The organism is Meinhardsimonia xiamenensis (assembly GCF_900102905.1).
Lineage (GTDB): Bacteria > Pseudomonadota > Alphaproteobacteria > Rhodobacterales > Rhodobacteraceae > Meinhardsimonia > Meinhardsimonia xiamenensis.
On the sequence record NZ_FNFV01000011.1, the window covers coordinates 1 to 40,473 of the forward strand.

General features: G+C 67.8%; 34 protein-coding genes and 5 pseudogenes. 17 read left to right on the forward strand and 22 right to left on the reverse strand.

Translation table 11 applies throughout. The annotated features are described in order from the left end of the window. From BLQ14_RS14500 to BLQ14_RS14520, 5 genes and pseudogenes are all read right to left on the reverse strand, one after another. A pseudogene (locus tag BLQ14_RS14500) lies at nucleotides 1–478 on the reverse strand (transposase); the annotation flags it as partial. A 404-nt stretch (nucleotides 479–882) separates the two neighbouring features. After that, entirely contained in the window at nucleotides 883–2,037 is a 1,155-nt protein-coding gene (gene nagA, locus BLQ14_RS14505; protein ID WP_092501296.1) for an N-acetylglucosamine-6-phosphate deacetylase, read from the reverse strand. Next, nucleotides 2,034–3,056: an SIS domain-containing protein gene (locus BLQ14_RS14510; RefSeq protein WP_092501297.1), complete on the reverse strand. Its 1,023-nt coding sequence runs from the start codon at nucleotides 3,054–3,056 to the stop codon at nucleotides 2,034–2,036. Before BLQ14_RS14510 ends, nagA begins: the two co-directional genes overlap by 4 nt. A gap of 1 nt (nucleotide 3,057) precedes the next feature. After that, nucleotides 3,058–3,816 (reverse strand): GntR family transcriptional regulator, encoded by a 759-nt coding sequence (locus tag BLQ14_RS14515; RefSeq protein WP_092501298.1) that lies wholly within the window; start codon nucleotides 3,814–3,816, stop codon nucleotides 3,058–3,060. After that, a complete protein-coding gene (locus BLQ14_RS14520; RefSeq protein ID WP_170068478.1) occupies nucleotides 3,813–4,697 on the reverse strand; it encodes a glucosamine kinase nucleotide-binding domain-containing protein in 885 nt (294 codons plus the stop codon). Before BLQ14_RS14520 ends, BLQ14_RS14515 begins: the two co-directional genes overlap by 4 nt. Nucleotides 4,698–4,848: 151 nt before the next feature. On the opposite strand from BLQ14_RS14520, the gene BLQ14_RS14525 reads away from it, so the two are divergent. The 15 genes from BLQ14_RS14525 (at nucleotide 4,849) to BLQ14_RS14595 (ending at nucleotide 23,724) form a co-directional block, all read left to right on the forward strand. After that, nucleotides 4,849–5,754 carry an N-acetylmuramic acid 6-phosphate etherase gene (locus BLQ14_RS14525; RefSeq protein ID WP_092501300.1) on the forward strand — a complete coding sequence of 302 codons (906 nt, stop codon included), beginning with the start codon at nucleotides 4,849–4,851 and terminating at the stop codon, nucleotides 5,752–5,754. Between the two features lie 50 nt (nucleotides 5,755–5,804). Beyond that, nucleotides 5,805–7,067 (forward strand): ABC transporter substrate-binding protein, encoded by a 1,263-nt coding sequence (locus tag BLQ14_RS14530; protein WP_211295369.1) that lies wholly within the window; start codon nucleotides 5,805–5,807, stop codon nucleotides 7,065–7,067. Nucleotides 7,068–7,129: 62 nt separating this feature from the next. Beyond that, complete coding sequence (locus BLQ14_RS14535; RefSeq protein WP_092501302.1) at nucleotides 7,130–8,050, forward strand: carbohydrate ABC transporter permease; 921 nt, start codon at nucleotides 7,130–7,132, stop codon at nucleotides 8,048–8,050. Further along, nucleotides 8,050–8,889: a carbohydrate ABC transporter permease gene (locus BLQ14_RS14540; protein ID WP_092501303.1), complete on the forward strand. Its 840-nt coding sequence runs from the start codon at nucleotides 8,050–8,052 to the stop codon at nucleotides 8,887–8,889. The genes BLQ14_RS14535 and BLQ14_RS14540 overlap by 1 nt, the downstream gene beginning before the upstream one ends. Further along, entirely contained in the window at nucleotides 8,886–9,920 is a 1,035-nt protein-coding gene (locus BLQ14_RS14545) for a Gfo/Idh/MocA family protein (RefSeq protein ID WP_176759555.1), read from the forward strand. The genes BLQ14_RS14540 and BLQ14_RS14545 overlap by 4 nt, the downstream gene beginning before the upstream one ends. Further along, nucleotides 9,917–10,912, forward strand: coding sequence for an ABC transporter ATP-binding protein (locus BLQ14_RS14550; RefSeq protein WP_092501304.1), 996 nt, complete (start codon nucleotides 9,917–9,919; stop codon nucleotides 10,910–10,912). The genes BLQ14_RS14545 and BLQ14_RS14550 overlap by 4 nt, the downstream gene beginning before the upstream one ends. A gap of 288 nt (nucleotides 10,913–11,200) precedes the next feature. Next, on the forward strand, nucleotides 11,201–11,785 hold the full coding sequence (locus BLQ14_RS14555; RefSeq protein WP_092501305.1) for an ANTAR domain-containing response regulator: 585 nt from the start codon (nucleotides 11,201–11,203) through the stop codon (nucleotides 11,783–11,785). Continuing rightward, nucleotides 11,782–12,963, forward strand: coding sequence for an ABC transporter substrate-binding protein (locus BLQ14_RS14560; RefSeq protein WP_092501306.1), 1,182 nt, complete (start codon nucleotides 11,782–11,784; stop codon nucleotides 12,961–12,963). Before BLQ14_RS14555 ends, BLQ14_RS14560 begins: the two co-directional genes overlap by 4 nt. Before the next feature lie 272 nt (nucleotides 12,964–13,235). After that, nucleotides 13,236–14,561, forward strand: coding sequence for a CmpA/NrtA family ABC transporter substrate-binding protein (locus tag BLQ14_RS14565; protein ID WP_245657131.1), 1,326 nt, complete (start codon nucleotides 13,236–13,238; stop codon nucleotides 14,559–14,561). Between the two features lie 57 nt (nucleotides 14,562–14,618). Further along, nucleotides 14,619–15,686, forward strand: a complete 1,068-nt coding sequence (locus tag BLQ14_RS14570; RefSeq protein ID WP_092501308.1) for an ABC transporter permease — start codon at nucleotides 14,619–14,621, stop codon at nucleotides 15,684–15,686. Between the two features lie 10 nt (nucleotides 15,687–15,696). Beyond that, a complete protein-coding gene (locus BLQ14_RS14575) occupies nucleotides 15,697–17,406 on the forward strand; it encodes an ABC transporter ATP-binding protein (protein WP_092501309.1) in 1,710 nt (569 codons plus the stop codon). A gap of 5 nt (nucleotides 17,407–17,411) precedes the next feature. Then, nucleotides 17,412–19,850 carry a nitrite reductase large subunit NirB gene (gene nirB, locus BLQ14_RS14580; protein WP_092501310.1) on the forward strand — a complete coding sequence of 813 codons (2,439 nt, stop codon included), beginning with the start codon at nucleotides 17,412–17,414 and terminating at the stop codon, nucleotides 19,848–19,850. Further along, nucleotides 19,847–20,173 carry a nitrite reductase small subunit NirD gene (nirD, locus tag BLQ14_RS14585; protein ID WP_092501311.1) on the forward strand — a complete coding sequence of 109 codons (327 nt, stop codon included), beginning with the start codon at nucleotides 19,847–19,849 and terminating at the stop codon, nucleotides 20,171–20,173. Before nirB ends, nirD begins: the two co-directional genes overlap by 4 nt. Before the next feature lie 18 nt (nucleotides 20,174–20,191). Then, a complete protein-coding gene (locus tag BLQ14_RS14590) occupies nucleotides 20,192–21,064 on the forward strand; it encodes a formate/nitrite transporter family protein (RefSeq protein ID WP_092501312.1) in 873 nt (290 codons plus the stop codon). Nucleotides 21,065–21,078: 14 nt separating this feature from the next. Continuing rightward, complete coding sequence (locus BLQ14_RS14595) at nucleotides 21,079–23,724, forward strand: nitrate reductase (protein ID WP_092501313.1); 2,646 nt, start codon at nucleotides 21,079–21,081, stop codon at nucleotides 23,722–23,724. 531 nt (nucleotides 23,725–24,255) lie between these two features. Here BLQ14_RS14595 and BLQ14_RS14600 read toward each other — a convergent pair. The 10 genes from BLQ14_RS14600 to ectA form a co-directional block, all read right to left on the reverse strand. Beyond that, nucleotides 24,256–25,680 carry a gamma-aminobutyraldehyde dehydrogenase gene (locus tag BLQ14_RS14600; protein WP_092501314.1) on the reverse strand — a complete coding sequence of 475 codons (1,425 nt, stop codon included), beginning with the start codon at nucleotides 25,678–25,680 and terminating at the stop codon, nucleotides 24,256–24,258. A gap of 19 nt (nucleotides 25,681–25,699) precedes the next feature. Then, the gene (locus BLQ14_RS14605) at nucleotides 25,700–26,506 is read right to left on the reverse strand and encodes an ABC transporter permease (RefSeq protein ID WP_092501315.1); all 807 of its coding nucleotides are present in this window, start codon (nucleotides 26,504–26,506) and stop codon (nucleotides 25,700–25,702) included. Next, nucleotides 26,496–27,434: an ABC transporter permease gene (locus BLQ14_RS14610; RefSeq protein WP_092501316.1), complete on the reverse strand. Its 939-nt coding sequence runs from the start codon at nucleotides 27,432–27,434 to the stop codon at nucleotides 26,496–26,498. The genes BLQ14_RS14605 and BLQ14_RS14610 overlap by 11 nt, the downstream gene beginning before the upstream one ends. Continuing rightward, nucleotides 27,431–28,423: an ABC transporter ATP-binding protein gene (locus tag BLQ14_RS14615; RefSeq protein ID WP_092501317.1), complete on the reverse strand. Its 993-nt coding sequence runs from the start codon at nucleotides 28,421–28,423 to the stop codon at nucleotides 27,431–27,433. The genes BLQ14_RS14610 and BLQ14_RS14615 overlap by 4 nt, the downstream gene beginning before the upstream one ends. Before the next feature lie 88 nt (nucleotides 28,424–28,511). Further along, nucleotides 28,512–29,675 (reverse strand): ABC transporter substrate-binding protein, encoded by a 1,164-nt coding sequence (locus BLQ14_RS14620; RefSeq protein WP_092501318.1) that lies wholly within the window; start codon nucleotides 29,673–29,675, stop codon nucleotides 28,512–28,514. Between the two features lie 148 nt (nucleotides 29,676–29,823). Then, complete coding sequence (locus tag BLQ14_RS14625) at nucleotides 29,824–30,732, reverse strand: LysR family transcriptional regulator (RefSeq protein WP_092501319.1); 909 nt, start codon at nucleotides 30,730–30,732, stop codon at nucleotides 29,824–29,826. A 473-nt stretch (nucleotides 30,733–31,205) separates the two neighbouring features. After that, complete coding sequence (locus BLQ14_RS14630) at nucleotides 31,206–32,714, reverse strand: aspartate kinase (RefSeq protein ID WP_092501329.1); 1,509 nt, start codon at nucleotides 32,712–32,714, stop codon at nucleotides 31,206–31,208. Nucleotides 32,715–32,934: 220 nt separating this feature from the next. After that, nucleotides 32,935–33,327, reverse strand: a complete 393-nt coding sequence (locus BLQ14_RS14635) for an ectoine synthase (protein ID WP_092501320.1) — start codon at nucleotides 33,325–33,327, stop codon at nucleotides 32,935–32,937. A gap of 39 nt (nucleotides 33,328–33,366) precedes the next feature. Next, a complete protein-coding gene (gene ectB / locus BLQ14_RS14640) occupies nucleotides 33,367–34,686 on the reverse strand; it encodes a diaminobutyrate--2-oxoglutarate transaminase (protein ID WP_092501321.1) in 1,320 nt (439 codons plus the stop codon). Nucleotides 34,687–34,744: 58 nt separating this feature from the next. After that, nucleotides 34,745–35,302: a diaminobutyrate acetyltransferase gene (ectA, locus tag BLQ14_RS14645; RefSeq protein ID WP_092501322.1), complete on the reverse strand. Its 558-nt coding sequence runs from the start codon at nucleotides 35,300–35,302 to the stop codon at nucleotides 34,745–34,747. Between the two features lie 328 nt (nucleotides 35,303–35,630). Between ectA and BLQ14_RS14650 the strand changes: the two genes are divergently transcribed. Further along, a complete protein-coding gene (locus tag BLQ14_RS14650; protein WP_143004506.1) occupies nucleotides 35,631–36,173 on the forward strand; it encodes a MarR family winged helix-turn-helix transcriptional regulator in 543 nt (180 codons plus the stop codon). A gap of 353 nt (nucleotides 36,174–36,526) precedes the next feature. Here the strand turns inward: BLQ14_RS14650 and BLQ14_RS15650 are convergent, their stop codons facing one another. From BLQ14_RS15650 to BLQ14_RS15700, 4 genes and pseudogenes are all read right to left on the reverse strand, one after another. Beyond that, the gene (locus tag BLQ14_RS15650) at nucleotides 36,527–37,390 is read right to left on the reverse strand and encodes an FAD-dependent monooxygenase (protein WP_281220859.1); all 864 of its coding nucleotides are present in this window, start codon (nucleotides 37,388–37,390) and stop codon (nucleotides 36,527–36,529) included. Between the two features lie 190 nt (nucleotides 37,391–37,580). Beyond that, nucleotides 37,581–37,847, reverse strand: a pseudogene (locus BLQ14_RS15675) (FAD-dependent monooxygenase); the annotation flags it as partial. Then, nucleotides 37,814–38,116, reverse strand: coding sequence for an FAD-dependent oxidoreductase (locus tag BLQ14_RS14660; protein ID WP_092501325.1), 303 nt, complete (start codon nucleotides 38,114–38,116; stop codon nucleotides 37,814–37,816). The pseudogene BLQ14_RS15675 and the gene BLQ14_RS14660, both read right to left, overlap by 34 nt. Then, nucleotides 38,116–38,874, reverse strand: a pseudogene (locus BLQ14_RS15700) (amidohydrolase family protein). Before BLQ14_RS15700 ends, BLQ14_RS14660 begins: the two are co-directional and overlap by 1 nt. A 187-nt stretch (nucleotides 38,875–39,061) precedes the next feature. Between BLQ14_RS15700 and BLQ14_RS14670 the strand changes: the two are divergent. Beyond that, nucleotides 39,062–39,220, forward strand: a pseudogene (locus BLQ14_RS14670) (transposase); the annotation flags it as partial. A gap of 18 nt (nucleotides 39,221–39,238) precedes the next feature. Here the strand turns inward: BLQ14_RS14670 and BLQ14_RS14675 are convergent. From BLQ14_RS14675 to BLQ14_RS14685, 3 genes and pseudogenes are all read right to left on the reverse strand, one after another. Then, entirely contained in the window at nucleotides 39,239–39,661 is a 423-nt protein-coding gene (locus BLQ14_RS14675; RefSeq protein WP_092501327.1) for an IS5 family transposase, read from the reverse strand. Between the two features lie 38 nt (nucleotides 39,662–39,699). After that, nucleotides 39,700–40,136: pseudogene (locus tag BLQ14_RS14680) on the reverse strand (transposase); the annotation flags it as partial. A 26-nt stretch (nucleotides 40,137–40,162) separates the two neighbouring features. Beyond that, nucleotides 40,163–40,473, reverse strand: a 311-nt coding sequence (locus BLQ14_RS14685) for an integrase core domain-containing protein (RefSeq protein WP_143004503.1), incomplete at its 5' end; no start/stop codon positions are given.

The following is a 40,473-nucleotide window of genomic DNA, read 5'->3' on the forward strand; positions in this document are numbered from 1 at the left end:
TTGCGCTCGAGCAGGATGCCGATCCGGCGATAGCCGAACCGGCGCCGCTTCTCGGCGATCTTGCCAATTTCCTTGCGGATTTCCGGGTTGTCGGGCGGCCGTTCGCGCCGCACCGTCTTCGGATCGACACCGACCAGGGCGCAGGCTCGGCGCTGCGAGAGGTCATGATCCCGCATCGCCCGGAGCGCCGCGTCCCACCGCGCCATCGGCGTCGTCAGGGTTTTCCCAAGAGATCCTTGAGCACCACATTGTCGAGCATCGCGTCGGCCAACAGGCGCTTGAGCTTCGCGTTCTCGTCTTCGAGCTGCTTGAGCCGCTTGGCGTCGGACAGCTCCATGCCGCCATACCTGGCCTTCAGCTTGTAGAATGTCGCAGGGCTCAGGCCGTGGCGGCGACACAGCTCGGCCGTCGCCATCCCGGCTTCCTGCTCCTTGAGCATCCCGATTATCTGCGCCTCGGTGAACCGGCTTTTCCTCATGTCGTCTGCTCCTTCTCAGGTTCGGCAGACTCTACATCACAGCGAGGGAACTTCCGGGGGGCAGGTCATCTACAACACCGAGTGACCACACTCCGCGCTCGGCTACCAGACGCCGAAGGACTTCGCCGCCCAACTCACCGCCATGGGCGACCGGCTCCGCGCACCTGAACCGCTGCGCCGGTCGCCCATTGCTCCGCCGGCGCAAACGCGCGAAATTCAAACGCCGACTCTGGTCTCAGCCGGACCAACTTCGGGGGCACAGCACCTTGATGACGCTTCCAGCGCGCCCGGCACGGTGTCTCGTCCGGGCGCTCGTGCTCACTTGCGAGCTCGGTTTCTTGAACGAATGACCGCTGCGATGCGCGAAGGCCCGGACCGTGCGGCAGTCCACATCACCCCCGCGTTCAGCCCCGATCCACCGGCATGCCCGCGCGCCAGACGCCGCGGAGTTCCCAGCCCTTGCCGAGCAGCACGAAATCCGCCGTCCTCCCCGGTGCCAGATGGCCCAGACGGTCACCGGCGCCGATGACCTGCGCCGGCACGGCCGTCGCCATCGCCAGTGCCGACTCCGGCGCCGCGCCGGCCTGCTCGATCATCACCTGCAGCGCCCGCGCCATCTCCAGGTCGGCGCCGGCCAGCGTGCCGTCGGCGAGCGTGAGTCTGCCGTCGTGGCGGCGCACCTCGCGCCCATCGAGCGTGAAGCTGTCGATGTCCGAGCCCGCCGTCGCCATGGCGTCGGTGACGAGATAGAGCTTCCCCGGCCCGGCCTTCGCCCTGAGCGCGAGCGCCAGCGTCGCCGGGTGGACGTGAATCGCGTCGGCGATCAGCCCGGCGCTGAGCTCTCCGGCCGCGAGCGCCGCGCCCACGAGCCCCGGCTCGCGGCTGCCGAGCTGGCTCATTGCGTTGAAAAGATGGGTGACGCACCGCGCCCCGGCTGCGACGGCGGCCATGCACTCGGCAAAGCCCGCGTCCGAGTGGCCGAGCGACACGACCACCCCGGCCGCCGCCAGCCTTGCGATCTGCGCGGGGGCGACCGATTCCGGCGCCAGCGTCACCTTCAGCACCGGCAGCCGGGCAGCGGCCGCAAGCAGAAGCTGTACATCTTCCTCGACCATGGGTCGGATCAGCGCCGGGTCATGCGCGCCGTGCCGCGCGCGCGACAGATGCGGCCCTTCGAGATGCAGCCCGGCAATTCCCGCCACGCCCTCCGCCACCGCCTGCACCGCCGCCGCGATCGCCTGCGCGGTCCGCTCGGGCGTGTCGGTGATCAGCGTCGGCAGGATCGCCGTGCTGCCGAGGCGCGCGTGCGCCGAGGCGATCCGGCGCAGCGTCTCGAGCGTGGGCGCGTCGTTGAACATCACCCCGCCGCCGCCATTTACCTGAAGATCGACGAAGCCCGGCGCGAGAACGCCCGGCCCATGATCCTGGAGCGCAACGTCGGTCACTTCGCCGCGGGGCAGGAGCGCGGCAACGGCGCCGTCTTCGACCACCAGCGCGTGATCGGCCAGAAGCCGGGCGCCGTCGAACACGGCTCCGGCGGTGTGGACGGTGATGGTCATAGCGTCTCCGTCACCTTGCGCAGATGGCGCGGCCTGTCGGGGTCAAGGCCGAGGGCGCGCGCCAGCTGCTCGACATTGGCGTAGAAGGCGGCGATGAGCGCGATCGGGTCGGTCAGGGGATGACCCGTGCGCACATGCTCGAGCCGCTCGGCCTTGCGTGCCCGTGCGGAAGTGACGAACACCGCCGCGCCCTGTTCGGCCAGCCGCTCGGCCACATCGACGAGGAGCGGCTCGGCCGCGTCCGCCGCAGCCAGCGCCAGCACCGGGAAACCTTCGCCGACGATGGAAACCGGGCCGTGCATCAGCTCCGCCGAGGAGTAGCTCTCGGCATGGACCTGGCAGGTTTCCTTGAACTTCAGCGCCGCTTCGTTGGAGATCGCAAAGGCCGGCCCGCGCCCCAGCGTATAAAGGGAGCGGTGCCCGGCCAGCGTTGCGCGCAGCTCCGCCCAGTCGCAGGCGATCGCGCGGCTCAGTGCCTCGGGCAGGGCGCGGAGGGCGGCGAGGAGTTCGCCGTCATCGCGCCAGAGGGCCAGAAGCCAAAGCCCGGCGATGGCCGAATTGACGAAGGTCTTTGTCGCGGCCACCGAGGCCTCGGGGCCGGCGAGGATGTCGAGCACATGCACCGAGGCCGTGGCCAGGGGCGAGTCGGGGGCGTTGGTGAGAGCAATGGTCAGCGCATGGCCCTGCCGGGCGGCACGCACCATCTCGACGATGTCGGGGCTGCGGCCCGATTGCGAGACGGCGATGCAGCCGCTGCCGGCCAGCCTGAGCGGCGCGTGGTAGACCGAGGCGACGGAAGGCCCGAGCGAGGCGACGGGCAGGCCGAGCAGGATCTCGCTGCAGTATTTCAGATATGTGGCGACATGGTCGGAGGAGCCGCGCGCGATGCTGGCAAGATAGGGCGGGTCGGTCTCGGCGAGTGCGCGGGCCGCTGTGGCCACTGCCGAGGCGCCGCGGCTCAGCAGCCGCTCGGCCGCCTCGGGAATTTCCTGCACCTCACGCTGCATCCGGCTTGTCATCTCACACCTCCGAAAACCTCAGTTCGGCAACGAAGTCATACTTGTCGCCACGGTAGATCGAGCGGGTGAACTCAACCGGCCGGCCGCTGGCGAGGTAGGAGGTCCGCTCGATGCTGAGCCCCGCCGCCCCCGGCTCGACGCCGAGGAGCGCGGCATCCTCTTCGCCGAGGTTGATCGCGGCGAGCTTCTGGATCGCCCGCACCGGTCGCTTGCCGTGCCGCTCGAGAAGCTCGTAGAGCGAGTCCTGCACCGCTTCGGGGTCGGGCAGCACGTCAAGCGGCAGCGCGGCGCGCTCGATGGCCATCGGCTCGCCCCCCGCCATGCGCACCCGCGCGATCCGCGCGACCATGTCGTTCGGCCCCAGCGCCAGCGCCAGAACCTCCTGCGGCGCGGGCAGGAAACGGCCGCGTTCGAGCCACTCGGATGTGGTCCTGAGTCCGCGGCGGGCCATGTCCTCGGTGAAGGAGGTGAGCCGCGAGAGCGACTGCTCCACCCGCCGCGGCCTGGGCGCCACGAAGGAGCCCGAGCCCTGCCGCTGCACGATGAGCCCGTCATCGGCCATCGAGCGCATCGCCTTGCGCACGGTTACCCGTGAAAGCCCCGTCAGCGCGGCAAGCTCGCGTTCGGGCGGCAGCGGCGCCTCGGGTTCGAGCAGCCCCTCGGAGATCGCCCGCTCGAGCCGGCGCCGCAGCTGCAGATAGCGCGGCCCGCCGTCGGCGCGGAGCCAGGCTTCGGGCGCGAGAAACGCGGGCATGCTCATCGCGCGAGCTCCAGCGCCAGCCGGATGGCCCCGTCAAGGGCGCTGCCGCGCGGCGCGATGAGATTGCGCGCAAAGGCCGGCGGAAGGAACTCGGCATAGGCCGGCCCGAGCCCGCCGGTAAGGCACAGCACATCATTCGGACCGAAGCCGAGCCTGCGCAGCGCCCGCGCCAGATAGGCGCTGCCCGCGCGCATCAGGGCGAGCGCGCCCCGGTCGCCCCCGCGCGCGGCCGCTACGACGCGCGGTGCGAGCCGGGCGTGGTCGGCCGGCGAGGCGCGGTTGGCAAACAGAGCGATCTCGCCGGGGTCGCCGAATTCGGTGAGCACCTCGTTGATCAGGTCCGAGCGCGGCGCGAGGCCATCGACCGCCAGTAGCACGCGCGCGAGAAGTTCCCGGCCGAGCCACGCGCCCGATGCCTGATCCCCCAGCTGCAGCCCCCAGCCGCCCACGAAGCCGCGCCGGCCCGCCGCCTGGCGCCCCAGAAAGGAGCCGGTGCCGATCGCGGCAACGAAGCCATCCGCGCCCCCGAGCGCGCCCACCATGTTGGACGGGCGGTCGTCGCTCACCCGGCACTGGCGGAACGGCATCGCCTCGGCCACCGCCCCGGCGATCCGCTCGTTGACCACCCCGGCGAGCGCCAGCCAGGCGGGCAGGGCGGCAATCTCCGTCCCGTTCGCGTTTTCGGGGATGCCGGCGGCGCGCGCCGCTTCGGCGATGGCGGCCCGCAGGTGGCGAACCGCCGTCCCGAGATCGGTTGCCGGATTGGCGGCCGCCCCCTCGGCGCGTCCCAGCACCGTGCCATCAGCCGCGCAGACCGCCACCCGGCAGCGCGAGCCGCCGCCGTCAACGGCAATGACCTTGGTGGGGGCGAGAGTCCTCATGTAGATACCTTTATGATACCTGTCGCCGGAATGGTAGTGGAAAATCGCCCTATTCTTGACGTTTCTTGGGGCTCTGATCGATTTTATCCAGGAGGGCTGGACAAAAGGTATCATAAAGGTATCATGCTGCAACAACGAAGGGGGGAATCACGTGCAGCGCCCGCAGACCGAGTCGATCAATCCCGACGGCCTGGCCCTTGAGGACCGGACCGACGCTGAGGCGCTGGCGGCGCTCCTCGATGGCCAGCTTGCGGCGGTGAGCGCGGTGCGCCCGGCGATCCCCGATCTCGCCCGCGCCGCCCGCGCCATGGAGGAGGCGATTCGCGGCGGCGGGCGGCTGGTCTATGCCGGGGCCGGCTCGTCAGCGCTGATGGCTGTGGCGGACGGCTTGGAGCTTCCCGGCACCTTCGGCATCGCGCCCGAGCAGGTCGTGCTGTGCATGGCGGGCGGTTTTCCGGTCGACGGTCTCCTTCCCGCGGATGTCGAGGACGACGCCGATCTCGCGCGCCGCGACGCAGCCGCCGCGGGAGTGGGGGAGGGAGATGTCGTCATCGCCGTCACCGCGAGCGGCGCCACGCCCTACACTGTTGCCTTCGCGGAGGCGGCGCGGGCGGCGGGTGCCCGCACGGTTTGCATGGCCAGCAACCCTGACGCGCCGATCTTCGCGCAGGCGAGCATTGCCATTTGCCTTGCCACGCCGCCCGAGCTCGTCGCAGGCTCCACGCGGCTCGGCGCCGGCACCGCCCAGAAGGTCGCGCTCAACCTGATTTCCACGCTGATGGGGCTGCGGCTCGGGCATGTGCATGCGGGCATGATGGTCAATCTGCGGGCCGAGAACGCCAAGCTGAGGGCGCGGGCCACGGCCATCGTCTCCTGCATCGCCGGTGTGACGGAAGCGCAGGCGGCGCAGCATCTTGAGGCGAGCGGTGGTGAGGTCAAGCTCGCCATCCTGCGCGCGGCCGGCGCCGGCGATGATGCGGTTGATCTTCTCGAGCGCCACGGGGGGCGACTGGGCCCGGCGCTCAAGGAGCTTCATGCCGGTCCGGTCGGGGAGTAACCGGCAGGGATCACGAAAAAACAACCAAAGTTCAAGGAGGAGAGAACATCATGAAACTCGGACTGACAGGGGGGCTTCTGGCCTCGACACTGCTCGCCGGCGCCGCCGGCGCGCAGGAAGTGACGCTGACCATAGAGAGCTGGCGCAACGATGACCTGCAGCTGTGGCAGGAGAAGATCATCCCGGCCTTCGAGGCCAGCCATCCCGGCATCAAGGTGGTCTTCGCCCCCACCGCGCCGACCGAATACAACGCCGCGCTCAATTCCAAGCTCGATGCCGGTTCCGCCGGTGACCTGATCACCTGCCGACCCTTTGACGCCTCCCTGTCGCTCTACGAGGCGGGCCATCTGGCGGATCTGTCCGACCTGCCGGGGATGGAGAACTTCTCCGACGTTGCAAAGTCCGCCTGGCAGACCGACGACGGCAGCGCCACCTTCTGCGTGCCGATGGCGAGCGTCATACACGGCTTCATCTACAACAAGGACGCCTTCGAGGAGCTCGGGCTGACGCCGCCGGCGACGATGGACGAGTTCTATGCCGTGCTCGACAGGATCCTCGAGGATGGCAGCTACATTCCCATGGCCATGGGGACGGCCGACCAGTGGGAGGCGGCGACGATGGGCTACCAGAACATCGGCCCCAACTACTGGAAGGGCGAGGAGGGACGCCGGGCGCTGATCGCCGGGGATCAGGGGCTGACCGATGAGCCGTGGGTGGCGCCGTTCCGCGAGCTGGCGAAATGGGGCAAGTATCTGGGCGACGGCTACGAGGCGCAGACCTACCCCGACAGCCAGAACCTCTTCACCCTCGGCCGCGCCGCGATCTACCCCGCCGGCAGCTGGGAAATCTCGGGCTTCAACGCTCAGGCCGACTTCGAGATGGGCGCCTTCCCGCCGCCCGTGCCCGCGGCCGGTGACGAGTGCTACATCTCCGACCACACCGACATCGCGATCGGGCTCAATGCGGCGAGCCCCAATGCCGAGGCGGCGCGCCGCTTCCTCGAATGGGTGGCAACGCCCGAGTTCGCGCAGATCTATGCCAATGCGCTGCCGGGCTTCTTCTCGCTCAATTCCGCACCTGTCGAGCTGTCCGATCCGCTGGCGCAGGAGTTCGTCTCCTGGCGTGAGAAGTGCCACTCGACGATCCGCTCGACATACCAGATCCTCTCGCGCGGCACCCCCAACCTGGAGACCGAGACCTGGACGGCCTCGGCCAATGTGATCAAGGGGGTCGAGACGCCCGAGGAGGCCGCCGAGAGGCTCGAGCAGGGGCTCGCGAGCTGGTATCCGCCGCACTTCAAGTACCGCAAGTAAGGACGGAGGAGCACGCGCCCCGGCCTGCAAGCCGGGCCGGGGCGCGGGTCGGGGAGGGGCCAATGAGCGACCGCAAACCGCGCATCCGCTGGCACATCGTGGTGTTCCTGGCGCCGGCCGTGGCCGTCTACAGCGCCTTCATGGTCTTTCCGCTGTTCAACACGCTGCGGCTTGCGCTCTACACCGAGGTCGACAACGTCCGGCAGTTCGCGGGGCTCGAGAACTTTCGCCGTCTCTTCTTCGATCCGCTCTGGGCCGACGCGTTCTGGAACGCGCTCGGCAACAACGTGTGGTTCTTCGTCATCCACATGCTGGTGCAGAATCCGATCGGCATTCTGCTCGCGGCGATCCTGTCGCACCCGGCGATCCGCTTCGTGAGCTTCTACCGCTCGGTCTTCTTCATTCCCACGATCCTCTCCTTCGTGATCGTCGGCTTTGCCTGGAAGCTGATCCTGTCTCCGATCTGGGGCATCGCGCCGGCGCTGCTCGACGCGGTGGGCCTGAAGTCGCTCTACGCCCCGTGGCTCGGCAAGGAGGAGTATGCGCTCACCACCCTCGCGTTGGTCTCGGTGTGGCAGTTCGTGGGCATCCCGATGATGCTCATCTATGCCGCGCTTCTGACAATTCCCGATGAGATCCTCGAGGCGGGCGAAATCGACGGAATCACCGGCTGGTCGGCGTTCTGGAAGATCAAGCTGCCCCTGATTCTGCCGGCAATCGGGATCATCTCGATCCTGACCTTCGTCGGCAACTTCAACGCCTTCGACCTCATCTATGCCGCCCAGGGAGCGCTCGCGGGGCCGAACTTCTCAACCGACATCCTCGGCACCTTCCTCTACCGCACCTTCTTCGGCTTCCAGCTGCAGCTTGGCGACCCGCACATGGGCGCGGCCATCGCCACGGCGATGTTCGGGATCATCCTCGTCGGCGTGTGCATCTACCTGTTCGGGATCCAGACCCGGCTGCGGAGGTATCAGTTCTGATGAACAAGGCGCGCCGAAACCCGCTGAACCTTTTCGCCGCGCACGCGATCCTTCTGACCTGGACCGTGGTCGCGCTGTTTCCGGTGTTCGTGATCCTCATCAACAGCTTCAAGACCCGCAAGGCGATCTTCCGCGAGCCGCTGGCGCTGCCCGACGCCGACAGCTTCAGCCTGATCGGCTATCAGACGGTGCTCAGGCAGGGCGATTTCTTCGGATACTTCCAGAATTCGATGATCGTTACCGTGGCGTCGCTGTTCTTCATCCTGCTGTTCGGGGCGATGGCCGCCTTCGCGCTGTCGGAATACCGGTTCCGCGGCAACACGCTGATGGGGCTCTATCTGGCGCTGGGGATCATGATCCCGATCCGCATCGGCACGGTCGCCATCCTCGAGATGATGGTGGCGCTCGATCTGGTGAACACACTCGCCGCGCTCATCCTCGTCTATACCGCGCAGGGGCTGCCGCTGGCGGTGTTCATCCTGTCGGAGTTCATGCGCGGGGTGTCCGACGACCTGAAGAACGCCGGCCGCATCGACGGGCTGTCGGAATACGTGATCTTCTTCCGCCTCGTGCTGCCGCTGGTGCGCCCGGCGATGGCCACGGTGGCGGTGTTCAACATGATCCCGATCTGGAACGACCTGTGGTTTCCGCTGATCCTCGCCCCGGCGGAAGAGACCAAGACGCTGACGCTTGGCAGCCAGGTGTTCATCGGCCAGTTCGTCACCGACTGGAACGCGGTGCTCTCGGCGCTTTCCATGGCCATCCTGCCGGCGCTGATCCTCTATGTCATCTTCTCGCGGCAGCTGATCCGCGGCATCACCTCGGGAGCCGTCAAATGATCCGTGTCCTTGTCGCCGGCCTCGGCAACATGGGAATGAGCCATGCGCTCGCCCACCACCGCCACCCCGATGCGGAAATCGTCGGTCTGGTCAACCGCAGCCCGGTCGCCCTGCCCGAAGGCTTCGAGCGCTACCCCTTCTTCGAGAGCTTCGCGGAAGGGCTCGCGGCCACGCGCCCCGATCTTGCCGTGATCGCCACCTACTCCGACAGCCATGCCGACTATGCCATTGCCGCGCTGGAGGCGGGCGCGCATGTCTTCGTCGAAAAGCCGCTGGCGACGACCGTGGAGGATGCCGAACGCGTGGTCGCCACGGCGCGGGCGACGGGGCGCAAGCTCGTCGTCGGCTACATCCTGCGCCATCACCCCTCCTGGCAGCGGCTGATCGCCGAGGCCCGCCGCATGGGCCCGCCCTATGTGTTCCGGCTCAACCTCAATCAGCAGTCCGATGGGCAGAGCTGGGAGACGCACAAGAACCTCATGCGCACGACCAGCCCGATCGTCGATTGCGGTGTGCATTACGTCGACGTGATGTGCCAGGTCACCGACGCGCGACCGCTCCGCGTGCACGGCATAGGTGCACGCCTGACCGGGGAGATTGCCGAAGACATGTACAATTACGGCCAGTTTCAGGTGACATTCGACGACGGATCGGTCGGCTGGTATGAGGCCGGCTGGGGGCCGATGATGTCGGAAACCGCCTATTTCGTGAAGGACATCATCTCGCCGCGCGGAGCGGTGTCCATCGTCTCGGCCGATGCGCCCGGCTCGGACGAGATCGAGGGACACACAAGGGTTGGCCGGCTGAGGATCCACCCGGCCGGCGGCGAGGACCGGCTGATCGATTTTCCCGCCGAGCCGGGTCACCAGGAGCTGTGCGACGCCGAGCAGGCCCATGTGCTGCGGGCGATCGCGGAGGATCTGGATCTGACGCGTCACATGCAGGATGCGGTCCAGAGCCTGCGCATCTGCCTTGCCGCCGACCACTCCATTCGCACGGGCCGGGTGGTGGAGCTGGAGGCGGCACGATGACGGCGCTCAGGCTTGAGGGTATCGTCAAGTCCTTCGGCAAGGTCGAAGTGCTGCACGATATCGACCTCGAGGTGGCGGAGGGCGAGTTCATCGTCTTCGTCGGTCCCTCGGGCTGCGGCAAGTCCACGCTCCTGCGGGTGATCGCCGGGCTCGAGGATGCAACCGCCGGCATCATCGAGATCGCCGGCGAGAGGGTCAACCATGTGCCCCCGGCGAAGCGGGGCATCGCGATGGTGTTCCAGAGCTATGCGCTCTATCCGCATCTGACCGTGCGCGACAACATGGCGCTCGGGCTGCGGCAGGCAGGGACGCCGAAGCCGGTGATCGCCGAGCGCGTGGCCGAAGCGACGCGCATCCTCCACCTCGAGCCCTATCTTGACCGCCGCCCCGCCGAGCTCTCGGGTGGCCAGCGCCAGCGCGTTGCCATCGGCCGGGCGATCGTGCGCCAGCCGAAGCTGTTTCTCTTCGACGAGCCGCTCTCCAATCTCGATGCGGCGCTCAGGATGAACACACGCGTCGAGCTTGCCGACCTGCACCGCAGGCTCAACGCCACGATGATCTACGTCACCCATGACCAGATCGAGGCGATGACGCTGGCAAGCCGGATCGTGGTCCTGCGCGACGGGCGGATCGAGCAGATCGGCACGCCGATGCAGCTCTACAACGACCCTCAGAGCCAGTTCGTGGCGGGGTTTCTCGGCGCGCCGTCGATGAATTTCCTGCCCGGCGGCGTGCTCGGCAAGTCGGCCGAGACGGCCGGCATCCGTCCCGAGCGGCTGCGCGTCGCGCCCGACGGTCAGCTGCGCGCGCGTGTCCATCACGTCGAGCATCTGGGCGGCGATACCAATCTTCTCGTCGACCTCGCCGACGGCCACCGCCTCACGCTGCGCCTGTTCGGCCAGCACGAGCATGCCGTAGGCGAGGAGATCGGCGTGAGCTATGACGAGGCCGACGTCTACCTGTTCGACGCCGCCGGCCGACGGCTGCGCTGAACCGAAACCGTGAGCGTGGAAGACTAGCGTCGTCGACGCGCAGCGCGAGGGGATTCCGATCGCGCGCACAAAGAGCTCCATCTGGAGTTTCTGCTCGGCAACGACATGCTCGACCGCCGCCCGCCAGGCGCCCCTTGAACCGCCTTTGGCCACGCCATCGCACCAGCGCCCAATCCGTGTGCGGGGCAGGGGGGATTTGCCCGCTGTGCGTGCAGTCGGACGGTGGCAGGGGCGGCGGACGGGCAGCGAGTCTTGCCGAATGCCCCTGCCCGACCCGAGATCGGCGGCATGAGCCGAAAGATGACCATCGTCGTTGTCGAGAACGATCGCACGCGCGCGCTTGCGATCGTTGATGCGCTCAAGGATGCCGACGACTGCGAGGTCATCGTGATCGGCAGCGACAGCGGGCTGGCGCGCAAGATCGCGGCCCATGATCCCGACGTCGTGCTGATCGATGTCCACGACCCCAGCCGCGACAAGATCGAGGAACTGACGCTTGCCTCGGGGCCGCTGGACCGCCCGGTCGCGATGTTCGTGCCGAATGCGGCTTCGGCCCTGTCGCGCGCCGCCGTCGAGGCCGGCGTGTCGGCCTATGTCGTCGATGGCATGGCTCCCGAACGGCTGCGCCCGATCCTCGAAGTCGCGATTGCCCGCTTCCAGGTCATGCGCCAGATGCGCGCCGAACTGGAGCAGACGCGCCGCGCTCTCGAGGAGCGCAAGATCATCGACCGTGCGAAGGGCCTGCTGATGAAATCCCGCGGCATCGGCGAGGACGAGGCCTATGCCCTGCTGCGCAAGACCGCGATGGACCAGAACCGCCGCCTTGCCGATGTGGCGCAGGCCCTGATCACGGCGGCGGAGCTGTTGGCATGAAACCCGTTGTCCTGCGCGCCGCCTATGTCCCCCTGGTCGATGCCGCACCGCTGATCGTGGCCGAGGCGATGGGCTTTGCCGCCGCCGAGGGCCTGCAGCTGGACCTCGTTGCCGCGCCCTCATGGTCTGCGGCTCGGGACATGCTGATCCTGGGGCAGGTTGACGCCGCGCATCTTCTGTCTCCGATCCCGGTGGCCGCGGCGCTTGGCCTTGGCGGCGTCCGGGCCGAGCTGGCGGCGGTCTCCGTTCTGTCGGTGAATGGCGACGTGATCGGCGTGTCGCGCCGGATCGAGGAGCGCCTGCGCGCAGATGGCTTTGCCTTCGAGCTGAACGATGCGCTGGCCACGGCCCGGGCGCTTGCGCGGGCCGCGCCCGGCGGACGCCTGCGCATGGGTGTGCCCTTTCCCTTTTCCATGCACCGGATCCTGCTGGACTTGTGGGCGCGCGCCACACCGCTGGCCGACATTGCCTTCGACATCCGCACCGTGCCGCCCCCCCTGATGCGCCGCGCCCTGGCCGATGACGAGATCGACGCATTCTGCGTCGGCGAACCCTGGGGGTCGGTCGCGGTCGAATCGGGCGTGGGCGCACTGGTTCTGGCGGGCCGCGCCATCTGGGCCTTCGCCCCCGAAAAGGTCCTGGCGATGCGCCGCGACCGGGCCGAGGATCCGTCGGGCAATACCGGCGCGCTCATGCGCGCGATCTGGGCGGCGGGGCGCTGGCTGTCCCGGCCCGACAGCCGCGATGCGGCCGCAGAGCTCATGGCCCGCCGCGCCCTGACCGACGTGCCCGCCGAACTGATCGAACGCGCCCTGTCGGGCCAGCTGACGATCCTGCAGACCGGCCAGCAGCGGCACGTCCCCTCGTTCGTCGAGTTTCACGCGGGGCTGGCAACCTTTCCCTGGCGCAGCCAGGCGCGGTTCATCGCCGACCGTCTGGCCATCCTGCACGGGCTGGACCGGGCCGGGGCACGGGATGCCGGCGCACGGGTGTTCCGCACCGACCTGTATCGCCGGCACCTGGGCCCCATGGGCATCGACCTGCCCGGCGCGTCGGAAAAGGTCGAAGGCGCCATCACGCATCCAACACCCGTCGCGTCGCTGCGCGGGGGCATCACGCTTCTGCCCGACCGCTTCTTCGATGGACGCATCTTCGACCCCGCTCTGCCCGTATCCTAGGCGGATGTTGCGGTGCAGCATTTTCCTGTTGCGTTGCGGCAGGATTCGCGGCAGCATGATTTCAGATCCGAACTGCAACGGCGCAGTCGGAAGACACTTCTCCCAAAGTCGGGAAAACCCAGAGCAAGGCCGCTCGCCCCTGCCATGTCCGGCAGGATGGCACGCGGCCGTTTGGTGTTTTGCCCGGCGTCTTTCCCGCCGGGCGAGGGAAGGACGACATGAAACACATCGTGAAATCGCTGGGACTTGCCGTCGGACTGACGGTGCTGGCCATGCAGGGCGCCCGGGCCGAGATGCTGGATGTCGAGAAGGACGAGCTGAAATTCGGCTTCATCAAGCTGACCGACATGGCGCCGCTGGCCATCGCCTATGAGCTGGGCTTCTTCGAGGACGAAGGGCTTTATGTCACGCTCGAGGCGCAGGCCAACTGGAAGGTGCTGCTGGACGGCGTGATCTCGGGCGAGCTGGACGGGGCGCACATGCTGGCCGGCCAGCCGCTTGCCGCGACGATCGGCTATGGCACGCGCGCCCATATCGTCACCCCCCTGTCGATGGACCTGAACGGCAATGCCATCACCGTCTCGAACGCGGTCTGGGAACAGATGAAGCCGCATCTGGCGCTGGACGACCAGGGCCGCCCGGTCCACCCGATCCCGGCAAGCGCCCTGAAACCGGTTGTCGAAGAGTTCCGCGCCCGGGGCGAAGAGTTCCGCATGGGCATGGTCTTTCCGGTTTCGACCCACAATTACGAGCTGCGCTACTGGCTGGCCGCGGGCGGCCTGAACCCGGGTTTCTATGGCCCGAACGACGCCAACGGCACGATCGGGGCCGATGTGCTGCTGTCGGTGACGCCCCCGCCGCAGATGCCCGCCACGCTCGAGGCCGGCACGATCCACGGCTATTGCGTGGGCGAGCCATGGAACCAGCAGGCGGTGTTCAAGGGCATCGGCGTGCCGGTGATCACCGATTACGAGATCTGGCGCAACAATCCCGAAAAGGTGTTCGGCCTGACCGCCGAGTTCGTCGAGAAATACCCCAACACCACGCTGGCCATCACCAAGGCGCTGATCCGCGCCGCCATCTGGCTGGACGAGAACGCCAACGCCAACCGCGAGCAGGCAGTCGAGATCCTGGCGCGGCCCGAATATGTCGGCGCCGATGCCGAAGTCATTGCCAGTTCCATGACCGGCACGTTCGAATACGAACCGGGCGACAGGCGGCCGGTGCCGGATTTCAACACCTTCTTCCGCCATTACGCGACCTATCCGTTCTATTCCGACGCGATCTGGTACCTGACGCAGATGCGCCGCTGGGGCCAGATCCCCGAAGCCAGGCCCGACAGCTGGTATGACGAGGTCGCGCGCAAGGTCTATCGACCCGACATCTACCTGCAGGCCGCGCGCATGCTGGTCGAGGAAGGCAAGGCCCGGCCCGAGGACTTTCCCTTCGACAGCGACGGCTACCGGCCGCCCACCCCGGCCGCGGACATCATCGACGGCATTCCCTTCGATGCGCGCCACCCCAACGCCTATCTCGACAGCCTTCCGATCGGCCTCAAGGGCGACCAGCGCGTGATTGGCGACCGGATCGAGGGCTGAGCCGCCGCGGCACGCCCCCCGCAAGTCCCCAGACAGACATCCAGGGATACCAGAGACATGAGCACCTCCGACCCCGCCTTTGCCTCGGGCGCGCGCGCCCGGACGCTAGACCACATCGCGCGGATCGACACCTGGCTGCGCCCGCTCGGGCTGGGCTGGGTGACGCCGATCCTGCGCGCCTGCGCCGGCGACGATCCCGCCCGCCAGATGCGCGCCCTGTGGCGCCAGCTGGGCGTGCCGGTGGTGGCCATCATCGCCTTTCTTGCGCTGTGGGCCGCCGCCGCGCCGCGCGTGCAGACCTCGCTGGGCGCGATCCCCGGACCCGCGCAGGTCTGGCAGGCGGCCGTCGGCCTGCACGAGGAAGCCCGCCGCGAGGCCGAGAAGGAAGCCGCATTCCTTGCACGTCAGGAGGAACGCAACGCCCGCCTGATCGCCGAGGGACAGGCCGACAAGGTCAAGATCCGAGCCTATACGGGCCGTCCGACCTATTACGACCAGATCCTGACCTCGATCGTGACCGTCTTCACCGGCTTTGCGCTAGCCGCCACCGTGGCGGTTCCGCTTGGCATCCTGGCCGGCCTGTCGCCGACGGCCAACGCGGCCATGAGCCCGCTGATCCAGATCTTCCGGCCGGTCAGCCCGCTGGCCTGGCTGCCCATCGTGACGATGGTCGTCTCGGCGCTCTATGCCACGAATGACGGGGTCCTGGCCAAGTCCTTCATCGTGTCGGCGGTGACGGTGACGCTGTGCTCGCTGTGGCCGACGCTGATCAACACCGCGCTTGGCGTGGCGCAGGTCGATCGCCACCTGGTCAATGTTTCGCGCGTGCTGAAGATGACGACCCGCGACAAGATCACGCGCCTTGTCCTGCCCTCGGCGCTGCCGCTGATCTTCACCGGGCTGCGGCTCAGCCTGGGCGTCGGCTGGATGGTGCTGATCGCGGCCGAGATGCTGGCCCAGAACCCGGGCCTGGGAAAGTTCGTCTGGGACGAGTTCCAGAACGGCAGCTCGCAAAGCCTTGCGCGCATCATGGTGGCGGTGCTCACGATCGGCCTGATCGGCTTCGCGCTCGATCGCGTGATGTTCGCGCTGCAATCGACGTTCACCCATTCCGAGACGCGCTGAGGAGAACGCCATGCTGGAGCTTCACGGCATATTCCACGGCCATGGCAGCGGGCCCATGCGGGTCGAGGTGCTGCGCGACGTCAACCTGAAGGTCGAGGCGGACGAATTCCTTGTCATCCTTGGCTTTTCCGGCACCGGCAAGACGACGCTGATCAACCTGATGGCGGGGCTCGACCGGCCCTCGGCCGGGCGGGTCACCTTCCGTGGCGCCGAAGTCACCGGACCCGGCCCGGAGCGCGCGGTCGTCTTCCAGAACTATGCGCTGATGCCATGGCTGAGTGTCGCGGAAAACATCGCGCTGGCCGTGAAGGCCGTGCGTCCCGACCTGTCCCGGGCCGAGCGCGCCGCAAGGGTCGAACGGTATGTCCGGCTCGTGGGACTGACCCACGCCGCGAGCCGCCGCCCGGCCGAGCTGTCGGGTGGCATGAGGCAACGCGTCAACCTGGCCCGAGCGCTGGCCATGGACCCCGAGATGCTGCTGATGGACGAGCCGCTTTCGGCGCTGGACGCGCTGACCCGCGCCCGCCTTGCGGACGAGATCGAGCGCATCCGCGCGGCCGACGCCAAGACCTGCGTCCTGGTCACCAACGACGTGGACGAAGCCATCCTGCTGGCCGACCGGATCATCGTGCTCAGGCCCGACGGAACGCTGAGCGCACCCTTCGCCGTCGACCTGCCCCGCCCCCGCGATCGCACCGCCATGAATACCGACCCCGCATTCCGCGATCTGCGCGGCCGGATCACCGGCTATCTGATGGAATGCAACCCGCTCTCGCGCGGCACGGACAGCGGGCGGCGTCTGCCTTCGGTGGTGCCGCTGCATGGCCGGCCTGCCGCGGCCGACTCGACTCTGCCCGCCGCCGTGACGCGCGCCGCCGCGAGCCCCAACACCGACCGCTACCTGGAATTCTCGCAGGTCAACAAGGTCTATGCCACGCCGCAGGGCCCGCTGACCGTGGTCGAGAATTTCGATCTGCGGCTGAGGAAGGGCGAATTCGTCAGCCTGATCGGGCATTCGGGCTGTGGCAAGTCCACGGTGCTGACGATGGCGGCGGGGCTGAACGACATCTCGTCCGGGGGGATCATCCTCGACGGGCGCGAGGTCGCAGGCCCCGATCCCGAACGGGCAGTGGTGTTCCAGTCGCCGTCGCTGTTCCCTTGGCTGACCGCGCGCGAGAATGTCGCCGTGGGCGTGGACCGCGTCTATCCCGGCGCCAGCCGGGCCGAGCGCCAGGAGGTGGTGGAATACTACCTGGAACGCGTGGGGCTGGCCGACGCAATGGACCGGCCCGCGGCGCAGATGTCGAACGGCATGCGCCAGCGCGTCGGCATCGCGCGGGCCTTCGCCCTCAGCCCCAAGCTTCTGCTGCTGGACGAGCCCTTCGGGATGCTCGACAGCCTTACCCGCTGGGAGCTGCAGGAGGTGCTGATGGAGGTCTGGGAATCGACCGGCGTCACCGCCATCTGCGTCACCCATGACGTGGACGAGGCCATCCTGTTGGCCGACCGTGTCGTGATGATGACCAACGGCCCGCGTGCGACGATCGGCCGGATCCTCGACATCGACCTGCCCCGCCCGCGGTCGCGCCGCACGGTGATGGCCCAGCCCGGTTATTACGATCTTCGTCAGGCCGTGCTCGATTTCCTGCGCGATTTCGAGCACGGGCGCCAACCGCAACAGACGGACCGCGCAGGCAGCGCGGCCATGGCAGCGGAGTGACCCCCATGAAACGGAAACTTGTCGTCATCGGCGCCGGAATGGCTTCGGGCCGGATGCTTGAGCACCTGACCGAGGACGCGCCCGACGCCTTCGACATCACCCTGTTCAACGCCGAGCCGCGCGGCAATTACAACCGCATCATGCTGTCGCCCGTGCTGTCGGGCGAGAAGACCTATGCCGAGATCGTCACCCATGACGACGCCTGGTATGCCGAACGCGGCATCGCCTGCCGCTTCGGCGAGCATGTCACCCGCATCGACCGGGCGCGCAAAATGGTGATCGGCCAGCGCGGCGAGCTGCCCTATGACCGGCTGGTGATCGCCACCGGATCGGCCCCCTTCATCATTCCCGTGCCGGGCCGCGATCTGCCCGGCGTCGTCACCTATCGCGATCTGGACGACACCAACGCCATGATCGAGGCGGCAAGGCGCGGCGGCGCGGCCGTGGTGATCGGCGGCGGGCTTCTGGGGCTCGAGGCCGCGGCCGGGCTCAAGGCGCGCGGCATGGACGTGACGGTGGTGCATCTGATGGGCCACCTGATGGAGCGCCAGCTGGACGAATCCGCCGGCTACCTGCTGCAGAAGGACCTGGAATCGCGCGGTATCCGCGTGCTGACGCGGGCCGCGACCAAGGCGATCATCGGCAAGGGCCGGGCCGAGGCCGTCCTGCTCGAGGACGGACGGACCCTGCCCGCCGACCTCGTGGTGATGGCCGTGGGCATCCGCCCCGAGACCCGGCTGGCCGTGGACGCGCATCTGTCGGTCGCCCGCGGGATCGAGGTGGACGCGGCGATGCGCACATCGGATCCCGACATCCTGGCGATCGGCGAATGCGTCGAGTTCGACGGCCATCTCTTCGGCCTCGTGGCGCCGCTCTACGATCAGGCCAGGGTCGCCGCCGACACGCTGCAGGGCCGCGAGGCGCGCTTCGTCGTGCGCGAGGTCGCGACCAAGCTGAAGGTGACGGGCGTGAACCTGTTCAGCGCGGGCGATTTCGCCGAGGGCGAGGGGCGCGAGGACATCGTCTTCCGCGACCCCGGCCGCGGCATCTACAAGCGGCTGGTGATCGAGAACGACCGGCTGATCGGGGCGGTCATGTATGGCGACGTCGCCGACGGCAACTGGTTCTTCGGCCTGATCCGGGACCGCACCCCCATCGAGGCGATGCGCGAGACGCTGATCTTCGGCCCCGCCGCCGCGCAGGGGGGCGGCGCGCAGGACCCTCTGTCAGCCGTTGCAGCCTTGCCGCCTGAGGCGGAGATCTGCGGCTGCAACGGCGTGTGCAAGGGCACGATCCAGGCCGCAATCGAGGGCGGCGCCACCGATCTGGGCACGCTGCGCGCCCGCACCAAGGCCAGCGCCTCGTGCGGCAGCTGCACCGGGCTGGTCGAGCAGATGCTTCAGCTTTGCCTGGGCGAGGACTTCAAGGCGCCGACCCGCCAGCCGATCTGCGGCTGCACCGACCTGACCCACGAAGAGGTGCGGCGGCTGATCAAGACCACCCCGCTCAAGAGCCAGGAAGCCGTGTGGCAGGAGCTGGGCTGGAAGACGCGCAATGGCTGCCATGTCTGCCGCCCGGCGATCAACTACTACCTTCTGGCCGACTGGCCGCTGGAATACCGCGACGACCCGCAGTCGCGCTTCGTCAACGAACGCCGCCACGCCAACATCCAGAAGGACGGCACCTTCAGCGTCGTGCCGCGCATGTGGGGCGGGCTGACCAACCCGCGCGAGCTGCGCGCCATCGCCGACGTGGCCGAGAAATACGCCATTCCCGCCGTCAAGGTGACGGGCGGCCAGCGCATCGACCTTCTGGGCGTGCGGGCCGAGGATCTGCCCCGCGTCTGGGCCGATCTGAACGCGGCCGGTCTGGTCTCGGGCCATGCCTATTCCAAGGGGCTGCGCACGGTGAAGACCTGCGTCGGCTCGGAATGGTGCCGTTTCGGCACGCAGGATTCCACGGGGCTGGGCGTGCGGCTGGAAAAGCTGTTGTGGGGGTCGTGGACGCCGCACAAGGTCAAGCTGGGCGTCTCGGGCTGTCCGCGCAACTGCGCCGAGGCAACCTGCAAGGATGTCGGCATCGTCTGCGTCGAGTCGGGCTACCAGATCGGCGTCGGCGGCGCGGCGGGCATGGACGTGAAGGCGACCGAGCCGCTGGCCCAGGTAGCGTCCGAGGACGAGGCCGTCGAGATCGTCACCGCCTTCATCCAGCTTTATCGTGAGAACGCCCGCTATCTGGACCGGCCCTACAAGTGGCTGGCCAGGGTGGGGCTCGACTGGGTGCGCGCCCGCGTGGTCGAGGACCGTGACAAACGCGCCCGCCTCGTCGAGCGTTTCGAGATCTCGCAATCCGTCTATCGCAAGGACCCCTGGGCCGAGCAGGTGCGCCGTCATGCCGACGACTTCGCGCCGCTCGCCGATCTGAGACTGGAGGCCGCCGAATGAGCTGGATCGACATCGGCCCGATCGAGGCCATCCCCCTGCGTGGCGCGCGGCGCGTGCGCACGCCGCATGGCTGCGTCGCGGTGTTCCGCACCGACGCGCTGGAGGTGTTCGCCGCCTCGGCCGTCTGCCCCCATCGCGGCGGCCCGCTGGACGAGGGCATCGTGCATGGCACGCGCGTGACGTGCCCTCTGCACAACTGGGTCTTCGACCTCGCCACCGGGCAGGCCGTGGACGAGGACGCCCGCATCGACACCTTCCCCGCCCGGATCGAGGCCGGACGGGTGCTCATCGACCTGACCCGCCTGGCAGACCGGGCGGCCTGAAGCGAAAGGAGACATCCGATGTCCTATGTTCCTCCCGCCGAACTGGCACGCAAGATGATCGAGGCCGGCGAAGCCAAGGTGCACATGTCGACCAAGGACACGCTGATCCGGGCCTACATGGCGGGCGCCATCCTGGCGCTGGCGGCGGCCTTTGCCGTCACGATCGCCGTCAATACGGGCCAGTTCCTGATCGGGGCGCTGCTGTTCCCGGTCGGCTTCTGCATGCTCTACCTGCTGGGCTACAACCTTCTTACCGGCGTCTTCACGCTGGTGCCGCTGGCCTGGATCGCGCGGCGGCCGGGCGTGACGCTGCGCGGACTTCTGCGCAACTGGGGGCTGGTCTTCATCGGCAATTTCGCCGGCGCCATGACCACCGCGGTCTTCATGGCAATCATCCTGACCATGGGTTTCACGCAGGAACCCGACGCCGTGGGTCAGAAGCTGGGCCATATCGGCGAGGCCCGCACGCTGGGCTATGCCGCGGCGGGATTCGGCGGGATGCTGACACTGTTCGTGCGGGCGGTGATGTGCAACTGGATGGTCTCGACCGGCGTCGTCGCGGCGATGATGTCGGACTCGGTCTCGGGCAAGATCATGGCGATGTGGATGCCGATCCTGGTGTTCTTCTACCTGGGCTTCGAACACTCCATCGTGAACATGTTCCTGTTCCCCGCCGGTATCCTTCTGGGGGGCGAATTCACCTGGGCCGACTATTTCCTGTATAACGAAATCCCCACTGTTCTGGGCAATCTGGTGGGCGGCATCACCTTTGTCGGGGCGATGATCTACGCCACGCATTATCGCGGCGGGCAGGACGCGGCGGGGCAGGGGGCGGCAAGAGCGTCCAGTGCCGGGCGCGGGACCGCCGCGATGCTGCAACCGGCCGAATGAAGGCGGGGGCCCCGATGACCGCCGATCCGCGCTTCACGACCACGGCCGTGCGCTCGACCTGCCCCTATTGCGGCGTCGGCTGCGGGGTGCTGCTCGCGCGCGACGATGCGGGCGGGCTGACGGTGCGCGGCGACCCCGATCATCCGGCCAATCGCGGCGCGCTGTGTTCGAAGGGCGCCGCCCTGGCCGAGACGGTCGGGCTCGGGGGTCGGCTTCTGGCACCGCGCGTCGGGGGCCGCGCCGCCGACTGGGAAAGCGCGCTGGATCACGTCGCGTGGCGCCTTGGCGCGATCATCGCCCGCCACGGGCCGGATTCGGTCGCCTTCTACCTGTCGGGCCAGATGCTGACCGAGGATTACTACGTCGCCAACAAGCTGATGAAGGGCTTCATCGGCTCGGCCAATGTCGACACGAATTCGCGGCTGTGCATGTCCTCGACCGTGGCCGGCCATCGCCGCGCCTTCGGCACCGACACGGTCCCCGGCACCTATGAAGACATCGACGAGGCCGATCTGGTCGTGCTGGTGGGCTCGAACCTGGCCTGGTGCCATCCGATCCTGCATCGCCGGCTGATGGCCGCCCGCGCGGCGCGGGGCACGCGGATAATCGTCATCGATCCGCGCCGGACGGCAAGCTGCGAGGACGCGGATCTGCACCTGCCGATCCGCCCCGGCGCCGATGTCGCGCTGTTCAACCGGCTTCTGGCCGAAATCGCCGCCCGCGGCGCCACGGATACCGGCTTTCTGGCCCATGTCGAGGGCGCCGAGGCCGCCATCGCCGCCGCGCGCGCCGATCGCGCCGATACCGGCCTGAGCGAGGCGCAGATCCGCGCCTTCTGCGACATGTGGATCGACACGACGCGGGTCGTGACGATCTTCAGCCAGGGCGTGAACCAGTCCAGCTCGGGCACCGACAAGGTCAACGCGATCATCAACTGCCACCTGGCGACCGGTCGGATCGGGCGGCCGGGCATGGGGCCGTTCTCGGTCACCGGCCAGCCCAATGCCATGGGCGGGCGCGAGGTCGGCGGGCTTGCCAACATGCTGGCCTGCCACATGGCGCTGGAAAACCCCGCCCATCGCACCGCCGTCGCGCGGTTCTGGAACGCCCCCGCCCCCCTGCCCGAGCGGCCGGGGCTGAAGGCGGTCGAGATGTTTGACGCCGTGGCCGAGGGCCGCATCCGCGCGATCTGGATCATCCACACCAACCCGGCAGCGACCATGCCCGACGCCGACCGCGTACGCGCGGCGCTGAAGGCCTGCGAGCTGGTCGTGGTCAGCGACATCACCGCGCAGACCGACACGGCGGAATGCGCCGACGTGCTCTTGCCCGCGCTGGGCTGGGCGGAAAAGGACGGCACCGTGACCAATTCCGACCGCACGATCAGCCGGCAGCGTCCGGTCCTGCCCGGCCCGCGTCTGGCCCGCGCCGACTGGGCGATCCTTGCCGATATCGGCCGCCGCCTTGGCTGGCGCGACGCCTTCGCCTGGGACCGTCCGGCGCAGATCTTCCGCGAACACGCTGCGCTTTCGGGTATCGCCGGCGGCTTCGGGCTGGATTTCGACATCTCGGGCCTGGCCGGGATCAGCGACGCGGAATATGACGCGCTTGCGCCCACACGCTGGCCCGTCTCGGCAGCGCGGCGCGGCGGGCGGTTCTATGGCGACGGGCGCTTTCACCACGCCGATGGCCGCGCCCGCATGGTGGCGCTGACCAGCCGCCCGCCCGCCGACATGCCGGACGCAGAGCGGCCCTTCGTGCTCAACACGGGGCGCGCGCGCGACCACTGGCACACGATGACACGGACCGGGCGCAGCGCACGCCTGTCGGCCCACATGGCCGAACCCTGGCTTGACATCCACCCAAAGGACGCGGCGCGCCTTGGCCTTGCCGCGGCCGGGCTGGCCGAGGTGACCAGCGCGACGGGCCGCGCTGTGCTGCGCGTGCGCCTGAACAACGGCCAGCGGCGGGGCGAGGTCTTTGCCCCGATACACTGGACCGGCCAGACCGCGCCGACGGGCCGCGTCTCGGCGCTGGTCGCGGGGCGGTGCGACCCGCTATCGGGCCAGCCCGAATCCAAGGCCACGCCGGTCGCGATCCGCCCCCTTGCCGCGCGCTGGTTAGCCTTTGCCGTCGCGACCCGGCCCTTCCGCCCCGATTGCGCCTACTGGGCGCTGGCGCGGACCGCAGGCGGCTGGCGGGCGGAACTGGCCGGAACAGATCCCGTGGCCGACTGGCCGGCCAAGGCACGGCGCCTGTTCGCGCTTGCCAACGCCGATCTGGCCGAAAGCGCGGATCCTGCGCGGGGCGCCTGGCGCGGGGCGCTGACGGAAAACGGGCGCCTGGTCGCGGCGCTTTTCGTCGCGCCGCAGCCTGTCGCCCTGATGCGCGATCACATCACCGCCTGCCTGGGCCGGGAGGCACCACATGTCCTGACCGGCATGGCACCCGCGGACGCGCCCGACGAGGGGCCCGTGGTCTGCGCCTGCCTCGGCGTGGGGGTGAACGCGATCGCGCGGGCCATCGTGGACGGAGCCCTGAGCTCGGTTGCGCAGATTGCGGCGGCCACCGGCGCGGGCACGAATTGCGGCTCGTGCCGGGCAGAGGTCGCCGCGCTCATCGACCGCCTGAGCGTCCCTCGCCCCGCCGCGGCCGAATAGCTGCGTGCTCCCCCCTCGCGCCAGCCGCGCCGGTGCGCGAAAGGCTGGATGTACCAACCCGTCCGCCGGCTGATGGGGGCTGCGCAATGAGCGAAAAATCCTGAAGCTCAGCTGACAAATGCGAGTGTCAAAGGGGTGCGGTCAAGCTCCACGAAGACCACGTAAGCCTCTCCGAAATATGCCGGCGCGCCGCCGGCCCGGTTCTTGGCGGCAGGGCCCAGGGCGGAGAAGGCCCGGTCCCGCAACACCTCCACCACGCGGCCCGCGCCCAGCAAGGTGGGATCCGCGAGATCGGCCCCTCCGCGCCCGTGCCCGCGCTCCCCGTCGCAGGAAAGGTGGCAGGTGCGCCCGCCAGACTGCCGAGCGGCCGAAGGACGCGCAACTTGAACAGTGAGGCCCCGAATGGCCTCGCGGCGCTCCCTTCTCCGTCAGCGCCGGGGAGTCACAGGCACCGCCGGATCGCGAGGGGGCAGGGAATCCAGTTGGCACCCCCGCCGGGCGGGGCTGCCGGGGCCGGTGCCAGGCGAGGCGTCAGTGCGCGATCATCACATGGCGAACGGCCGTGTAGTCCTCAAGCGCATACATCGACATGTCCTTGCCGTAGCCCGACTGCTTCATGCCGCCGTGGGGCATCTCGTTGACGAGCATGAAATGGGTATTCACCCATGTGCAGCCGTATTGCAGCCGCGCCGAAACATCCATCGCCCGGCCGATGTCGCGCGTCCAGACCGATGAGGCGAGGCCGTACTTGGAGTCGTTGGCCCAGGCCACGACATCATCCTCGGCCGTGAAACGCGTGACAGAGACCACCGGCCCGAACACCTCGCGCTGAACGATCTCGTCCTCCTGCCGGGCTCCGGCAATCACCGTCGGGCAGTAGTAGAAGCCCGGCCCCTCGTGCGGCTTGCCGCCGGTGACCACCTCCATGTGTGCCTTCTCGGCGGCGCGCTGCACGAAGCTTGCCACGCGATCACGCTGGCGCTGGCTGATGAGCGGGGGGATCTCGTTTTTCGTGTCGTCCTCCTGCCCATAGACGATGGAAGAGGCGGCCGCGGCGAGATCGGCCACGAGCTTTTCGTAGATCGCATCCTCGGCGTAGATGCGGCAGGCGGCGGTGCAGTCCTGCCCGGCGTTGTAATAGCCGAAGGCGCGCAGCCCGTCGACGACGCGGCCGAGGTCGGCATCGGCATAGACGATCACCGGCGCCTTGCCGCCAAGCTCCAGATGCGTGCGCTTGACGGTGTTGGCAGCAGCCTGCAGCACCTTCTTGCCGGTGGCGATGTCGCCGGTGAGGGAGACCATGTCCACCTCCGGGTGGTTGATGAGCGTGTTGCCCACCGTTCCGCCCTGGCCGACGATCACGTTGACCACGCCCGCGGGCAGGATGTCGGCGAGGATGCGCGCCATCCTGAGCGCCGTCAGCGGCGTCTGCTCGGAGGGCTTCATCACCACGGTGTTGCCGCCCGCCAAGGCCGGGGCGAGCTTCCAGGCCATCATCATCAGCGGGTAGTTCCACGGCGCGATCGAGGCGACCACCCCGATCGGGTCGCGGCGGATCATCGAGGTGTGGCCTTCCATGTACTCCCCCGCCACGGGGCCGTGCATGTTACGCACCGCGCCGGCGAAGAAGCGGAAGCAGTCGGAAATCGCCGGGATCTCGGCGGTGCGCACCTCGTTGATCGGCTTGCCGCAATTGAGCGCCTCGAGTTGGGCCAGTTCCTCGGCGTTGGCGTCAACCGCATCGGCGATGGCCAGAAGCTTCTCCGAACGCTCCCCTGGCGTGGTGCGCGCCCAGCGGGGGAAGGCGGCGCGCGCGGCCATCACGGCACGGTCGATCTGTTCGGCATTGGCCTCGGGCAGGCGCAGGATGGTCTCGCCCGTCCGGGGGTTGAGGATCGGCTCCTCGGTCTCGGTTCCGGCCTCGAAGGCGTCGCCGATGAGCATCATTGTGTCCATGGTTCTGTCTCCCCTGAAGTCATTTGCCCTGTCCGGCCACGCTTTCGGTGCCGCGGGTGAGGTAATAGGCGCCGAGGATCGGCAGGAAGGTGACGATGACCACCACCATCGCCACCACGTTCGTCACCGGGCGCTGGCGCGGGCGCACCAGCTCCTCGAGCATCCAGATCGGCAGTGTCTGCTGCTGGCCGGCGGTAAAGGTGGTGACAATCACCTCGTCAAAGCTCAGCGCAAAGGCGAGCATGCCGCCGGCCAGAAGCGCGGTGGCGATGTTGGGCAGGATCACGTAACGGAAGGTCTGAAAGCCGTCGGCGCCAAGGTCCATCGAGGCCTCGATGAGCGAGCCGGAGATGCGGCGGAAGCGGGCGACGGCGTTGTTGTAGACCACCACCACGCAGAAGGTGGCGTGGCCGAGCACGATGGTCCAGAAGCTGAAGGGGATGTCGGCCAGGCTGAAGGCCGATCGCAGCGCGATGCCGGTGATGATGCCCGGCAGCGCGATGGGCAGGATCACCATGAGCGAGATCACCTCGCGCCCGAAGAAGCGCGTGCGGCTGACGGCGGCGGCGCAAAGCGTGCCGAGCACGAGCGCCACCGCGGTGGAGACGGCGGCGACCCTGAGCGACAGCGACAGCGCCTGCCACACGTCCGGCCGGTTCCAGGTGACGGCAAACCACTTCAGCGTGAAGCCCGGCGGTGGCCACTGGTAGGACTTTTCCTCGGTGGTGAAGGCATAGACGAAGATCAGCAGGATCGGCAGGTGCATGAAGGCAAGGCCGGCACCGGCCGCGATCTTCAGCCAGCGGGGGGCGCGCTCAGAGTGCATCGAAGGCCCCCATGCGCTTGGCGAACCACAGATAGAACCCCATGATGACGATCGGCACCACGGTGAAGGCTGCGGCAAGCGGGATGTTTCCGGCGGTGCCCTGATAGGAATAGACGGCTTGGCCGAGGAAGAACCGCGAGGTGCCGATGATCTGGGGAATGATGTAGTCCCCGAGGGTCAGCGAAAAGGTGAAGATCGAGCCGGCAACCACGCCCGGCAGCGCCAGCGGCAGGAGCACATGGCGGAAGGTCTGCGCCGGCCGCGCGCCAAGATCGCTCGAGGCTTCGAGAAACGACACCGGCACGCGCTCAAGCGCAGCCTGCGTGGGCAGCACCATGAAGGGCAGCCAAACATAGAGGAAGACAAGAAAGGTGCCCGTCCAGCTCACCGATAGCGAATTGCCGCCGAGCACGGGCAGCGACAGATACGCCTCCAGAAGCCAGCTGAGGTGCAGCGTCTCGAACAGCCAGCCGAGGATGCCCTCCTTGGCGAGGATGAGCTTCCAGGCGTAGATCTTGACGAGATAGCTCGACCACAGGGGCAGCATCACCCCGAGATAGAAGAGCGCCTTCCAGCGGCCGCGGGCGTAGCGGGCCGCGAAATAGGCGATGGGAAAGCCGACAAGCGCCGCGGCCACCGTCACGAGGCTCGCCATCACCACGGTGCGGATGATGATGTCGATGTTCGCGGGCGTGAAGAGCTCGCGATAGCTCTTGAGCGTGAACTCCCGTACGATCATGCCCGAGAACTCGTCGATCGAGTAAAAGCTCTGCAACAGAAGTGCGAAGAGCGAGCCGAGATAGACGATCCCGAGCCAGAGGGCAGGCGGGGTCAGGAGCAGGAAGATGGTCAGCCCCGGCCGGCGCCAGAGCGCATCTGCAATCCGCGCGCGCAGGCCGGCGGGGGCGGGATCGACCACCGCGCTCATGCGCCAGCCTCCGTCATCAGATGCAGGTCTTCGCGCGCCCAAGTCACATGCACGCACGCTCCCTCCTGCGGTACCTCGACCCCTTTGGGCAGAAGCGCGACGAGCCTGAGCCCGCCCTCGGCCTCCAGCGCCACCCGCGTGGCCGCACCGTGAAAGGCGGTGCTCAGCACCGTCGCGGCAAGCCCCTCGGCGCCGAGCCGCAGCGCCTCGGGGCGCACCGCCGCGTGAACGTGTCGGCCTGCGACGCGCTCGGTCACTTCCGGGGGCAGCACGTTGGATGACCCCACGAAGCGGGCAACAAAGGGCACGCGCGGGCGGTAGTAGATGTCCTGCGGCGTGCCGACCTGAACGATGCGGCCTTCGTTGAACACCGCAACGCGATCGGCCATCGACAGCGCTTCGGTCTGGTCATGAGTGACGAAGACGAAGGTGATGCCGAGCCGACGCTGCAGCGCCTTCAGCTCCTCCTGCATCGCCTCGCGCAGCTTGAGATCGAGCGCGCCGAGCGGCTCGTCGAGCAAGAGCACCCGCGGGCGGTTGACGAGCGCGCGGGCCAGAGCGACCCGCTGGCGCTGGCCACCGGAAAGCTCGGAAGGCTTGCGCAGCCCGTAGCCCGGCAGCGCGACCATCTCGAGCGCCTCTTCCGCCGCCCGGTAGCGCTCAGGTTTGGGGCGGCCGGCCACCATCAGGCCGTAAGCCACGTTGTCGCGCACGTTGAGGTGCGGAAACAGCGCGTAGTCCTGAAACACCGTATTCACGTGCCGACGGTAGGGAGGCACGCCGGCCGTCGGCACGCCGAAGATCTCGATCTTGCCTGCGGTCGGCTGGTCAAAGCCGCCGATGAGCCGCAGGCAGGTGGTCTTGCCCGAGCCCGACGGCCCGAGCATGGCGAAGAATTCGCCTTCGGCGATTTCCATGTTGACGTTGTCAACGGCGCGCACCGGCCCGAAGTGACGCGACACGCCCGCAAAGCGCACGGCTGGAGTCATGTCTGGCTCGGCCTCGTGGTGGGTTGGGTGTTGCCCGCCGTTCCCTTCGGGAGAGGGGGAGTGGGAACGGCGGGCCAAGGCGGCGGCCTCAGCGGCCACCGATGACGCCGATGTAGTCGCTCACCCAGCGGTAGTAGGGCACGCAGCTGCCCTGGCTGGGGCAGTTCGACACCGGTGTTTGCCAGAAGTGGATCTTGTCGAAGTCGTCAAAGCCGTTCTTGCGGCAGCCCTCGGGCGTTTGCATGCCACGCCCGTCGGAGCAGGCCGCCGGCACCGAGGGGTTGGCGCCAAACCACACCGAAAGATCGGATTGGAGGTTCGACGACAGCGTGTGTTCCATCCACATGTAGGCGCAGTTGGGGTGGGCGGCGTCCACATGCATCATGGTGGTGTCGGCCCAGCCCGTGGCCCCTTCGACGGGGATGGTGGAGGCAACCGGGAAGCCCTCGGCCTGCAGCAGGTTCACCTGGAAGGGCCAGGAGCCCGAGGCGACGATGCCCTCGTTCTTGAAGTCGTCGATCTGGATGAAGGCATCATGCCAGTAGCGGGCCACCAACTTGCGCTGCTGGCGCAGAAGGTCGAGCGCGGCGTTGTATTGCTCCTGATTGAGCTCATAGGGCGACTTTATGCCGAGCTCGGGGCGGTGATACATCAGATAGAGCGCGGCATCGGCGATATAGATCGGCCCGTCATAGGCCTCGATCCGCCCCTTGTTGGACTTGCCGTCGGGCAGCGTCATCTCTTCGAACACCACGTTCCACGAGCTGGGCGGGCTGTCGCCGAAGGCTTCGGAGTTGTACATCAGCACATTCGGCCCCCACATGTAGGGCACGCCGTAATGCACCCCGTTCACCGTGTGCCAGGGCGCGTTCTTCAGCCGATCGTCGATGGTGTCCCAGCTCGGGATGAGCGAGATGTTGATGGGCTGCACGCGCTTGCCGGCGATCAGGCGCAGCGAGGCATCGCCCGAGGCGGTGACAAGGTCGAAACCGCCCTCGTTCATCAGCGCGACCATCTCGTCGGAGGTGTTGGCCGTCTTGACCTGGACCTTGCAGCCGGTGGCCTCCTCGAACTTGGTCACCCAGTCGAAGGCCGGGTCGGTCTCGCCCCGCTCGATGTATCCGGGCCAGGCGACGATATCGAGCTGGCCCTCGCCGGGGCCGATCTCGGTCAGCATTTCCGCGGCAAGAGCCTGACCGGCCAGCGCGCCCGCGGCGATCAGGGCGGTGCAGGATTTCAGAATCGGATTCATCTTGGTCTCCCTTGTCTGGACGGCAGTCACGAAAGCCCGGGCGCGTTCGACTCGCGCCTTCGCCTTGATCGCAGCATGACCCCGCCGGGAGCTCTCGGCAAATTCAATTAACCGAAGTCAGGTATCGGAAACACCGATGCCACGGGAACTAGCGCTCCCGCCCGCTTCCATGGACATTGGCGATGGCAACGAAGTCGCGGGCGGCCTCCGAGAGTGGTGCACCGCGGCGCCAGGCAAGCCCCACTTGCACCACTGGCAGCGCCCCCGAGACGTCGCGCGCCTCGATGCGATCGCCCTCCAGGGACCACGGGCGATAGAACAGGTCGGGCAGAAGTGCGATGCCGGCGCCCGTGGCCACAAGGCTGCGCACCGCCTCGACCGAGCGGGTGCGATAGGCGATGCGCGGCCGGCGGCCGAGTGCCGAGACGATCTTGACCGTTGCCTCGTCCATCTCGTCGATGTTCAGAACGATCATGTCCTCGCCGGCAAGATCCTCGATGGAAATGCTGTCGCTGTCGAGCAGGTGGTGGCCAATGGGCAGCCAGAGACGGAAGGGCGAAACCAGAAAGGTCTCCACCTGCAGCGCCTGGGGGTCATGCAGGTTGGAGACGGCCATGACCGCCACGTCGAGCTCGCCGCCGATGAGGAGATGTTCGAGGTATTCTCCGTTATCCTCGGTGATGGAGACCTCCACCTCGGGGTTGGCGCGGCGATAGCGCGCCAGCAGATCGGAGATCACATAGCCGGCCATCAGCGCCGTGACTCCGAGCTGAAGCTGCCCCGTGACCGCTTGGTCCGTAACCGCCATCGCGCGGCGCGCGGTTGCGACTTCGGCGAGGATCTTCGTGGCGTGGCGCAGCAGCCGATGCCCTTCGTGGGTGGTGTTGAGCCCGCGCGCGTGGCGCTCGAAGAGCTGAACGCCGAGGTCGAGCTCAAGTGCCTTGATCGCCTCGGTCAAGGCCGACTGCGAAATTGCCAGCTCCTGTGCAGCGCGGCTTATCGAGCCGTTCTCGGCGGCGGCCACAAAGTAACGCAGCTGGCGCAAGGTGAAGGCCATCGTGGCTCCGATTCGTGCCGGCGGGGAGGGGCGGATTTACCGATACCGCGTCCTGCGCCTCTGGTCATCCGATATTCGCAAGCCTTCCAAGCCATGGCCTTTGGGCCCTGGAAGGTTTCAGCAAGCCATTGCCTTCATGGTTTCCCCTCGCTTCCCTTTGGGCGGGCCGCGACCGCCAGACAGCGGGAGAGCGCATCGCGTCTGTCAGCAAAGGTTTCGGGCTCAGGCTCGGACATGAGTGTGACCACGCGCCGGACAGGGAGCGAGAAGGCACGGGGTTGGGCCTGTGGCCCGGAGGCGTGCGTTGATGGTTTCGCCCACGACTCCGAGGCCAATGACACGCAACTCGGTCCTTGCACCGTCAGAAGGGGAGGGGTGCCGGCAGCGAATGGTCTCCCTCAGCCGTCGACGAAGAGCCGCGTCGTTAGTACCGGCGACTGGACGTTGCCCGGCGCCTGGGCGCTGCGGGCGGATCATGCCGCCCGCAGCGCCTCTGCGCCCTCCCTGTCGGGCCTTTGCGTGATCGCGTCGGTCGCGTCCTCGACCAGCCCCTTGTGCAGCGCTATCACCGCCGCGTCGAAGTCGTCGTCATCAATCACCACCTGAAGGTCGACCTTGCGCATGAGGTCGTGCACGCCCAGCGGCGCGATGCCCGCCGCGGCGAGCACCTCGAGGGCCCGCTCCAGCACGCGGGCGCCGCGCAGGTCACGGCCGATGGCCGAGACGATCGCCACCCGCCGGCTGGAAATTTCCGCCGAGGGGAACTGGCGCGACAGCTCCGCCTCCACCCGCCTGATGGCCTTCATCGAGCCCTCGAGGAAATGGGTGATGGTGTTGGCATTCGAGGTCTTGGAGATGATGCGCAGCCGGTGGCGCCCGAGCGCCTCGAGGATCGCCGCATCGTAGCCCTTGACGCGGACCATGTCCTGATCGTGGAACTCGAAGGCAAAGACGCCCCGCACGCCGGTGACGATTTCCACCCCGGGGCGCGCGGCGGCGAGTCCCGACCGGATGAGCGTGCCCGGATGCTCCGGCTCGAAGGCGTTCTTCACCCGCAGGGGAATGCCCATCTGCCGCAAGCTCTTGGCCGCGCGCGGATGAATCGCCTCCATGCCCATGTTGGAGAGCTGGTCGGCAACATCGTAGCTGGTCTCCCCGATGACCCGAACGGCGTCCCGGCCCACGAGGCGCGGGTCGGCCGAGGAGAGATGGAATTCCTTGTGAATGATCGCTTCGCGCGCCCCTGTCACCACGGCGAGCCGCGAGAGCGTCACCTCCGAGTAGCCGCGGTCGAAGCTCTTCATCAGCATCTCGCGGCACTGCGCATAGCCGGTCACCACCGGCAGTTCGGCGGCAAGGTCGATGTCGGCGAAGGCCCGGGCGATGCGTTCGTCAAGCGGCAGGTCTTCGGTCTCGCGCCATCCGCTCAGGTCCACGAAGCGCGCGTTGACGCCTTGTTCCTTGAGCAGCAGCGCGGTGTTGAAGGCCGAGTGCACCTCTCCGAGGGAAGCGAGCATCTCGCGCACCGTGAGCAGGTGCTTTTCCATCTGGAAATGACCGAAGGAGCACAGGCGCGAGAGGTCGATCAGGCAGGAGCGCACGCCCTCCAAGCGATCCATGATGAACTTGTCCGCGATCTGGCGGCTGCCCGGATCGGAGAATATCTCGCCATTCTTCTCGATCATGACCCGCGCCACGCGCGAAAGCGCATCCCCCCAGCTCCAGCCGTCCTCGGCGCTTGCGAAGAGCGCAAAAACCCCGGGCTCTCCGGTCTTCTTGTGCTCGAGCAGCATGTCGGTGATGCCGCCATAGGCGGAGACCACGAAGATTCGATTGTACAGGGCGTCGCCCCTCCGCTCCCCGAGGAGTATGGTGTCGAGAAGCTCGCGGGTGCGCGACATCGACGTGCCGCCGATCTTTTCCACCGTATGGGCGTGGTCAGGGTTGCTGCCGGGCTGGCCGGGCGCGTTGTGCTGGCTCATCATGTCCCCTCGGCGCCACCGAGTGCAGGCGGCGCCATTCTTTCCTTGTCCGTTGATTGCGTTTGCATGGTCCTGACGGCGCCGGCCGCGGGGGTGAGGAGCGCCGGGCCTCGGCCCGCCGGGACCACTTGGCGGCGCGCGCGCCTCGAGCTCCCTTACCCCCTGGTCCCCGCCTCGAAGGGGCCGCGAGGCCGGACGCGCGTCGGCCGTGGGCCTTGTCTCAGGCGACCTCCTCGGCCGGCGCATAGGAGCCGTCCGCGCGATGCACCTCGCTTCCGGTGACGGGCGGGTTGAAGCAGCAGGCCATCACCATCTCGGACCTCGCGGTGAGGCGGTGCCGGTCGTGCTTGTCGAGCGCATACAGCACGCCCGGACGGATCTCGTGGACCTGGCCGGTGGCGAGATCCTCGATGGTGCCTTCTCCGGCGATGCAATAGACGCTTTCGAGATGATGCCTGTAGTGGAACAGGTGGCTCGTGCCCTCGTGGATACGGGTGATGTGAAAACTGAAGCCCATTCCGTCGCCGGCCAGAATGAGGCGCGTGCTGTCCCAGCCTTCGCCGCGAACATGCCGCTCGGAGTTTCGCGCGGCGCCCAGTTCCCTGACGATCATGTGTTTGTCTCCTCTGTTCACGTTGGCTTGACGGCGGTCTCACGCGGCGGCGCTGGCGCGGCCGTCCATCACGTCGGCAAAGGCCGCCTCGAGCGCGGCGAGTCCCTCGGCGAACTGCCGCATCGGGATGTTGAGGGGCGCGAGAACCTTCACGACCTCGCCGCGGGGGCCTGAGGTCTCGATGATGAGGCCCCTTGCGAAGGCCGCCCTGCAGACGGCGGCAGCGCGCGCGCCGTCCTCGGCATCTATGCCGCGCATCATGCCGCGCCCGCGCGGCGAAAACCCGTAGCAGGCGGCGATTTCGGCCAGCCGGCGGGCGAGAAACGCGCCCTTTTCTTCCACCTCCTCGATGAAGGCATCGTCCGCCCAGAACTTCTCGAGCGCCGCGCGCGCGGTGACGAAGGCGTGATTGTTGCCGCGGAAGGTTCCGTTGTGCTCGGCGGGTTTCCAGATGTCGTGCTCCGGCCGGATCAGCGCCACCGCCAGCGGCAGGCCCATGCCCGAGAGCGACTTGGCCATGGTGATGATGTCGGGGTTCAGCCCCATCCCGTCGAAGGAGAAGAAGCCGCCCGCGCGTCCGCAGCCCGCCTGGATGTCGTCGATGATGAAGAGCGCGCCGTGTTTGCGCGCGATGCCCTCGATCCGGCGCAGCCACGCGGGGGAGGCGGCGTTCAGGCCGCCTTCGCCCTGCACCGTCTCGACGAGGATCGCGGCCGGCTTGTCGATGCCGCTTCCGGGGTCGTCGAGCTGGCGCTCGAGCATCTCGGCGGTATCGACACCGTCGCCGAAGTAGCCGTCATAGGCGGCGCGGTGCACGCCGTTGAGCGGCACGGCCGCGCCCCTGCGGTGGCCCGAATTGCCGGTCGCGGCGAGCGCGCCGAGGGTCACGCCGTGAAACGCGTTGGTGAAGGCGATCACGTTCGTGCGCCCGGTGACCTTGCGCGCGAGCTTGATGGCCGCCTCCACCGCGTTGGCGCCGGTCGGCCCGGTGAACATCACGCGATGCGGCATGCCGCGGGGCGCGAGGATGTGGCGCTCGAAGGCCTCGAGAAATGCCGCCTTGGCCTCGGTGAACATGTCGAGACCATGCGCGATGCCGTCGCCCTGGATGTAGTCGACGAGCGCCTTCTTCAGGTCAGGCTCGTTGTGGCCGTAGTTGAGCGAGGCGCAGCCGGCCAGAAAATCCGTGTAGGCCCTGCCGTCGCGGCCGTGGATGGTGGCGCCGCTGGCGCTGGCGAAGAGATCGGGAAAGCTGCGCGCGTAAGAGCGCACCTGGCTCTCGACCCGATCGAAAAGGCCGTCCTTGCCGATGATGTCGCTCTTGTCGCGGGTGAGGTTTGGTGCCGTGTCAAGGCTCATGAGGTCATGCCTTCCGTTCGGTTTGGGGGAGAGGGGAGGGGACGCGTCGCCGCGCGGGTCAGGCTGCGGGGCGCAGGCCGAGATCGTCGCGGCTGAAGGGGCCGATGGTGACGAGGAATTCGGTGTCATGCGTGCCGCCGAACTCCTTGTCGCGGCGGAAGTGGGCGTGACGGGCCATGTCGGCCTCGAGGGCGTCGGCGATCGAGCCGAAGAGCGCCCAGGAGGCCGCGTTGTCGGCGGTGATCGTGCACTGGATGTGCCGCACCTCGGCGCAGATCCCGCGCGCGAGCACGTCGCCGACGAGCCGCCTGGCGAAGCCCCGGCCACGCGCCCGCGGGCTCACGCCGATCTGCCAGACAAACAGCGTATCGGGCGCGTGCGGGGGGATGTAGCCCGACATCCAGCCGAGGATGTCGCCCTCGGCCTCGGCCACGGCGCAGGTGTCGGCGAAATGGGTGCACTGCAGCAGGTTGCAGTAGAGGGAGTTGTCGTCGAGGCTTTCGCACTCGCGGATGAGGCGCCAGACGGCCGGCCCGTCCTCCCGCCGCGGCGGCCTGATCTGGATGGCGCGTGGTCGGGCACTGGTATCATCGCGGTGCACAGGCGCGAGCTGCATCATCGACCTCCGGTTATTCGCGGCCATGAAATTAGTAAGCACAAACTAAATGTCAACCGGGTTTCCTGTGTGGAATCCCAGAGCGTATGCCCATATCCAGATACTGCAGGGGATCTTCCGGTCTATCTTGCTTTTCTTATGTGTAACCTGTCGTGCTTCGGATGGCTGGCGCGCCATGAAATGCTTCGCTTGATGAAAGTATAATCGGTTCCGCCGCGGCCATCGCGCGGAAGCCGGGTATTGGTTTCGCGCGGCGGCCGGGCTAGCCTCGTTCGGCCACGGCGCATGCGCACGGCCCCACAGGCCCGCCGAACCGGAGTGAGGGGAGTTGGACAACCGAACCAGGCACGTGCTCTCGGCCCTGCGGAAGATCCTCCGCACCACCGAGCAGAACAACCGCCAGCTCATGCGCGAAACGGGGCTGACGCCGTCGCAGTTCGTCTTCATGCAGCTCCTGGAGGAGGGCGGGGAGCAGACGGCCGGACAGCTTGCGGCCCGGCTGGGCATCACTCAGGCCACCGCGACCGGCATCATCCACAGGCTCGAGGAGCTCGGGATGGTCCGCCGCAGAAGGGGAGAGAAGGACCGCAGGCAGGTCTGGCTCTCGCTCACCGAGGAAGGGCGCAAGGCGCTCGAGACGGCCCCGGACGGGATCCACGCGCGGTTCCTTGAGTCCTTCGCGGCGCTGGAGGACTGGGAACAGCTCATGCTGATCGCCGCGCTGGAACGGGTTGCGGCGATGCTGGGCAACGAGGATGCCCACGCCGCCGCGGTGCTCGACGCCAGCGACGTGCTCGCCCCCAGGGCTGGCGCCGAGGCCGCCGCGCCAGCCGGCGCGGGGCGCAGCGAGCCCTCCGACCCGCGCAGCTGAGCCGGGCGGGCCTCCAGAATTCGGCAAAAGCGATCGCGGAACGCACCGGGCCTCGGAAAGCCAAGGTTTCTCCGGCCCGAAAACCGGCCGTCATCGTCCACGCGATGTGGCGCACGCACATGCCATTCCGGGAGCCGGCGATGGCCTAACAGGGAAACCGACGCCGCTCATCAGCGCGACGAAATGCGCTCAGACGGGAGGCGCGGCAAGGGTGAGGCCGCTCCGCAGACTGCGGGATGGACCGCGCGCACCGCTTCGACCACCCGACCCTGAACGCAAGCATGCGGCGCCCGCCTTTTTCCTAGAGAGCGATCGAGATCGCCTGGGGCTTAACGCCCCCGGGCTTCTGGCCCTCAGCGGCCGCCCACCGCGGGGGCCGGATACCCCGCGGCACGGGAAAGGACGGCGGCGGGGTCGTGGGCAGCAGGGTCATCGGTCTCGCCCGCCCAGGCGGCGTAAAGATCGGGGCTGATCAGGACCAGCCCCGCGCCATAACGCGCGGCCTCGCCGCTGCGCGGGGCGGTCAGCACGGTCAGCGGCAAGCCAAGGGCTCGCGCTGCATCCGCCCAAGGGGCGGGATCGGCATCGAGCGCCAGCAGTGTGAGCCCCGGTCCCAGCGCCTGGTGCAACCCCCGCCCGTCGGGCAGGGTCATCGGTGCCATGTGGTGGCTCGCGCGGGCGGCGAAGTCGTGCCGTCCCCGCGCCGAGGGCGTGCCCCGGCTGCTCGGCACGATCGGTGAGCGCTCGTAATGAGGCTCGAAGGCGACGACTTCCTCCGCCCCGGCATTGCGGGCCGCCCAAGCGGCCTCGAAGGCGGCACGGTCGCGTTCGGGAGAGAAGCGGCGCAGGAAAGCGCGGTCCTCCTCGATGAACCGCTCGGTAAAGTCGCGTGCGGTCGAGATGAATACCGGGCGCCGCTCCGCGTCATAGCTGTCGAGCAGCTCCGGCCCGCCCCAGCCCTGCAGCACTGCTGCCAGCTTCCAGCCAAGGTTCCGGGCATCCTCAAAGCCGGTGTTGATGCCATAGCCGCCATAGGGCGGATGGGAATGGGCCGCATCCCCGGCGATGAAGACCCGCCCCGCGCGCCAGCGGTCGGCGACCGCGATGCGCAGGTCCCAAAAGCCCAGATGGATCAGCTCGAACGGAAACGCACGACCAACCGCCGCGGCCAGGAGCCCGCCAAGATCGAGCGTGCCGGCGGTGGTTCCCTGCGGCACCGGGGCGTGGAAGAACCAGGTCGTATCGGCATCGACCCGACCGAGAAAGCGCCAGTAGCCGTCCGGCTCGGGCGCCAGCGCGTTGTAGAACCAGCGCGTTTTTGAAGCTGCGCGGCGGATGCACCGACAGGATCCGGTGCAGCTCGGGCGAGCGGAACACCACCAGCACCATCAGCCGGTCATGGTCGTGCCGGGCCTCGGTGATGCCGGCCGCCTCGCGCACCATTGAATGGCTGCCGTCGCAGCCCGCGACATATCGCCCGCGCACCGGGCCGGCATCGGTGAGGACGGTGACGCCTTCGGCCTCCGGCTCAAAAGCCCCGTGGCCGTCACGCCAAGGCGCAGGTCGATGCCAAGCGCGGCGGCTCGGGCGCGCAGGACCGCCTCGGTGGCATACTGGGGCAACCGCTCGTTGTCGGTGTGTTAATAGGAGCGCACCCTCTCGCGCGGCAGCCATTCATAGCGCCACTCCGACAGGATCTGCCCGTAGCATACGAGCCCGCCGCGGGCGTGGTCCGGCGGGAGAAGACGCGCGGCGCGAAGGGCCTCCTCGGCCCCCCAGGCGGCGAAGGACTCCATGGTCCGCTGGGTCAGGTTCTGCCCCTTGGGGATGGGCGGAATGGTGACATTGCGTTCGATCACGGTCACCGAAGCGCCGCGCTGGGTCAGCTCGATTGCCAGTCCCAGACCGACCGGCCCGCCGCCCACGATCACCACGTCGCGCATCAGAACGTGGCTCCGGTCAGCGCCGCCAGGTTTCCGTGACAGATCCGCGCGCGGGTCTCCTCGGGGATGTCGAGGCTGTCGATGATGCGGATCGTCTCGCGGATGTACATCGGACCTCCCTCCGGGTCGAAGGGGGCATCGGAGGCGAACACCACCCGTTCGGGGCCGAAGAACTCAAGGGCATGCTCAATCGCCTTGCGCGAGCCGAAGGCTGCGGTATCCGCGACGAATTCGCGGAAATGGTCGAGATGCGGCCGCTGCAGCCGCTTCAGCACCGCGCCCAGGTCGCGGTCGGTGGTGCGCGCGCCCATCTGCTGCCAGCCTGGGCCGACGCGACCTTCGAAGAAGGGCACCATGCCGCCGCCGTGATGGGTGACGACCTTCAGCCCCGGATGCCTGTCGAACAGTCCCGAGAACACCATCCGCGCCATCGCGGCCGAGGTTTCACAGGGCCAGCCGAAGGTCCACCAGATCTAGTATTCCGAGCGCGTCTCGGTCTTGTAGTCGGCGAAGTCCTGGCCGCGGGCGGGGTGCATCCAGACCGGCTTTCCTACGCTGGCCATGTAGGCGAAGAAGGGATCGAACTCGGGCAGGTCCAGCGGCCTGCCGTTCACATTGGTGAAGATCTGCATGCCCAGCGCGCCGAGCTCTTCGATGGCGCGGCGGCTTTCCTCGACCAGCGCGTCGGGATTGTTCATCGGCGCGGTGCCGATGAAGCCCGCAAAGCGGTCGGGATGTCTCTCGCATAGCTCGGCCATCGAGTCCGAGCCGATCCGCGACAGTTCCAGCGCCTTGTCGGGCCCGGCCAGTTTCTCCAGCGGCGGCGAGGCCAGCGAGAGGACCTGGCGGCGTGCTGTGAGTCACACTCTAGGCTCAGGACCCAAAAAAGCATTCCCTCGGGGCAGGCGATGTGATTCAAACATCCCAGATGTTGGGGGTTTCGCCATGAGCAGCCACCACTTCTGGCTTTCTGAGAAGCGGTTTGAGCGTCTCAAGCCGCTGTTGCCCAACAAGCCGCGCGGCGTGCCGCGCGTGGATGACCGGCGGGTCATTTCCGGCATCATCCACGTCATCCGCAATGGGCTGATGTGGAAGGATGCGCCGAGCATCTAGGCTCAGGACTCATGACCAGAAGGTAACGGTTGCGGCGATGCAGATTGCGCTCATGAATGTGTGTGTGCATCGGTCGTAACGCATGGCGATGCGGCGCCAGTCCTTGAGGCGGCCGAACATGCGCTCGACGAGGTTGCGGCGCTTGTAGAGCCCGGCGTCGAAGGGAACGGGTTCGCGCCGGTTGCCGCGGGGCGGGATGCAGGGAGTGATACGGCGTTCCTGGAGCGCCTCGCGCAGCCAGTCGGCGTCGTATCCTCGATCCGCGATCAGGATCGAGTCGTCGGGCGGGAGATGGCCGAAGATGTGCCGTGCGCCTTCGCAGTCGCTGACCTGCCCCTTTGTTAGAAGCAATATCAAGAGCTTGCCATCGCCATCGCAAACCGCATGCAGCTTCGAGTTCAGTGCCCCTTGGTGGATAGTGTCCCACCGCATGGTATAAGAGGGCCGTTCCTCGGAGAGGTCCGCGTTGATCAGGGCGTCACGGCTTGCAACCTGACGGTGGGATTGTCGGTGACGCGGGCGAGGGTTTCAAGGCTCATGCAGCGCCGCGCCATGGCCCATTCGTCGTTGGTCTCGAGCATCAGCGCGCCGACGAGGCGGACGATGGCTTCGTCGTTCGGGAAGATGCCGATGACGTCCGACCGCCGTTTCACCTCACGGTTCACCCGTTCCAGGGGGTTCGTCGAAGCGATCTGGGCCCAGTATTCGCGAGAGAATGACATGTAGGCCAACACGTCATTGCGGGAGCTGTCCATGAGGACGCCGAGTTTGGGCTGCTTCTCGCGAAGCGCATCGGCGACAATCTCCTATTGGGCTTGTTCATCGGCCTTGGTTCCTGAGCGAAGATCGTCTTTAGCATCGCCGCCACCGCTGTGCGCTGCTTGGTCGGGGCGTGGGCCAGAGCGTTTGACCTGCCCCCCGCTGGTCCCTCATTCATAACGAGAGTCTGCGGGTTTGGGTTTGATAGTCTTCGGTTTCGGTTTGGGCAAGCGCGCCGGGCGCGGAGCCGTCGATTTGCTCAAGCGCTCGGCGCGCTTGCAGCGGCGTCCGGTTTCCGAGTGACGAGTGCGGCCTGATGGTGTTGTAGTCGTAGCGCCAAAGGGCCAGCTTCCGGCGGGCATCGTCCAGGGTGTCAAATATCTCCTCGTTCAGCAGCTCGTCGCGCAGGCTGCCGTTGAAAGACTCGATGTAGGCGTTCTGCTGCGGCTTTCCGGGGTCGATGTAATGCCACGGCACATCGTTCT

Coding starts and splice junctions, on each gene's coding strand:
- BLQ14_RS14545 (WP_176759555.1), top strand. CDS start 8,886: ATGATCCGTGTCCTTGTCGCCGGCCTCGGCAACATGGGAATGAGCCAT.
- BLQ14_RS14510 (WP_092501297.1), bottom strand. CDS start 3,056: ATGACAAGCCGGATGCAGCGTGAGGTGCAGGAAATTCCCGAGGCGGCC.
- BLQ14_RS14675 (WP_092501327.1), bottom strand. CDS start 39,661: ATGCGGTGGGACACTATCCACCAAGGGGCACTGAACTCGAAGCTGCAT.
- BLQ14_RS14535 (WP_092501302.1), top strand. CDS start 7,130: ATGAGCGACCGCAAACCGCGCATCCGCTGGCACATCGTGGTGTTCCTG.
- BLQ14_RS14600 (WP_092501314.1), bottom strand. CDS start 25,680: ATGGACACAATGATGCTCATCGGCGACGCCTTCGAGGCCGGAACCGAG.
- BLQ14_RS14625 (WP_092501319.1), bottom strand. CDS start 30,732: ATGGCCTTCACCTTGCGCCAGCTGCGTTACTTTGTGGCCGCCGCCGAG.
- BLQ14_RS14570 (WP_092501308.1), top strand. CDS start 14,619: ATGAGCACCTCCGACCCCGCCTTTGCCTCGGGCGCGCGCGCCCGGACG.
- ectB (WP_092501321.1), bottom strand. CDS start 34,686: ATGAGCCTTGACACGGCACCAAACCTCACCCGCGACAAGAGCGACATC.
- BLQ14_RS14550 (WP_092501304.1), top strand. CDS start 9,917: ATGACGGCGCTCAGGCTTGAGGGTATCGTCAAGTCCTTCGGCAAGGTC.
- BLQ14_RS14595 (WP_092501313.1), top strand. CDS start 21,079: ATGACCGCCGATCCGCGCTTCACGACCACGGCCGTGCGCTCGACCTGC.
- BLQ14_RS14590 (WP_092501312.1), top strand. CDS start 20,192: ATGTCCTATGTTCCTCCCGCCGAACTGGCACGCAAGATGATCGAGGCC.
- nirD (WP_092501311.1), top strand. CDS start 19,847: ATGAGCTGGATCGACATCGGCCCGATCGAGGCCATCCCCCTGCGTGGC.
- BLQ14_RS14565 (WP_245657131.1), top strand. CDS start 13,236: ATGCAGGGCGCCCGGGCCGAGATGCTGGATGTCGAGAAGGACGAGCTG.
- BLQ14_RS14660 (WP_092501325.1), bottom strand. CDS start 38,116: ATGCGCGACGTGGTGATCGTGGGCGGCGGGCCGGTCGGTCTGGGACTG.
- BLQ14_RS14610 (WP_092501316.1), bottom strand. CDS start 27,434: ATGAGCGCGGTGGTCGATCCCGCCCCCGCCGGCCTGCGCGCGCGGATT.
- nagA (WP_092501296.1), bottom strand. CDS start 2,037: ATGACCATCACCGTCCACACCGCCGGAGCCGTGTTCGACGGCGCCCGG.
- BLQ14_RS14530 (WP_211295369.1), top strand. CDS start 5,805: ATGAAACTCGGACTGACAGGGGGGCTTCTGGCCTCGACACTGCTCGCC.
- ectA (WP_092501322.1), bottom strand. CDS start 35,302: ATGCAGCTCGCGCCTGTGCACCGCGATGATACCAGTGCCCGACCACGC.
- BLQ14_RS14605 (WP_092501315.1), bottom strand. CDS start 26,506: ATGCACTCTGAGCGCGCCCCCCGCTGGCTGAAGATCGCGGCCGGTGCC.
- BLQ14_RS14635 (WP_092501320.1), bottom strand. CDS start 33,327: ATGATCGTCAGGGAACTGGGCGCCGCGCGAAACTCCGAGCGGCATGTT.
- BLQ14_RS14575 (WP_092501309.1), top strand. CDS start 15,697: ATGCTGGAGCTTCACGGCATATTCCACGGCCATGGCAGCGGGCCCATG.
- BLQ14_RS14555 (WP_092501305.1), top strand. CDS start 11,201: ATGAGCCGAAAGATGACCATCGTCGTTGTCGAGAACGATCGCACGCGC.
- BLQ14_RS14515 (WP_092501298.1), bottom strand. CDS start 3,816: ATGAGCATGCCCGCGTTTCTCGCGCCCGAAGCCTGGCTCCGCGCCGAC.
- BLQ14_RS14620 (WP_092501318.1), bottom strand. CDS start 29,675: ATGAATCCGATTCTGAAATCCTGCACCGCCCTGATCGCCGCGGGCGCG.
- BLQ14_RS14520 (WP_170068478.1), bottom strand. CDS start 4,697: ATGAGGACTCTCGCCCCCACCAAGGTCATTGCCGTTGACGGCGGCGGC.
- BLQ14_RS14615 (WP_092501317.1), bottom strand. CDS start 28,423: ATGACTCCAGCCGTGCGCTTTGCGGGCGTGTCGCGTCACTTCGGGCCG.
- BLQ14_RS14540 (WP_092501303.1), top strand. CDS start 8,050: ATGAACAAGGCGCGCCGAAACCCGCTGAACCTTTTCGCCGCGCACGCG.
- BLQ14_RS14630 (WP_092501329.1), bottom strand. CDS start 32,714: ATGAGCCAGCACAACGCGCCCGGCCAGCCCGGCAGCAACCCTGACCAC.
- BLQ14_RS14560 (WP_092501306.1), top strand. CDS start 11,782: ATGAAACCCGTTGTCCTGCGCGCCGCCTATGTCCCCCTGGTCGATGCC.
- nirB (WP_092501310.1), top strand. CDS start 17,412: ATGAAACGGAAACTTGTCGTCATCGGCGCCGGAATGGCTTCGGGCCGG.